We start from the raw sequence: 57671 nt of genomic DNA on the forward strand, positions 1-57671 counted from the left end.
TATGGTGCATCCGGGAGGATTCGAACCTCCGACCGCTCGGTTCGTAGCCGAGTACTCTATCCAGCTGAGCTACGGATGCAAAATGGCGGTGAGGCGGGGATTCGAACCCCGGATGCAGCTTTTGACCGCATACTCCCTTAGCAGGGGAGCGCCTTCAGCCTCTCGGCCACCTCACCACACGCCTCTTTCGAGTCGTACCGCTGAACTTGTTTCTGCTCATCGGCACTGCGTGGCGCACATATTACTTTCCCGCACTTATAAGTCAAACAATTTTTCCCGACTCGTAATCAATTGCACAATTCCCATGCAATTCGCGTAATTTGAAGGCAAAAAGAGTGTTTTATCAACAGGCAAGATATGAGAAACGGGAAGAAATGCAGATACTGCTCAGTAAGAAAAATTCGGGAAGCGACAGGTTAAAACGAACAAAGAGGGAGAAAACGGGGAAATGCGGAAGATGAAAGAGAGCGCCTCGCCAGCAGCTGGCGAGACGCAGTAACTTTAGTAACTCGTTTGTTGCGATTTTTCAGCCTGGATACGTTGGTAGATCTCTTCACGGTGTACAGAGACTTCCTTCGGGGCGTTCACACCAATACGGACCTGGTTGCCTTTAACCCCTAGTACTGTCACTGTCACCTCATCCCCAATCATGAGGGTCTCACCAACTCGACGAGTCAGAATAAGCATTCTTTGCTCCTTGAAAGATTAAAAGAGTCGGGTCTGTGCGTATCCCGGCATTATCCATCATATAACGCCAAAAAGTAAGCGATGACAAACACATATGTGTAAGCAGTCACGGCATTACATTCTGTTATGACTAAGTTTAGCCGATATACACAACTTCAACCTGACTTTATCATTATTGATAATGTGTAGATGAACGAGCGCCAGCTCACAAAACGGAGCGGGCGCACGCCTCTACTTTATAGTGACTTAAAGTTTAGCCGCGACCCAGGCTTCTATGCCAGACAGCGCGCCAGGCAAGGCTTGAGCGTCTGTACCACCCGCTTGAGCCATGTCCGGACGACCACCACCTTTGCCTCCAACCTGCTGCGCAACCATCCCCACCAGCTCCCCGGCCTTAACGCGGTCGGTCACATCTTTGGAGACACCAGCAATCAGAGAAACCTTACCTTCTGACACGGTGGCCAGAACGATTACCGCTGAGCCAAGCTGATTTTTCAGGTCATCGACCATCGTACGCAACATCTTAGGTTCAACGTTGCTCAGTTCGCTCACCAGCAGTTTCACGCCCTTCACTTCTGTTGCTTTGCTGGAAAGGTTTGCGCTCTCCTGCGAAGCCTGCTGCTCTTTTAACTGCTGCAATTCTTTTTCCAGCTGGCGGGTGCGTTCCAGCACCGAACGCACCTTCTCGTTCAGGTTCTGGCTGTCGCCCTTCAGCAGGTGTGCAATCTCGTGTAGCTGATCGCTCTGCGCGTGCAGGCTGTTCAGCGCACCTTCCCCCGTTACCGCTTCGATACGGCGTACGCCCGCGGCAGTGCCAGATTCAGCCACAATGCGGAAAAGACCGATATCACCGGTACGGCTGGCGTGAGTACCGCCACACAGCTCGGTTGAGAAGTCGCCCATGCTCAACACGCGAACGTGATCGTCATATTTCTCACCGAACAGCGCCATAGCCCCCTTCGCTTTAGCCGCTTCGAGATCCATAACGTTGGTTTCGACCGGCAGATTGCGACGAATCTGAGCGTTAACGATATCTTCGACAGCGCGAACTTCGCTCGGCTTCATCGCTTCAAAATGGGAGAAGTCGAAGCGCAGGCCTTTGTCGTTGACCAGAGAACCTTTCTGCGCAACGTGCGTGCCCAACACCTGACGCAGCGCCGCATGCAGCAGGTGCGTTGCAGAGTGGTTCAGACGGATACGCGCGCGGCGCTCCTCGTCAACTTCAGCCTTAACGCTGTCGCCTACTTTCAGCACGCCGCTCGCCAGTTTGCCCAGATGCCCGATGGCCTGGCCGTATTTCTGGGTGTCGCTGACGGTGAAGTCGATACCGTTGCCTTTGATGGCGCCTTTGTCACCCACCTGGCCGCCGGATTCGCCGTAGAATGGTGTTTCGTTCAGCACCACGACCGCATCCTGTCCCGCTGAAATCTGCTCAACGGCTTTGCCGTCAACAAACAGTGCGGTGACCTTCGCCGTCAGATCGAGCTGATCGTAGCCTTTGAAGGCGGATGGCGTATCAACGCGGATCATGCTGTTGTAGTCCGCGCCGAAACCGCTGGATTCGCGCGCGCGACGGCGCTGCTCTTCCATTGCGGTTTCAAAACCAGCTTCGTCTACTTTCAGATTGCGCTCACGGCAAACGTCCGCCGTCAGATCGACCGGGAAGCCGTAGGTGTCATACAGACGGAAAGCCGTTTCGCCGTCCAGCGTATCGCCTTTCAGGTTTGCCAGCTCTTCATCCAGCAGGGCCAGACCGCGCTCAAGCGTGCGGGCAAACTGCTCTTCTTCGGTTTTCAGAACCTGCTCAACCAGCGCCTGCTGGCCTTTCAGCTCATCGCCCGCAGAGCCCATAACCTCAACCAGCGGCCCCACCAGCTTGTAGAAGAAGGTGTCTTTCGCGCCCAGCATGTTGCCGTGGCGGATAGCGCGGCGAATAATGCGGCGCAGCACGTAACCGCGACCTTCGTTGGACGGCGTAACGCCATCGGCAACCAGGAAGGCGCAGGAACGGATATGGTCGGCAATAACGCGCAGGGACTTGCTGCTCAGGTCAGTCGCACCGGTGACTTTTGCAACGGACTGGATAAGCTTGCTGAACAGGTCGATTTCATAGTTGGAGTTAACGTGCTGCAGCACCGCCGCAATACGCTCCAGCCCCATGCCGGTATCAACCGATGGCTTAGGCAGCGGCAGCATAGTGCCATCCTGCTGACGGTTGAACTGCATGAAGACGATGTTCCAGATTTCAATATAACGGTCGCCGTCTTCTTCGGCGCTGCCCGGAGGGCCGCCCCAGATGTGATCGCCATGATCGAAGAAAATTTCGGTGCACGGGCCGCAAGGACCGGTGTCGCCCATCTGCCAGAAGTTGTCAGACGCATAGGCCGCGCCTTTGTTGTCGCCGATGCGAATAATACGCTCGCGCGGCACGCCCACTTCTTTTTCCCAGATTTCAAAAGCTTCGTCATCGGTTTCGTACACGGTCACCCACAGACGCTCTTTTGGCAGGTTAAACCACTGCTCGCCGGTCAGCAGTTCCCAGGCGAAGTTAATTGCGTCGTGTTTGAAGTAGTCCCCGAAGCTGAAGTTGCCCAGCATTTCGAAGAAGGTATGGTGACGTGCGGTGTAACCGACGTTTTCCAGATCGTTATGTTTACCACCCGCACGGACGCAACGCTGTGACGTTGTGGCGCGGGAATAGTTACGCTTGTCGAGGCCCAGGAATACATCCTTGAACTGGTTCATCCCGGCGTTAGTAAACAGAAGGGTCGGGTCGTTATTCGGCACCAGAGAGCTGCTCGCTACAACCTGGTGACCTTTACTATGGAAAAAGTCGAGAAACGCCTGACGGATCTCAGCGGTGCTCTTGCTCATAATTATCCTGAAATCAAGCTAAAGAGGTGTTGCAAACCTGACATTCCCTACAGGGTTACTGAAGCGATGGCAAGCTTACCTGGAAAAAAGTGGGAATAAGATAAGTTTTCTGGTCGGGGAAGTAAAATCCCGTATGTATCTAATCGGTAAAATTTCGGTAGATGGCCTGGATATCTTCCATAAAGAAGCCACGATACATCAGGAAACGCTGCACTTTGGCACGCTCTTTCCATTCTGTCGGCAGCGGATCGCCAAATTTTTTTTCAGCCATTTCTCGAGCCATCGCCTGCCAGTCTACTTCGCACGCCATCATGGCGGCCTCCCCCGTGCCCCGATCGATGCCCTTTTGCTGCAGCTCCTGGCGTATACGCTGCGGCCCGTAGCCTTTACGGCCACGGCTGGCGATAAAGCGGGCGGCAAACTGCGCGTCGTCCAGGAAGCGATGTTCATAGCACCAGGCAATAACCTTTTCGATGTCTTCCGGGGTGAAAACAGGCGGCTCTGCGGTTTGGCTGCCGGGGAAAGTGGGTGCGGCGCTAAGTTTGCGCCTGAGCTCATGCTCGCTGTGATCCCGCATCGCAAGAACACGGGTGGCTTTGTCGAGTAAGCGCGCGTAGGCGCTGCGTTTTGGAGAGGAGGATTCAGACATAGGCTATAAACTGCGGGAATTGAGCGCTAAATGCAACAAGGGCCGCATTTAGCGGCCCTGTTTTTCATCAGAAATCTTCGTTGGTTTCAGCGACATTTTTGTCGTGATCGTCAACGACGAAATCTGGCGTACCGTCCTGGTTGTTCAACAGCATTTCGCGCAGTTTTTTCTCGATCTCTGCGGACATTGGCTTGTTCTCTTTCAGGAAGTTGCTGGCATTCGCTTTACCCTGGCCGATTTTCTCGCCGTTGTAGCTGTACCACGCGCCCGCTTTTTCGATGAACTTGTGCTTCACGCCCAGGTCAACCAGCTCGCCGTAGAAGTTAATGCCTTCACCGTACATGATCTGGAATTCAGCCTGCTTGAACGGCGCAGCGATTTTGTTTTTGACCACTTTAACGCGGGTTTCGCTGCCGACCACGTTGTCGCCATCTTTCACCGCGCCAATACGGCGGATATCCAGACGCACGGAAGCGTAGAACTTCAGGGCGTTACCGCCGGTCGTGGTTTCCGGGTTACCGAACATAACGCCAATCTTCATACGAATCTGGTTGATGAAGATAAGCATGGTGTTGGACTGCTTCAGGTTACCGGCCAGCTTACGCATCGCCTGGCTCATCATACGTGCCGCGAGGCCCATGTGAGAGTCACCGATTTCGCCTTCGATTTCCGCTTTCGGCGTCAGGGCCGCCACGGAGTCAACGACGATAACGTCTACCGCACCGGAACGCGCCAGCGCGTCACAGATTTCCAGCGCTTGTTCGCCGGTGTCCGGCTGAGAACACAGCAGGTTGTCGATATCCACACCGAGTTTCTTCGCATAGACCGGGTCCAGCGCGTGTTCCGCATCGATAAACGCACAGGTTTTACCGTCACGTTGTGCGGCGGCGATAACCTGCAGGGTCAGCGTCGTTTTACCTGAAGATTCTGGCCCGTAGATTTCAACGATACGGCCCATTGGCAGGCCACCGGCCCCCAGCGCGATATCCAGTGAAAGTGAACCGGTAGAGATCGTTTCCACGTCCATGGAACGGTCTTCACCCAGGCGCATGATGGAGCCTTTACCGAATTGTTTTTCAATCTGGCCAAGTGCTGCCGCTAACGCCTTCTGTTTGTTTTCGTCGATAGCCATTTTTACTCCTGTCATGCAGGGTGAGCGCTGATGCGCTACGCTGCGTTCGAATACAATTTGTTGAGGCAATTATACTGTATGGTCATACAGTATCAAGCTTATTTTTTAGAAATTCTTCCCACAGGGTTTGCAGGGCATATTCCGTGGATTTACGCCGTATCGCATCCCGGTCACCGTCAAAAAGCTGCTGGCGGGCAATGGTGCCATCCTGCTTCGAGGCGAAGCCAAACCACACCGTGCCTACCGGTTTTTCATCGCTGCCACCGTTGGGACCGGCTATACCGCTGACGGAAATCGCGTAGTCTGCTCCGGCTGCATAAAGCGCGCCCTGCGCCATTTCACGAACCACGGCTTCACTGACCGCGCCATGCGTTTCAAGCGTGCCGCTGTCAACGCCGATCATTTGATGTTTGGCGTCGTTGCTGTATGTCACAAAGCCGCGTTCAAACCAGGCCGAGCTTCCCGACACATCCGTAATGACCTTGGCTATCCATCCGCCGGTACAGGATTCTGCGGTGGTTACGGTAGCCCCCAGCGGGCCTAAAGCCTCGCCTAGTTGATGGCTTAGCTGTCGCAATGTTTTATCCGTCATAGCTGCTCCGATTGTAGTCATGTCGTTTATTACCAGGATAGCACTTTACGGCGCTTTCAGAAGATTACATCACGAAGCCCGAGGACGATTCCAGAAATGAAAAAGGCCAGCAGAAGCTGGCCCGGGGGTTATTTCATGCTGCTGGCAATGGTTTCGACGTTATGTTTGAACGCCATTTCATAGGTCGCAGCCGGGCCGTCTGCGGCAGATAACGCTTCAGGATAAAGCTCCCCGCCCGGCTTCGCTCCGCTGGCTGTGGCAATCTGCTGCACCAGGCGCGGATCGGTCTGATTCTCGATAAAGTAGGTTTTGATCTGCTGTGTCTTGAGCTGCTTAATTAACGCGGCCACGTCGCTGGCGCTGGCCTGAGCTTCCGTCGAGAAACCCACCGGAGCCAGGAACGTTACCCCGTATGCCTTACCAAAGTAGCCAAACGCATCGTGGCTGGTCAGCACATGGCGACGCGCTTTTGGAATTGCTTCGAAGCGCGTTTTCGCCCAGCTATCCAGCAGTTTCAGGCGCGTAATGTACTCTTCACCCCCCTGACGAATCTCCGGCGCGTCCTGTGGGTCGGCAGCAATCAGCGCCTGCATAATATTGCTGGCGTAAATCGAGCCGTTTTCCGCACTGTTCCATGCGTGCGGGTCGGTGATGGTTTTCCCGTCTTCTTCCATGCTGCGGGTATCCACCCCCTGAGAAGCAACAACAACTTTGCCTTTATAGCCCGACGCGCTCACCAGCCGGTCCATCCACCCTTCCATACCCAGACCGCTGACGATCACGACATCCGCATGGCTCAGCGCCACGCTGTCTTTCGGGGACGGCTCAAAGCTGTGCGGGTCGCCGTCTGGTCCGACAAGGCTCGTCACTTTCACATGCTCGCCTCCCACCTGCTTTGCCATATCCGCCAGTACGGTAAAACTGGTTACGACGTTTATTTCTTTCGCCATTGCCGCCTGGCCTGAAACCGCCACGGCTAACGTTAGTGCCATCCCAAAACGTTTCATTTAATCCCCTTGCTGATTGTTAACCCATTCCGGAAGAAGCTCCGAAGTAGCCCACTGCGTGGCCCGAAAAGAAGAGACAGAACGAATGCGCCGCTGGCGGTCAGCACGATAGCAGGCCCGGCAGGCAGCGAGGCGCTGAATGACCAGGCCAGACCAAGCCAGGCGCAGCCCAGGCCGCAAAGCACCGCAATAGCCATTGAACCCGCCAGCGTTTTCGCCCAGCAGCGGGCGGCAACGGCGGGAAGCATCATCAGACCGACGGACATCAACGTGCCGAGTATCTGAAAGCCAGCCACCAGGTTAAGCACCAGCAGTGCCAGAAAAATGCCGTGCAATAGATGAGGAACCAGACGGCCGTTGACCCGCAGAAACGCCCGGTCGAACGTCTCCATGACCAGGCCGCGATAAATTAACGCCAGCAGGATCAGGGTGACGCTGGCAATTATGCCGACAAATATTGTCGCACCACCGTCAACGGCGAGGATGGAACCGAATAACAGATGAAGCAGGTCGACGCTCGAACCACGCAGGGAAATCAGCGTGACGCCCAGAGCCAGGGACCCCAGGTAAAATCCGGCGAAGCTGGCATCTTCTTTAAGATTAGTGCGGGCGCTTACCAGCCCGGAAATTAGCGCCACCGCTACTCCGGCAATAAAGCCGCCAATGCCCATTGCCACCAGCGACATGCCAGCAAGCAGATACCCCACGGCAACCCCCGGCAAAATCGCGTGGGATAAGGCATCACCCACCAGGCTCATCCTGCGCAGCAGCAGGAAGAGCCCCAGCGGAGCCGTGCTCAGCGATAGAGCCAGACAGGCAACCAGCGCCCGGCGCATAAAGCCGTAGTCAATAAACGGCTCGATTAAAAAGTGATAGATCATGCGGATAGCGCCAGATGAGAGCCTGATGACTGGTAACGAGGTAAAACTTGTGACGTTGCTCCCCAGTGCGTGGTTTCAGGGCCAAGCAGCAGAACATCAGGGAAAAAACGCTCTACGAGTTCGTTATCATGCAGCACGGTGATTATCGTCTGCCCCTCCTCGTGCATCTGCCGAATAAGCGTCATCAGGAAGTTTGTGGTCTGCACGTCAATACCGGTGAAAGGCTCATCCAGCAGCACCAGCGGCGCATTCTGGACAAGCAGACGAGCAAAGAGCATGCGCTGGTACTGGCCGCCGGACAGGGTTTCAATGGGCTGCTTCGCCATGGCGCTCAGCCCGACGCGTTCAATAGCCTCCGCCACCCGTAGCCTGCACCGATGGGTAAGGCCGGAAAAAATGCTCCGCGCGGGCCAGCTTCCCATGCTCACCACGTCGTAAACCGTCGCCGGGAACTGGCGATCCATTTCGGCAAGCTGCGGCAGCCAGGCCACGCGTGGCATGGCCCCGCGGGTATAAATGACCTTCCCGGAGACGGGAGCCTGAAGCCGAATCAGCGTTTTCAGCAGCGTCGATTTTCCCGTGCCGTTCGCGCCGATCACCGCCGTCATGCCGCCCGCGTGAAAGGTACCGGATAGCGCGGGAGCGACCGCCCTGCCCTGATAGCCCGGCACAACCCGTTCAAGCTCGATCATGGCAGCGCAACCGCCCATAAAACAGCCAGCCAAAGGCAGCCCAGCACGAGGAGAATCCCCCCGGCACGCAGCAGCGCGGAGGCGGAGAAAAGCGTTGAGGGATGGGGTAAAGCCATGGGAGCACACTCAAATTGATTTGTTATAACATAACATAAACCAGCCTGAGCAACTTGTAAATTGCGGAGTTAAACCAAAGCTAAACCGGCGGCAACATGGCCGCCGGAAAAAGAACGCGTCCCGGAACGGGGCGGGCTAATTACTGAACGCGCGCCAGCGCAACCGCCTGGCCAAGCTGCCAGACTGCCATCGCGTAGTGCGTGCTGTGGTTATAGCGGGTGATAGTGTAGAAGTTCGGCATGCCGTACCAGTACTGATAGCGGTCGCCCATATCCAGACGCAGAAGGCTGGCTTCCTGATGGTCGCCCAGCGAACTCTGCGGCGTCAGGCCGGACTGCTGCAGTGCAGAGACTGAGTATTTGGTTTTGAAACCATCCGCCAGCCCCGGCACCTGCCCGTTTGCCGGTACCGCAACCAGATCGCCCTTCACCCAGCCGTGGCCTTTGAAGTAGTTCGCCACGCTGCCGATGGCATCTTCCGGATCCCACAGGTTAACGTGGCCGTCGCCGTTGAAATCAACCGCGTACTCTTTGAAAGAAGAAGGCATAAACTGGCCGTAGCCCATGGCGCCCGCGAAGGAACCTTTAAGCGCCAGCGGGTCATCCCCTTCGTTACGCGCCATGATCAGGAAGGTTTCCAGCTCGCTTGCAAAGTACTGCGCGCGGCGTGGATAAGCGAACGCCAGGGTAGACAGCGCATCAATAATGCGGGTTTTACCCATCACGCGGCCCCAGCGGGTTTCCACGCCGATAATCCCGACGATGATTTCAGGCGGTACGCCGTAGACCTGGAAAGCGCGCTTGAGCGCATCATCATACTGGTTCCAGAAAGCCACGCCGTTTTGCACGTTATCAGGCGTGATAAATTTAGCGCGGTAGCGCAGCCATGCACCGTTCGGGCCCGGAGGCGGTGCAGTAGTCGGCGCCTGCTGATCCATCAGGCGCAGCACGTAGTTCAGTTTTTTAGTCTGCGAAAAGACTTCATGCAGCTGCTGGCGATCGAAGCCGTGCTCGCTGACCATCTTGTCGATAAATTTTTCAGCTTCCGGGTTGTAGGCAAAATCCCCGGTTTGCATAAAAACATCATGCTGCGGCTGCAGCAGGAAACCACCGGATGGCGCACCAGCCGTCTGCTGACTCTGCGTCTCGGTTTTCGGCTTGCTGCTACAAGCGCTGAGTAATACAAGAAGAGGGAGAAGTGCTGCTGAATAACGCATGGGCGGTGATATCCGTATGTCTGACCAGTATGGGTTTCACTAATGGTAAAGCAAAATGGCAAAAACATCCGCAGCGAAAATAACGAGAATATTTAGTTATAAATTACCGATTAAATTTCACGCTTGCAGAGGCCAGGATTTTCAAGTTCTTCCCCCTTTTGCCACTCAGCCAGCAGGATGTGAGATGCACCGAATCCTCCCATTATGATACGCTTTGCAGCACTCGCGATCCTGACCCGGATGTTCAGGATTGCTTTTTAATTCGACTACGAAGTTGGTTAATAAAATCAAATGACTACTATGGAAAACTTCGACGGCCACACCCCCATGATGCAGCAGTATCTGCGCCTGAAGGCCCAGCATCCTGAAATTCTGCTGTTTTACCGCATGGGTGACTTTTACGAACTCTTTTATGATGATGCGAAACGCGCATCGCAGCTGCTGGACATCTCGCTGACCAAACGCGGGGCTTCAGCGGGCGAGCCTATCCCCATGGCGGGCGTACCGTACCACGCCGTAGAAAACTACCTGGCTAAACTGGTCAACCTCGGTGAATCCGCCGCGATTTGCGAGCAGATTGGCGATCCGGCAACCAGCAAAGGGCCGGTCGAGCGCAAAGTTGTGCGTATCGTGACGCCCGGCACCATCAGCGACGAAGCGCTGCTCCAGGAGCGCCAGGACAACCTGCTCGCCGCCATCTGGCAGGACAGTAAAGGTTTCGGCTACGCGACGCTGGATATCAGCTCCGGCCGTTTCCGCCTGAGCCAGCCGGAAGATGCCGAAACCATGGCCGCCGAGCTCCAGCGCACTAATCCTGCTGAGCTGCTGTATGCGGAAGATTTTGCCGAGATGCGCCTGATAGAAGGCCGCCGCGGCCTGCGCCGCCGACCGCTGTGGGAGTTTGAGATTGAAACCGCCCGCCAGCAGCTGAACCTGCAGTTTGGCACCCGTGATTTAACGGGCTTCGGCGTCGAAAATGCCCGTCACGCCCTTTGTGCTGCGGGCTGCCTGCTGCAGTACGTTAAAGATACCCAGCGCACCTCGCTGCCGCACATCCGCTCCGTCACCATGGACAGGCAGCAGGACAGCATCATTATGGATGCCGCCACGCGCCGCAACCTGGAGATCACCCAGAACCTGGCCGGTGGCTTTGAAAATACGCTGGCGTCGGTGCTGGACTGCACCGTCACGCCGATGGGCAGCCGCATGCTTAAACGCTGGCTGCATATGCCCGTCCGCAGCGTCGATGTACTGAAGAAACGTCAGAGTACCATTGCCGCCCTGCAGGACCGCACGGCGGAGATCCAGCCGGTGCTGCGTCAGGTTGGCGACCTTGAGCGTATTCTCGCGCGTCTGGCTCTACGTACCGCCCGTCCACGCGATTTAGCCCGCATGCGTTACGCCTTCCAGCAGCTTCCGGAGCTGCGTGAAATGCTGGCGGACGTGCCAACGGATTACGTGCAGACGTTGCGCGAGAATATGGGCGAGTTTACCGAACTCCGCGAACTGCTTGAGCGCGCGGTTATCGAATCTCCGCCGGTTCTGGTACGTGACGGAGGCGTTATCGCGCCGGGCTATAACGAAGAGCTGGACGAATGGCGCGCGCTGGCAGACGGCGCGACGGACTACCTCGATAAGCTGGAAATCCGCGAACGTGAAAGACTGGGGCTGGATACGCTGAAAGTCGGCTACAACGCCGTGCACGGCTACTTCATCCAGATAAGCCGTGGGCAAAGCCACCATGCGCCAATCCACTATGTCCGCCGCCAGACGCTGAAAAACGCCGAGCGCTACATTATTCCCGAGCTGAAAGAGTATGAGGATAAGGTGCTGACCTCGAAGGGCAAGGCGCTGGCGCTTGAGAAACAGCTCTACGATCAGCTGTTTGATATGCTGCTGCCGCATCTGGAAGCCCTGCAGCAAAGCGCCACCGCGCTTGCGGAGCTGGACGTGCTGATCAACCTTGCCGAACGCGCCTATACCCTGAACTATACCTGTCCGCAGCTTAGCGATAAGCCGGGCATAAAGGTAGTTGGTGGACGTCACCCGGTGGTCGAGAAAGTGTTGAGCGAACCGTTTATTGCTAACCCGCTTAACCTGTCACCCCAGCGACGTATGCTGATTATCACCGGTCCGAATATGGGCGGTAAAAGTACCTATATGCGGCAGTCGGCGCTGATCGTGCTGCTTGCCTATATCGGCAGTTTTGTTCCCGCGCAGCAGGCCGAAATCGGCCCAATCGACCGTATCTTCACCCGGGTTGGGGCGGCAGACGATCTGGCATCCGGGCGCTCTACCTTCATGGTGGAGATGACAGAGACGGCCAATATTCTGCATAACGCCACCGAACATAGCCTGGTGCTGATGGACGAAATCGGACGCGGTACGTCAACCTATGACGGCCTGTCGCTCGCCTGGGCCTGTGCCGAAAATCTGGCAAACCGCATCAAGGCGCTGACGCTGTTTGCAACTCACTACTTCGAGCTGACCACCCTGCCGGAAAAAATGGAGGGCGTGGCCAACGTCCATCTGGACGCGCTGGAGCATGGCGATACCATTGCCTTCATGCACAGCGTGCAGGACGGCGCGGCAAGCAAAAGCTACGGTCTGGCCGTTGCGGCGCTGGCGGGTGTACCCAAGGAGGTGATTAAACGTGCGCGTCAGAAGCTGCGCGAGCTGGAGACAGTTTCCGGCAACACCGCAGCAACTCAGGTTGACGGCACGCAGATGTCGTTACTGTCGGTCGCGGAAGAGACGTCGCCTGCGGTAGAAGCGCTGGAAGCATTAGATCCGGATTCCCTGTCGCCACGGCAGGCGCTGGAGTGGATTTATCGCCTGAAGAGTCTGGTGTAGAAAACGCCGGATGGCGCTGCGTTTATCCGGCCTACAAAAAGCATAAAAAAAGCGGTGACATCAGTCACCGCTTTTTTATTTGAAGAGTCTTTATTCGCGGAACAGCGCTTCGATATTCAGCCCCTGAGTCTGCAGAATTTCACGCAGACGACGCAGGCCTTCAACCTGAATCTGACGAACACGTTCACGAGTCAGGCCGATTTCACGACCTACATCTTCCAGTGTTGCAGCTTCATAGCCTAACAGACCAAAGCGACGAGCCAGCACTTCACGCTGCTTAGCGTTCAGTTCAAACAGCCACTTCACGATGCTTTGCTTCATATCATCGTCTTGCGTGGTGTCTTCAGGTCCGTTGTCTTTTTCGTCTGCCAGAATGTCTAACAGCGCTTTCTCAGAGTCACCGCCCAGCGGGGTGTCTACTGAGGTAATGCGTTCGTTAAGACGCAGCATACGGCTGACGTCATCAACGGGTTTATCCAGCTGCTCTGCAATCTCTTCCGCACTCGGCTCATGGTCGAGCTTGTGGGAGAGTTCACGAGCGGTACGCAGATAAACGTTCAGCTCTTTCACGATGTGAATTGGCAGGCGAATCGTACGGGTTTGGTTCATGATTGCCCGTTCGATGGTCTGACGAATCCACCATGTTGCATAGGTTGAGAAGCGGAACCCACGCTCAGGGTCAAACTTCTCTACCGCACGAATCAGCCCCAGATTCCCCTCTTCAATCAGATCCAGCAGCGCCAGACCACGATTGCTGTAACGACGGGCAATCTTAACCACCAGACGCAGGTTACTTTCGATCATGCGACGGCGGGAGGCAACATCACCACGCAGCGCGCGGCGAGCAAAGTAAACTTCTTCTTCGGCGGTCAGTAATGGGGAATAGCCAATCTCCCCAAGATAAAGCTGAGTCGCATCTAATACACGCTGCGTGGCGCCCTGTGACAACAGCTCCTCTTCGGCAATGTCGTTATCACTGGGCTCCTCTTCTACAAGGGCTTTTTCATCAAAAGCCTCAACTCCGTTCTCATCAAATTCCGCGTCTTCGGTTAACTCATTAACTTTCAGCGTATTCTGACTCATAAGGTGGCTCCTACCCGTGATCCCTGGGCAAAGCACTTATGTGGAGTGCTTTGCCGGCTTATCGCTGCGGTAAATAACGCAGCGGGTTGACGGATTTCCCCTTGTAACGAATTTCAAAATGCAATCTTGTTGAACTGGTTCCGGTGCTACCCATGGTAGCTATCTTCTGCCCCGCCGTGATTTCTTGTTGTTCCCGGACCAGCATCGTATCGTTATGGGCGTAGGCACTCAGGTAATCATCATTGTGTTTAATGATGATCAGATTACCGTAACCACGCAGTGCGTTACCGGCATATACTACGCGGCCTGAAGCGGTCGCGATGATAGCCTGTCCTTTACTGCCGGCGATATCGATCCCTTTATTGCCACCCTCAGTGGCAGAGAAGTTCTCGATAACCTTGCCATCAGTCGGCCAGCGCCAGGTCGAGATTGGCGCGCTGTCGGACGTGCTGCTGGCAGTGGGTGCGGTAGTTGTAGAGCTAACCACAGGTGCCGTAGCCGGTGCTGTGACGGCTGTCGCAGCGGGCTTATTATTCGGCAACATTTTGTTAGCACTCTGTTCACCTGAGTCCTCAGAATACGTAATTGTCGGTGTAGAAGCAACCACTGCGGTTGAGTTTTGCGCAGCCGGATTGTTCACGCCTTGAGCAGTTGCGTCAGCCTGGGTGACGGCATTTCCGCCGGTAATTGGCGTGCCGGATGCGCTGCCAACTTGCAGCGTCTGACCCACCTCCAGACCATACGGGGCCGCGACGTTGTTACGTTGCGCGAGGTCACGGAAATCGTTGCCGGTGATCCACGCAATGTAGAACAATGTATCCCCGCGTTTCACCGTATAGGTGCTGCCTCCGGCATAGCTGCCTTTCGGAATATTCCCATACTTGCGGTTATAAACGATACGCCCGTTTTCCGTTTGTACAGGTTGAGACTGGACCACCGGCTGGCTTTGAACCGGCTGGGCCTGCTGTACTGGCTGAGTCTGTACGGGCTGTATCGCCGGCTGCTGAACCGGCTGAACTTGAGGGGTCGGCGCTGGCGCAGACATCTGCGGAGGCTGGGCTACCTGCGCACCGTCAGCGGTGCTGCTCCCTGCGCTACTGCTGCCACCGACAGAGCTAATTGGTGCCTGAGTCGTGCTATTGCTACAACCAGCCAGCCACAGGCTAACCAGCGATAGCGCCGCAATGCGACGTAGAGTAAAAGTCGGGCTTCCCGCGCTCATAAATCCCCCAAAAAATGAAACCACTACATGCTTATGAAAATACGATAGGTTTAACCCTGCAACGTTACGCTAAAGCTCTGGTAAAAAAACAAGAAATATCCAGGTTATGCCAGCTCGCCCTTCACTAAGGGTACAAAACGAACGGCTTCTACCGTATCAATAATAAATTCGCCACCGTGGCGACGAACGCGTTTTAAAAACTGCCGATCTTCGCCTACCGGCAGAACCAGTATTCCGCCCTCGTCCAGCTGTGATAACAAAGCCGAAGGGATCTCAGGCGGCGCTGCCGTAACAATGATAGCGTCAAATGGCGCGCGCGCATGCCAGCCTTGCCAGCCATCACCGTGGCGGGTAGAAATATTATGCAGATCCAGCTGTTTCAGACGACGCCGTGCGTGCCATTGCAGCCCTTTGATTCGCTCAACGGAACACACGTGATGGACAAGATGGGCAAGAATCGCGGTTTGATACCCCGAGCCGGTGCCGATTTCCAGCACCCGGGATTCCGGCGTCAGCTCAAGCAGTTCGGTCATGCGGGCAACCATGTACGGCTGCGAAATGGTCTGGCCTGAGCCAATCGGCAGCGCCGTGTTTTCCCAGGCTTTGTGCTCAAACGCTTCGTCGACAAATTTTTCCCGCGGCACCAGCGCAATCGCATCCAGGACTTTGTCGTCCTGAATGCCCTGAGCACGAAGCTGAGTGAGAAGGTCTTGTACGCGTTTGCTTACCATTCCCCGGCGACTCCCGCTTTGCTTAGCCAGCTGCTCACAACGTCATGGGCGCTGTGGGCGGTTAAATCCACATGTAGCGGAGTGACAGAAACATACCCCTCATCAACGGCGGCGAAATCCGTGTCCGGACCCGCATCGTACTTGTCTCCCGGCGGACCAATCCAGTAGAGCGTATTACCGCGAGGATCTTCCTGCGGGATGACTTTATCTGCCGGATGGCGGCTGCCGCAGCGCGTGACGCGAATACCCTTAATTTCGTCGAGGGGTAAATCAGGCACGTTGATGTTAAGAATACGGCCGGTGCGCAGGGGTTCGCGCGATAAAGCTCGCAAAATTGAACAGGTGACGGCAGCGGCCGTATCGTAGTGCTGATAACCATTTAATGAGACGGCAAGCGCGGGAAAACCTAAATGACGACCTTCCATGGCCGCGGCGACGGTGCCGCTATAAATAACGTCGTCGCCCAGGTTTGGCCCGGCATTAATACCGGCGACCACCACGTCAGGACGAGGGCGCATCAGCGCGTTCACGCCAAGATAGACGCAGTCCGTCGGCGTGCCCATCTGGACGGAAATGTCGCCGTTAGCCAGCGTAAAAGTGCGCAGTGAGGATTCAAGCGTCAGTGAGTTTGATGCGCCACTGCGATTACGGTCCGGGGCCACGACCTGCACCTCGGCAAATTCCCGCAAGGCTTTCGCCAGCGCCTGAATGCCCGGCGCATGGATCCCGTCATCGTTACTCAGCAATATTCGCATAGTCACCCGGCGTGTTCATCAGTTCCCTTACAACACTGGTGGCGAAGCTGCCGGCAGGCAGCCAGAAGCTGACCTCAACCGTCACATCATCCCACCAGCTCCAGCGTAATTCTTCTGGTTTAACCAGCATGGCACGTCGTGCGGCTTCGACTCGCTCGCGCACCAACAATGCCTGTAGATCGGTTTCCTGCTCAACGCTTTGCTGCTCGAAGGCCAGCGCTTCATTGAGCGTCCCCCACGCGCCATCGCCCGGCAGCGGTGCCGTAATCAGCAGTTCGCCGCCGTCAACGCGAGGTTGTAATACCGGGAGTTCTTCGGCAGTGGCAACAAACCAGCTGCCGCGTCCTGCCAATTGTAGCGCATCGCCATCAACAACTTGATTAAAGTCTGGTTTTTTCAGTCTAAGGCTAACAATCTGATTAAACAACGCGCTACGGGCCGCTGACAAATAAAAACTGCGTTTATTGCGATCGCGCAGCGGAGCGTTAGTCTGCGCCCAGCGGCGGGCCTGGTTCAGGTTATTACCGCCGATGCCAAAACGCTGGCTGCCAAAGTAGTTCGGCACGCCGTCGCGCAGAATAAGATTCAGCCGCGCTTCCAGCTCTTCGCGATGACTGACCTCACGCAGCACAAGGGTGAAGTTATTCCCCTTCAGCGCCCCAAGGCGCAGCTTGCGGCGGTGGCGTGCGTACTCCAGCACTTCACACCCTTCCAGCTCAAATGCGCTCATGTCAGGCATCTCTTTGCCCGGCAGACGCACGCAGAACCACTGTTCGGTGACGGCATGCTTATCTTTCTGCCCGGCGAAGCTGACTTCGCGAGCGTGAACCTTGAGGAATTTCGCCAGCGCGTCGGCCACAAAGCGGGTGTTACAGCCCTTTTTCAGGATGCGCAGCAGCAGGTGCTCGCCGTCGCCGTCCGGGCCAAACCCCAGATCCTCGGTAACCATGAAATCCTCGGGGCTGGCTTTGATAAGCCCCGTCCCTTCCGGCTTGCCATGCAGCCAGGTGAGATTTTGCATATCCATTACGGGCGAGCCTTATGCAGCAGCGCGACCGCCTCACAGGCAATGCCTTCACCGCGCCCGGTAAAACCAAGCTTTTCGGTGGTGGTAGCTTTAACGTTAACGTCATCCATGTGGCAGCCGAGATCCTCGGCGATAAACACGCGCATCTGGGGGATGTGCGGTGCCATTTTCGGCGCCTGAGCAATAATGGTGACATCGACGTTGCCCAGGGTGTAGCCCTTAGCCTGAATACGACGCCAGGCTTCGCGCAGCAGCTCGCGGCTGTCCGCGCCCTTGTAGGCGGCGTCAGTATCCGGGAACAGCTTGCCGATATCGCCCAGCGCGGCGGCGCCAAGCAGCGCATCGGTCAGCGCATGGAGTGCAACGTCGCCGTCAGAATGGGCCAGCAACCCTTTTTCGAAAGGCACGCGAACGCCGCCAATGATAATCGGGCCTTCGCCGCCAAAAGCGTGTACGTCAAAACCATGTCCGATACGCATTAAATATTCTCCGTTTGGGTTAACCGCGTGAGGTAAAACTCTGCGAGCCGCAGATCTTCCGGGCGCGTCACTTTTATATTATCGGCGCGGGCGCTAATTAATTCGGGATGGAAGCCGCAGTATTCAAGGGCCGAGGCTTCATCGGTGATCGTCGCTCCCTCGTTCAGCGCGCGCAGCAGGCAGCTTCGCAATAGCTCAAGCGGGAAAAGCTGCGGCGTCAGCGCGTGCCAGAGGTCTTCACGCTCGACGGTATGGGCGATAAGGGGCTTGCCTGGCTCACCGCGCTTCATCGTGTCGCGCACCGGAGCCGCAAGAATACCGCCAACCTTGCTGGTTTCAGTAATGGCCAACAGGCGCGCCAGGTCATCCTGATGCAGACAGGGACGTGCGGCATCGTGCACCAGCACCCATTCAGCCTGCCCTGCGGCCTGAAGGCCAGCCAGCACGGAATCGGCGCGCTGCCCTCCTCCGTTCACCACGGTAATACGGGGATCGGCTGCCAGCGGCAAAGCGGTGAACCAGGTGTCTGTAGGGCTGATGGCAATGACGACATGGCAGACACGCGGATTTGCCAGCAGGCTCGCGACCGCATGTTCAAGAATGGTTTTATTGCCGATGTGCAGATATTGCTTTGGACATTCCGTTTGCATACGGCTGCCGATTCCGGCGGCCGGCACCACGGCAATTACGTCCCGTGAGGAGTCTGCCATGAGAATCACTTACGCTTGTTTATCGATTGTTCTGCGCGGCATTGTTGCCGGCGCGCTTAGAGGTGTCCGGCACCAGGCGGTAGAAGGTTTCACCAGGCTTAGTCATGCTCAGTTCGTTGCGCGCGCGCTCTTCGATGGCCTCCTGGCCGCCGTTAAGATCGTCAATTTCAGCAAACAGCTGATCGTTACGCGCCTTCAGTTTGGCGTTAGTCGCCTGCTGAGCAGCCACGTCTTCGTTGACTCGCGTATAATCATGCACGCCATTTTTACCGAACCACAGCGAATACTGCAGCCAGACCAGCAAGGCCAGCAACAGCAGCGTTAGTTTACCCATCCTGCCCCCTGAAAAACGGCACACCCATTCCACAACTGCGTGTCTGACTCCACTTGTAACCCCAACAGGGTCGCGGGCACAAAGTGAGTCGACAAATTTGCGGCAGAATTTATCACAGATCGCGCCGACATGCGCGCTTGCAGGAGGTTTAGCTTAAATCGCGGCATTTTCGTCGGCCAGGCTCAACCCATCAGCCACATGAATAAAACGCCGAACATCAGCCCTACGGTGATGACCGTGGCAGGGCAGCTGTAAACGAGCTTGCCGCTAAGCAGCGAATGCAGCGCTATGCCCACCACGACGGCAACGGGCATTAGCGCAAGGAAGAAAGGCCAGGTATAAAGGAAGAAAAACAGGGTGTTAGGGCCGTACATCAGAAATGGAATGCCAAGCGCGAGCAGCCACGACAAAAAGCCGATGAAAGCCCCTGGCAGTGACCAGGTGGTTTCTTCGGCTGACGGTCCAGGTTCAGTCTGTGAAATAACAATGTTCGAGCTGTTGCGCATAACGAATCCGGTGGCCTGGCTGGCCGGACGCAGTGATGCGCCAGGCACTCTCATTAGGCTTTGATAATATCGTCACGACGCAGCAGGTCTAACAATTGCGCAATCAAATTTGTTACCAATTGTTCGCCGTCTAAGTAAATTTCCGGCTCGCTCGGAGATTCATACAATGAATCAATCCCGGTGAAATTTCGCAGCTCGCCGGCCCGGGCTTTTTTATACAGTCCTTTAGGATCGCGCGCTTCGCAGATCTCAAGCGGGGTATCAACAAACACTTCGATAAACCGCCCTTCCCCGATAAGCTCGCGCACCATCTGCCGCTCTGCACGATGAGGTGAGATAAAGGCCGTCAGCACCACCAGCCCGGCATCTACCATCAGTTTAGCGACTTCACCTACCCGGCGAATATTCTCTTTGCGATCGGCGTCGCTGAACCCCAAATCACGGCACAGCCCGTGGCGCACGTTGTCGCCGTCAAGCAGATAGGTGCTGACGCCCAGCTTGTGCAGCGCTTCCTCAAGCGCACCGGCGACGGTGGATTTACCGGAGCCGGATAGCCCGGTGAACCACAGCACCGCCCCGCGATGCTGATGAAGCCGCTCACGCTGCTCCTGAGTCACAGGATGGGCATGCCAGACGACGTTATCGTCGTGCTCTGCCATTACTTGCCTCCCAGCAAATCACGCGCGCCCCAGTGTGGGAAATGACGACGCACCAGCGCGTTCAGCTCCAGCTCAAAGGCGCTGAATGCAGAAGGTTCCTGATATACCTCTTCCTGCGGCTCACGGACCATACCCGCGCCTACGGTGACGTTAGTCAGGCGATCGATAAAGATAAGCCCGCCGGTAACCGGGTTTTCCTGATATTTATCCAGCACTAACGGCTCGTCGAAGGTTAAATCCACAAGGCCGATACCGTTAAGCGGCAGGCTTTCCACCACGCGCTGGGTCAGGGAGTTAATCTCTACCTGGTAGTGGATGTTATCCACGCGGGCGCGGGTCTTTTTGCCAGCGATTTTAATGTCGTAGCTCTGGCCCGGCACCAGCGCCTGCTCTGCCATCCAGACCACATCAACCTTCGCGGTTTGCACGGCTGGCAGCGAGTCGCCTGCATCCACCAGCAGGTCGCCGCGGCTGATGTCGATTTCGTCTTTCAGCACCAGGGTGATCGCCTCCCCGGCAGCAGCTTGTTGCAAATCTCCATCAAACGTTACGATTCGCGCAATGGAGGACTCAACGCCGGACGGTAAAACTTTCACGCGCTGCCCGACCTTCACCACGCCGGAAGCGAGAGTACCGGCATAGCCACGGAAATCCAGATTCGGGCGGTTTACATACTGTACCGGGAAGCGCATTGGCTGCTGATCAACGATGCGCTTAACCTCGACCGTTTCCAGCAGTTCAAGAAGCGTAGGCCCGGTGTACCACGGCATATTTGCGCTTTGCGTCGCAACGTTGTCGCCTTCCAGCGCGGACAGCGGCACGAAGCGGATATCCAGGTCAGACGGCAGCTGTTCGGCAAACGTCAGGTAGTCCTGCTTAATCTGCTCAAACGTCTCTTCGCTGAACTCAACCAGATCCATTTTATTGACGGCTACCACCAGGTGTTTGATCCCCAATAACGTGGAGATAAAGCTGTGGCGGCGGGTCTGATCCAGCACGCTTTTACGCGCGTCGATCAGCAGAATCGCCAGCTCGCAGGTGGAAGCACCCGTAGCCATGTTGCGGGTGTACTGCTCGTGTCCCGGCGTATCGGCGATAATAAATTTGCGCTTCTCGGTAGAGAAATAGCGATAGGCCACGTCGATGGTAATGCCCTGCTCGCGTTCGGCCTGTAGGCCATCTACCAGCAGCGCCAGATCGAGCTTCTCGCCCTGGGTGCCGTGGCGCTTGCTGTCGGTTTGCAGCGAGGAGAGCTGATCTTCGTAGATCTGACGCGTGTCGTGCAGCAGTCGTCCAATCAGCGTGCTCTTCCCGTCATCCACGCTGCCGCAGGTCAGGAAGCGCAGCAGGCTTTTGTGTTGCTGAGCGTGCAGATAGGCTTCTACGCCACCCTCTTCGGCAATTTGTTGTGCAATGGTGCTGTTCATCTGGCGGCTCCTTAGAAATAACCCTGGCGTTTCTTCAGCTCCATGGAGCCGGCCTGGTCGCGGTCAATCATGCGGCCCTGGCGTTCACTGGTGGTGGAAACCAGCATCTCTTCGATGATCTCCGGCAGCGTCTGAGCGCTGGACTCAACCGCGCCGGTGAGCGGCCAGCAGCCGAGGGTACGGAAGCGCACCATTTTCTGCTTGATGACTTCGCCCGGCTGCAGGTCGATACGGTCATCGTCAATCATCATCAGCATGCCGTCACGCTCCAGTACGGGACGCGGCGCTGCCAGGTAGAGCGGAACAATGTCGATATTTTCCAGGTAGATGTACTGCCAGATATCCAGCTCCGTCCAGTTGGAGAGCGGGAACACGCGAATGCTTTCGCCTTTGTTTATCTGCCCGTTGTAGTTATGCCACAGTTCCGGGCGCTGGTTTTTCGGGTCCCAGCGGTGGAAACGGTCGCGGAACGAGTAGATACGTTCTTTGGCGCGGGATTTCTCTTCGTCGCGACGCGCGCCGCCAAAGGCCGCATCGAAACCGTATTTATTCAGCGCCTGCTTCAGCCCTTCGGTTTTCATGATATCGGTGTGCTTGGCGCTGCCGTGCACGAAAGGGTTGATGCCCATCGCCACGCCTTCGGGATTTTTATGCACCAGAAGCTCGCAGCCGTAGGCCTTCGCGGTACGGTCGCGGAACTCGTACATCTCACGGAATTTCCAGCCGGTATCCACGTGCAGCAGCGGGAAAGGCAGCGTGCCCGGATAAAAGGCCTTACGCGCCAGATGCAACATCACCGACGAATCTTTGCCGATTGAATACATCATTACCGGATTGGAAAATTCGGCAGCGACCTCGCGGATAATATGGATGCTTTCTGCCTCCAGTTGCCGCAGGTGAGTGAGTCGTTTTTGGTCCATAACCTTCCCTTAAAGCTGCGATTAGCACGACGGGTCATAGCCCGACCGTTTGCATGAAATTACAGGGACTATAAGACGCAGGGTTATTTGATATGAAATTACGAATTGGAATGAGTAGTTCCACAAAGGAATAACGCCCTGGAAAACTAAATTACAAAATGTGCTTAACGGGAGGTTTAACGGGGCTTTAGGACGATTTGGAATTGTTTAACGCAGGTCACAGTTTCATACTAGCCACGCAAAAATTACGCATAATAAAAAAGGATCGACTATGTTTTCCGCGCAGCGCTTCTGGGCTGTTTCTCTTGCGCTGGGGATGGGCTTCTCCCTGCCTGCCGAAGCCACCACGACACATCTGGGTAAAACTGCCGAAGCGCAGACTCGCCATATAGCCACCGTTTTTCCAGGCCGTATGACCGGCAGCCCCGCCGAAATGCTTACCGCCGATTATCTGCAGGAACAGTTCATACAGTATGGCTACCAGGCCGATATTCGCCGCTTTAAGACCCGCTATCTCTATACCACCAAAGACGGCCATCAGAGCTGGCATCACGTCAGCGCAAGCCAGGTGATTGCCGCGAGAGAGGGGAAAGAGCCGCAGCAGATTATTATTATGGCGCACCTGGATACCTTCATCCCGCTGAGCGATGCCGATACCAATAATAATCTCGGTGGCCTGACGCTACAGGGCGTGGACGACAACGCCTCCGGCCTCGGCGTAATGCTGGAGCTGGCCCAACGTATGGCAAAGGTTCCGACGCGCTACGGCATTCGCTTTATCGCCACCAGCGGCGAGGAGCTCGGCGAACTGGGGGCTGCAAACATCCTCAGCCGCATGAGCGAAGAAGAGAGGAAAAACACTCTTCTTGTGATCAATCTCGACAGCCTCGTGACCGGTGACCGGCTCTATTTTAATAGCGGCATAAAAACGCCGATGCCGGTGCGCAAACTAACGCGTGACCGTGCGATTACGCTGGCCCGTCAGCTGGGTATTCAGGCCGCCACCAACCCGGGCCGCAATAAACAGTATCCAAAAGGAACCGGCTGCTGCAACGATGCCGAACCTTTCGACAAAGCAGGCATACCCGTGCTGTCCGTAGAAGCCACTAACTGGTCGCTGGGCAAAAAAGATGGCTATCAGCAGCGGGCCAAAAATAAAGCCTTCCCGGACGGGTCAAGCTGGCACAGCGCGCTGCTGGATAATCAGCAGCACCTTGATAAATGGCTGCCGGGCCGCATAGAAAAACGCAGCCGCGACGTCGTCAGTATCATGCTGCCGCTGGTGAAGGAGCTGGCGAAGGCGGGGAAATAGGTCTTAAAAAATAAGGTGGGTCAGCGCCCACCTTACTATCTCTGAATCAGCCTTCGTGCAGCCCGCACTCGCGCTTCAGGCCAAAGAATCTTGTCTCTTCTTCTGCCATGCCCGGCTCCCACTTGCGGGTTGTGTGGGTATCGCCAACTGACAGATAGCCCTGATCCCACAGAGGATGGTATTTCAGGCCGTGCGCGGTGAGGTACTGGTACACAGTGCGGTTGTCCCAGTCGATAATTGGCAGGATTTTAAACACGCCGCGCTGAATCGCCAGCACCGGTAAATTCGCACGGCTGCCGGACTGTTCGCGGCGCAGGCCTGCGAACCACGTTTGGCCGCCCAACTCCTGCAAGGCGCGGTTCATCGGCTCGACTTTGTTGATCTCATTGTATTTCTCTATGCCCTCAACGCCCTGCTCCCAGAGCTTGCCGTAGCGTGCCTCCTGCCATGCCGCACTTTCTTTTGCGCTAAACACCTTGAGGTTCAGCTTCAGCTTGTCCGTCAGCTCGTCGATAAACTGGTAGGTTTCCGGGAACAGATAGCCGGTATCGGTGAGGATCACCGGAATATCCGGGCGCAGCTGGGTAACCAGATGCAGGCTCACCGCCGCCTGAATACCAAAGCTTGAGGACAACACGAATTCGCCGGGCAGGTTTTCCAGCGCCCAGCCGACGCGCTGCTCCGCGGTCAGCTTTTCAAGCTGGGTATTTACCTCGGCCAGCGCCATTACGCGTTCGACTTTTGGCAGTTCGTTCAGTGCTTTTAGATCGAGTACGGACATACGTGCCTCGCTTATTGGCAAAAATCATGGTGGATGACGCTGCCGCTTATCCACCCTACAAAAAACCAGTGCAGCGTCCCCCGCCGATGAATGTTAATCCCACAAATCCCGGGCAGGATCGAGCACCGGACGGATAATCCCGGCGCGGATGGTGAAGTCGCCGAAGCCTTCATCCCCTTCACGCTCTTTCGCCCAGCGCCCCACCAGCTCATCAATGGAAGCCAGAATTTCCGGCTCGGTGATGTTCTCGCGGTACATGCGCGGGATGCGCGTGCCGATGCGGTTACCGCCGATGTGCAGGTTGTAGCGGCCAGGTGCTTTACCCACCAGGCCGATTTCCGCCAGCATTGCGCGGCCACAGCCGTTCGGGCAGCCGGTTACGCGCAGAACGATGTTCTCTTCGCCGACGTGGTGCTTCTCCATCACATCTTCAACTTTAGTCACAAACTGCGGCAGGAAGCGTTCTGCTTCCGCCATCGCCAGCGGACAGGTCGGGAAGGCGACGCAGGCCATGGAGTTTTCACGCTGCGGTTTCACCGCGTGCATCAGGCCGCTTTCTTTCGCCAGCTTCTCGATTTTCGCCTTTTCGCTTTCCGGCACGCCTGCCACAATCAGGTTCTGGTTGGCCGTCAGGCGGAAATCACCTTTGTGGATCTTCGCGATCTCCAGCAGGCCGGTTTTCAGCGGACGATCCGGGTAGTCCAGAATACGGCCGTTTTCGATAAACAGCGTCAGATGCCATTTATCATCGATGCCTTTAACCCAGCCGATGCGGTCGCCGCGGCCGGTGAATTCGTATGGACGAATCGGCTCGAAGGTAATGCCCGCACGGCGTTCAACTTCCGCTTTAAACACGTCAACGCCGACGCGCTCAAGGGTATATTTGGTTTTCGCATTTTTACGGTCGGTACGGTTACCCCAGTCGCGCTGGGTAGTCACCACCGCTTCCGCAACGGCAAGGGTGTGCTCCAGCGGGATGTAGCCGAACTCGCTCGCGGTGCGGGCGTAGGTGGCTTTGTTGCCATGCTCGATGGACAGCCCGCCGCCTACCAGCAGGTTGAAGCCCACCAGCTTGCCGTCTTTGGCGATGGCGATGAAGTTCATGTCGTTCGCATGCAGATCCACATCGTTCTGCGGCGGCACCACAACCGTGGTTTTAAACTTACGCGGCAGATAGGTCGCGCCCAGAATCGGCTCTTCGTCGGTGGTCGCGACTTTCTCTTTGTCCCACCAGATTTCAGCATACGCGCGGGTGCGCGGCAGCAGGTGCTCAGAGAGTTTTTTCGCCCACTCGTAGGCTTCCTGATGCAGTTCGGACTCAATCGGGTTCGAGGTGCAAAGCACGTTACGGTTTACGTCGTTGGCGGTCGCCAGCGCGTCCAGCCCGACTTCGTGCAGCATCTCGTGCGCGGGCTTCACGTTCTTTTTCAGAATGCCGTGAAACTGGAACGTCTGGCGGTTAGTCAGACGGATGCTGCCGTAGATGGTTTTATCTTCGGCGAACTTATCAATGGCGCGCCACTGCTGGGTGGTGATGATGCCGCCGGGCAGACGGCAGCGCAGCATCATGGCGTGACGCGGCTCCAGCTTCTGCTCGGCGCGTTCGGCACGGATGTCACGGTCGTCCTGCTGGTACATGCCGTGGAAGCGGATCAGCAGGAAGTTGTCGCCCTTAAAGCCGCCGGTCAGGCCATCCTGCAAATCTTCTTTGATGGTACCGCGCAGGAAATTGCTTTCCAGCTTCAGGCGCTCGGCGTCAGCCAGTTTTCCTTCGACCACTAACGGTCCCGGGTGTTTATCGCTCATTAGTAGACATCTCGCTGATAACGGCGCTCAACGCGCAGCTCACTTAAAAATTCATCGGCCGTCTCGGTGTCCATGCCACCGAATTCGGCTACCACTTCCAGTAAAACCTGCTCAACGTCTTTCGCCATGCGATTGGCATCGCCGCAGACGTAAATGTGGGCGCCTTCCTGAATCCAGCTCCACAGCTCCGCGCCTTTTTCGCGCAGTTTATCTTGTACGTATATTTTGTGTTCCTGGTCGCGGGACCAGGCGAGGTCGATATTGGTCAGCAGGCCGTCTTTCACGTAGCGCTGCCACTCCACCTGATAGAGGAAGTCGTCGGTGAAGTGTGGGTTGCCGAAGAACAGCCAGTTTTTGCCGCCCGCCCCGTCGTTTTCACGCTGCTGCATGAAGGCGCGGAACGGCGCAATGCCGGTGCCGGGGCCGATCATGATCACCGGCGTTTCCGGGTTGGCCGGCAGGCGGAAGTTATCGTTATGTTCGATGAACACGCGCACTTCGCCGTCCTCTTCCAGGCGGTCGGCCAGGAAGCCAGAGGCGCCGCCGGTGCGGGCACGACCTTCGATGTCGTAGCGCACTACGCCAACGGTAATGTGAACTTCGCTTTCTGCCTCAGCCTGTGAAGAGGCGATGGAGTACAGGCGCGGCGTCAGCGGACGCAGCAGCTCAACCAGCTGGTCTGCGGTCAGCTCCGCCGGGGCATAGCGCACCATGTCGACAATCGGCGTGCACTGGGCAAAGTGCTGCAGCTTAGTTTTGTCGCCGACCAGGTCGAGCAGCGCGGCATTGCGGGTAAGCTGCGCGTACTTCTCAACGATGTTCGCGGTGTTAACGGTCAGCTCAAAGTGCCACTCAAGCGCCTCGCTAAGCGGCAGGGTTTTGCCCTCAACGGTGACGGTTTCATCGCCTTTCAGCCAGAGTAGCTCAACCAGCTCTTTCACCAGGGCCGCGTCGTTCTGATACCAGACGCCGAGCGCGTCGCCGGGCTGGTAGCGAAGACCGGAATCACCAAGATCGATTTCGAGATGGCGCACGTCTTTGTCAGAGTCACGCCCGGTGATTTTCTGGTTCACCGCGAGCGTTGCGGTCAGCGGCGCTTCTTTGGTGTACGGGCTGGAGAAGACTTCGTTGACCACGCCGGTTGCCGTGGCAGCGGCCTGCGCAGGCGTTTCAGCAGGGACGCGGGATTTCAGAATATCGACGATTTTTGCGCGCCATTCCTGAGCGGCAGGCTGGAATTCAACGTCGGTGTCCACGCGATCCAGCAGCCGCTGGCCGCCCAGCTCCGCAAGCTTCGAATCGAAGTCTTTACCGGACTGACAGAAGAATTCATAGGAGGTGTCGCCCAGGCTGAATACGGCAAAGGCCGTATCGGTCAGCTTCGGTGCTTTTTTGGAGAACAGGTACTTATGCAGCGCCACCGCTTCTTCCGGCGGCTCCCCTTCCCCCTGCGTGGAGGTCACGACAACCAGCAGCTTTTCCTGGGCGATTTGTTTGAATTTATAGTCGCCAGCATTCACCAGGTTGACGTTAAGCTTCGCGGCCAGCAGGTCGTCACGCAGCTGTTCGCTGACGCGGCGCGCGTTGCCGGTCTGGGAGGCGGAAATCAAAGTGATAACCGGCACTTCCGCAGCAGGTGCCGCCGGAGCCGCAACCGCGCCCGGCTGTTGATTAATCATCCCCCAGAAATAGCCTGATAACCAGGCCAGCTGCGTCTGCGAGAAGTCTGTTGTTGCCGCCTGGAGGCGAGCCAGTTGCTCCGGGGTGAGCGGCAGCAAAGCGGTCGGTGGGGCCTGAGTAGTCATGCTTGATTGGGTTCCAGTAGCAAAAGGTCCGTTTATAACAATCAACGGTAAAAAGCATTCATGAGGGTAAGGGTAACCAGCCGGATAATAACAATTAAAGAAGGGATGGAAATAACAAATAACCAAAATGACTAACCGCTTTTTCGGGTAATCTATAACATTAAAAACGATTGATTAACCTGCTGATATTTAATGGATAATTTCTAAAGCAGCGTGAGGGAAAGGCGGCATAAAGAAGATGAGGCTTTTAGTTAATGCGCAAAAATGTCAATTCCGGTACTATGCGGCGGTTTTTCGCTCGACTTAACTGCGCTAACTGAGACTCAATAATGGCAACCACCCTGTTTAAAGATTTTACCTTCGAAGCCGCCCACCGCCTGCCGCACGTACCGGAAGGCCACAAGTGCGGTCGCCTGCACGGCCACTCTTTCATGGTGCGCCTGGAAATCACCGGCGAGGTCGATCCGTATACGGGCTGGATTATGGATTTCTCCGAGCTGAAGGCGGCGTTTAAGCCAACCTACGACAGCCTGGATCATTACTATCTGAACGATATTCCAGGCCTTGAGAACCCAACCAGCGAAGTGCTGGCGAAGTGGATCTGGGACAAAATGAAGCCCATCGTTCCGCTGCTGAGCGCGGTGATGGTGAAAGAGACCTGTACTGCCGGATGCGTCTATAAAGGCTAAGGTTTTGGTGGATGGCGCTGACGCTTATCCACCCTACAGATCAGAAAGGCACCCTTGGGTGCCTTTCTGCGTTAAGCGATATTCAGATACTTATGCGTCTGCATGGAAAGCCGCCAGTTGCGGGCGATGCAGGTTTCGATGCACAGACGCGTGGCGTCTTCTTTCTGGCTGATGGGCTGCAGGGCAATCACACGGCTTTTCTCGTCGTGCAGCGTTGCCAGCAGTTCGTCCAGCGCTTCAATATCACGCATGCGTCCTACCGGGTGTTTAATCTCGTCTGCTCGTTCCAGCGCCTGCGCGAGGATGTCGTAGCCACCGCGCATATTCACCTTCGGCGAAACTGTTACCCAGGTCCCCGGCGTACAGCGCACTTCATGCGTGCCGCTGGTTTCAATCTGGCAGCTAAAACCATGGTGTTCCAGCAGCGAAGTGAGCGACATCAGGTCGTGAATGCACGGCTCGCCGCCGGTAATCACCACGTGGCGTGCGGTATAGCCCTGACGCTGAATGATATTCAGCAGCTCTTCCGCGCTGGCCCCGCCCCACTTATCGCTCTCTTTGGTTTTTGCCAGAATGCTGAACAGAGAGACTTCACGATCCGCGAGCTTATCCCAGGTGTGTTTGGTATCGCACCACGCACAGCCGACCGGGCAGCCTTGCAGGCGAATGAAGATGGCGGGCACACCAGTAAAATAGCCCTCCCCTTGCAGGGTCTGGAACATCTCGTTAATCGGGTACTGCATAATCATCTCTGTTATCTTCGCAAAAAGTAATTATCGCAGAACTAACGGTTGAGATCATGCGCGGCGGTGAAAACAGCCCAATTCGCTACGAACCGGGCTGGCCTGACTGGCGATTAGCCTTCTGAATACATCGCGCTGGCGAAACGGCGGGTAATTTGCTGCGGACGGGTAATCGCCCCGCCCACTACTACCGCATGCGCTCCCAGCTCAAGACAATGTGCCGCCATCTCCGGCGTTTCAACGTTGCCTTCCGCAATCACCGGGACGTGAACGGCTGCCACAACTTCACGCAGGAACTGGCAGTCGTTAGTGGCTAGTATCTGCCCCTGAGTCTCCGCCGTGTAGCCGTGCAGCGTGGTTCCGACGCAGTCAAAACCGATTTCTGCGGCGAAGCGCGCTTCTTCAACGGTGGCGATATCCGCCATCAGCAGCAGCTCCGGGTAACGTTCACGCACCGCAGCCACCAGCCCACGCAGATCTAAATCACCGGGGCGTTTATGCCCGGTAGCATCCATTGCAATCATCTGCGGGTTGGCCTGCATCAGCTCATCCACTTCTTTAAGCGTGGGCGTGATGTAGACGTCGCTGCCCGGATAGTCGCGCTTAACGATGGCGATAACCGGTAGATCCACCAGCTCCATGATGGCCTGCACATCAACAAGACTGTTAGCGCGAATCGCCGATGCGCCACCCTGAGCGGCCGCCAGCGCCATGCGCGACATGATAAACGGACTGTGCAGCGGCTCATCGTCCAGCGCCTGGCAGGAGACAATTAGCTTCCCGCGGATCTGCGACAGCATGGAATTTTTCATAGGGCGAGAATCTCCTCAACTTCATTTTTGATAATGGTGACGTGCGGGCCGTAGATAACCTGTACGCCGTTGCCACGGCGGATGACCGCACGTGCCCCCGTCTCTTTCAGCAGCGCTTCGTCCAGCAGCTCACCGTCGCGCAGCGTGACGCGCAGGCGAGTGGCGCAGCAGTCCAGCTCGACAATATTCTCTTTGCCGCCGAGGCCGACGATGACCTGAGCGGGGCGCTCCCCTGCCGTCATCCCCGAGCCCACGACGGACACATCTTCACGACCGGGCGTTTTGAAATTAAAGCGGGTGATAACAAAGCGGAAAGTGAAGTAGTAGAGGAAGAACCACGGGATGCCCACCAGCGGCACGTAGAGCCAGTTGGTTTTCGCCTCGCCCTGCAGAACGCCAAACAGGATGAAATCGATAAACCCGCCGGAAAACGTCTGTCCGATGGTGATGTGCAGCATGTGCGCCAGCATAAAGGCCAGCCCGTCGAACACGGCATGGATGACGTAAAGCACGGGGGCGATGAACAGGAACGAGAACTCAATCGGCTCGGTGATGCCGGTCAGGAAAGAGGTCAGCGCCGCAGAAATCAGCAGGCCCGCCACCCGCTTGCGGTTCTCTGGTTTAGCCGTGTGGTACATCGCAAGACAGGCGCCAATCAGGCCGAACATCATGGTAATGAAGCGCCCGGACATAAAGCGCGAGGTGCCGACGTAAAACTGCTGGGTGTTCGGATCGGCAAGCTGTGCGAAGAAGATACGCTGTGTGCCCTCCACGAGCTGGCCATTGATCATTTCGCTGCCGCCAAGGGCCGTGGTCCAGAACGGCAGATAGAAGATATGGTGCAGGCCGAACGGGCCAAGCATGCGCAGCACGAAGCCGTAAATAAAGGTGCCGAAGTAGCCCGTCGCGTCCACCAGCCCGCCCATGCCGAAAATCAGCTTCTGGAAGTGGGGCCAGACGAGAGTCATTGCCGCGCCGACCAGAATCGCCGCCATCGAGCTGACGATGGGAATAAAGCGCGACCCGCCAAAGAAGCCGAGGAACTGCGGCAGGGCGATTTTGTTATAGCGGTTATGCAGCATGGCGGTCACCAGGCCAATAACCACCCCGCCAAACACGCCGGTTTCCAGCGTCTGGATGCCCAGCGCCATTCCCTGCCCGACCGCGCCCGGGTTCGTTGCCGCAAGCTCGCCGCTCAGGATCAGCAGCGCGTTTATCGTCGCGTTCATGACCAGATACGCCAGCAGCGAGGCGAGTCCGGCGGTACCCTTATCCCCCTTCGCCAGCCCGACCGCGACCCCGACCGCAAACAGCACGGCCAGGTTGGCAAACACGATAGATCCCGCGCTCGCCATGATGGTGAAGATGCCCTGTAGCCAGGCGACGTCAAGGAAAGGATAGGCCGTAATGGTGTTTGGATTCGACAGCGCGCCGCCGATCCCCAGCAGCAAACCGGCCGCTGGCAGCACCGCCACCGGCAGCATAAAGGATTTACCGAACCGCTGGGCCTTCTCGAACCAGCCCCCGGAAGAGGCTCCGCTGAACATTGACATAAATTTTCCCCCTGGCTTAAGTTTGTGGTGAAAATTTTTATCACAATATATATTTATCATTGAAAATTTCCACCACCATTACGATCCGCGTCACACTTAATCGAATGTGCTGGCAAAACCAGGGGGCTTTCCGCCACACTGTAGCCGGTATGAAATGGCAAGCTTTCGAAGGGATGGTGAGATGAGTTCGATGACCGACAATGAAAATATTCTGCTGCACCTGCGCCAGAGCCTGCCGGGCTACAGCCCAACGCTGCAAAAGCTGGGCGAGTTCATCCTTGCCGGGCCTCAGAAGGTGCTTTATCTGACCATCACGGAGCTGGCGCGGGAAAGTGAAACCAGCGAAGCAAGCGTCACCCGCCTGTGTCGCCACCTGCGCTGTAAGGGATATACCGAGTTTAAAATGGCGCTGGCGCTGGATATCCAGCAGAGCCAGCCCGCCGCCGCCGTCAGCGAAGACAGCATTGATGAACTGGTGGAAGAGTCCGTTCAGGCGCTGCGCGATACGGGTAAGCTTATCGATCGTGAAGTGCTGACCCAGGCGGGAACAGCCCTGCATGAAGCCGCCTCCGTGCAGATTTACGGCGTGGCCGCGAGCGCCATCATGGGCGACTATCTGCACTATAAGCTTTTGCGTCTGGGTAAATCCGCCCAGCTTTTCAGCGATATGCACCGCGCCGCCATGAACGCCGCCACCTTAGGGGAGCGCGATCTGGTGGTGGCGATCTCCAGTTCAGGATCGACCAAAGATCTGCTGCACGTGGTTAAGCTTGCTAAAAAAAGAGGATCGCGGGTTTTGCTGCTGAGCAACACGATGCGCAGCCCGCTTGCGGATCTGGCGGATCTATTACTGGTTGCCGCGAAGCCGGAAGGCCCGCTAAGTGCAGGTTCACTGAACGCTAAGGTTGGGGCGATGCTGCTGGTGGAGGTGCTGGTGGGAGAGCTGATAACCCACGATGGGCGCTATGCAACGGCGAGCCAGCAGACCGCCAGCGCCACGCTGCCGCTGCTTTTATAGATAAAAAGGCCGGGGGATCCCGGCCTGTCGCTTGTTACCTGTGCGTTCTGAAATCAATCACCATGCGGCCTTTGATTTTGCCGCTCTCCATCTCTTCGAAAATGGTGTTGATGTCCTTCAGCGGGCGCAGCGCGACCTTCGGCGTAACCTTGCCTTCCGCCGCGAACTGGAACGCCTCGGCCAGATCCTGACGGGTGCCGACCAGCGAACCAACGACTTCTATGCCGTCCAGCACCAGGCGCGGTATGTTCAGGCTCATGGACTCTGACGGCAGGCCAACGGCCACCACGCGCCCACCCGCCCGAACGGCATCTACCGCCGAGTTAAACGCGGACTTCGCCACGGCGGTTACCACCGCAGCATGCGCGCCGCCGGTTTTCTCCTGGATGACCTTTCCGGCATCTTCGTTGCGGGAGTTAATCACCATATCGGCGCCGCTCTCTTTGGCAAAATCGAGCTGCGCGTCGTTAACGTCTACCGCGATGACTTTGGCGTTAAAAACGTTCTTCGCGTATTGCAGCGCAAGGTTGCCGAGGCCGCCCAGGCCGTAAATCGCAATCCACTGCCCTGGCTTGATGTTAGAAACCTTAACGGCTTTGTAAGTGGTCACACCCGCGCAGGTAATGCTGCTGGCGGCGGCTGATTCCAGGCCGTCCGGCACTTTTACCGCGTAATCGGCGACGACTATGCACTCTTCCGCCATGCCACCGTCTGCGGTATAGCCTGCGTTGGTCACGCTGCGACACAGCGTTTCATTGCCGCTGTTGCAGTATTCGCAGTGGCCGCAGCCACGGAAGAACCACGCAACGCTTGCCCGGTCGCCCACTTTTAAGGAGGTCACGCCAGGCCCGATGGATTTAACAATACCAATCCCTTCATGCCCGAGCGTAGTGCCCGTGACATCACCAAAATCACCATTCTTGACGTGCAAATCGGTGTGGCACACACCGCAGCATTCCATTGTCAGCAAGGCTTCACCGTGCTTAAGTTCACGCATCGGTTTATCAACGATATCAACGGAATGATCTTTCGTAACAACAGCTGCTTTCATGGCGGTCTCCTGACCTGGTTAATGACCTACCCAGCCTGGTCGACATTCATCCAGAGCGCAACTGATTAACTTTGATTAAGCATCAGAAGTCCATGACGCTCAAACTGCAGGCGAAAAAAAACCCGCCGAAGCGGGTTTTCTCAGAACTTAAAGCGACAGTAAGAGATTACTGACCTTTAACTTCTTTCAGACCGTTGAACGGTGCTGCATCACCCAGCGCTTCTTCGATACGAATCAGCTGGTTGTATTTAGCAACACGGTCAGAACGGCTCATAGAACCAGTTTTGATCTGGCCTGCAGCGGTACCCACAGCCAGGTCAGCGATGGTAGCGTCTTCAGTTTCGCCTGAACGGTGAGAGATAACGGCAGTGTAGCCAGCGTCTTTCGCCATTTTGATCGCAGCCAGAGTTTCGGTCAGAGAACCGATCTGGTTGAATTTGATCAGGATGGAGTTAGCGATGCCTTTGTCGATACCTTCTTTCAGGATCTTGGTGTTGGTTACGAACAGATCGTCACCAACCAGCTGGATTTTGTCGCCCAGTACTTTAGTCTGGTATGCGAAGCCAGCCCAGTCAGACTCGTCCAGACCGTCTTCGATAGAAACGATTGGGTACTGTTTAGTCAGATCTTCCAGGAAGTGGGTGAACTCTTCGGAGGTGAAAGCTTTGTTGCCTTCGCCAGCCAGAACGTATTTACCGTCTTTGTAGAATTCAGATGCCGCACAGTCCATAGCCAGAGTAACGTCTTTACCCAGCTCGTAGCCCGCAGCTTTAACCGCTTCAGCGATAACAGCCAGTGCTTCTGCGTTAGAACCCAGGTTAGGCGCGTAGCCACCTTCGTCACCAACAGCAGTGCTCATGCCTTTAGATTTCAGCACTTTCGCCAGGTTGTGGAACACTTCAGAACCGATACGGATCGCTTCTTTCAGCGTTTTAGCGCCAACTGGCTGAATCATGAACTCTTGAATATCAACGTTGTTGTCAGCGTGCTCGCCGCCGTTGATGATGTTCATCATAGGCAGAGGCATAGAGTATTTGCCTGGGGTGCCGTTCAGTTCAGCGATGTGTGCGTACAGCGGCAGGCCTTTAGAGGCAGCAGCAGCTTTAGCAGCAGCAAGAGAAACAGCCAGGATTGCGTTAGCACCGAAGTTAGATTTGTTTTCAGTACCATCAAGATCGATCATGATCTTGTCGATGTTAGCCTGGTCTTTCGCATCTTTACCCATAACCGCCTGAGCGATTGGGCCGTTAACAGCGGCAACGGCTTTAGTGACGCCTTTACCCATGTAACGAGACTTGTCGCCATCGCGCAGTTCCAGCGCTTCGCGGGAACCAGTAGAAGCACCTGATGGTGCAGCAGCCATACCTACGAAACCGCCTTCCAGATGAACTTCGGCTTCAACAGTCGGGTTACCACGGGAGTCGATGATTTCACGACCGATGACTTTAACGATTTTGGACATTAGGTTTTCCTCAGTACAAGTTAAACTAAAACTCCAGACAAACAACGCGCGAAATGTCGCGCGTTGTCGTTCTAACTCTGCTTACTTCGCCTGACGCTTCTGGTACTCACCGGCAGCTTTTACAAAGCCTGCAAACAGTGGATGCCCGTCACGCGGCGTAGAAGTAAATTCCGGGTGGAACTGGCAGGCAACAAACCATGGGTGGTTTGGAACCTCGATGATTTCTACCAGTTGATCATCGCCGGAGCGGCCCGCAACTTTCAGGCCCGCTGCTTCAATCTGCTTCAACAACATGTTGTTGACTTCGTAGCGGTGACGATGGCGCTCAACGATTTGCGGCTCGCCGTACATCTGGCGCACCAGCGTACCGTCGGTCAGCTGACACTGTTGGCCACCCAGACGCATGGTACCGCCCAGATCGCTCTTTTCAGTACGCACTTCAACGTTGCCTTCTTCGTCACGCCACTCGGTGATTAACGCCACCACCGGGTATTTACAGTCTGGCACAAATTCCGTGGAGTTGGCGTTAGCCATCCCTGCAACGTTACGCGCAAACTCGATCAGCGCAACCTGCATACCCAGGCAGATACCCAGATAAGGAATATTGTTTTCACGGGCATAGCGGGCGGTAGCAATTTTACCTTCCACGCCGCGATAGCCGAAACCGCCAGGGATAAGAATAGCATCCAGACCCTTAAGTAGCTCTTCGCCACGTGTTTCAACATCTTGCGAATCAATCAGCTTGATGTTGACGGTCAGACGGTTCTTCAGGCCACCGTGCTTCAGCGCTTCAATCACCGATTTGTAGGCATCCGGCAGTTCAATGTACTTGCCGACCATACCGATGGTGATCTCACCCGTTGGGTTCGCTTCTTCGTAGATTACCTGTTCCCACTCGCCCAGATTAGCTTCTGGTGCGTTAATGCTGAATCGTTTACAAATATAATCGTCCAGCCCCTGTGATTTCAACAGGCCTGGGATCTTATAAATCGAATCGACATCTTTCAGGGAGATAACCGCTTTCTCCGGCACGTTACAGAACAGCGCGATTTTCGCACGTTCGTTCGCCGGAACCACGCGGTCGGAACGGCAGATCAGCACGTCTGGCTGAATACCGATGGAAAGCAGTTCTTTTACGGAGTGCTGCGTTGGTTTGGTTTTCACCTCACCGGCTGCGGCCATGTACGGCACCAGAGTCAGGTGCATATACAGCGTGTGCTCACGGCCCACTTCAACGGCCATCTGGCGAATTGCTTCGAGGAACGGCAGGGATTCGATATCCCCGACGGTGCCGCCGATTTCAACCAGCACGACGTCATAGCCTTCGCCACCTTCAAGGATGCGTTCTTTGATAGCGTTGGTGATGTGGGGGATAACCTGTACGGTTGCGCCCAGATAGTCGCCACGGCGTTCTTTACGCAGAACTTCTGAGTAGATACGGCCGGTGGTAAAGTTGTTACGACGCGTCATTTTGTTACGGATGAAGCGCTCGTAGTGACCCAAATCCAGGTCGGTTTCAGCGCCGTCTTCGGTAACGAACACTTCCCCATGTTGAATAGGGCTCATGGTACCCGGATCGACGTTGATGTACGGATCGAGTTTCATGATGGATACGTTGAGGCCACGGGCTTCGAGAATAGCTGCGAGGGAGGCTGCGGCAATGCCTTTACCCAGAGAGGAAACGACCCCGCCGGTCACAAAAATATAGTTCGTTGTCATGCTGAACCTGAGAAGTTAGGTTTAAAGACGATGGAATAACCAGGACGGGAAAGCAGTATACCCGAACACTCAGGGTGCCACAAACTTTCATTCTTCAACCCGCCAACCTGACCTCGCGCTTTGTCAGGCCTGAGAAAATAGCGGGTCTGGCATAAATGTTTTTGACGCAAATCAAGCGCTTGTTAAATGGGAGTGCCAGGAAATAGCGCTTGATCGCAAAAACGCGTTAGATTTCAGTTTCCTGGCGTTTAACCTGCTGCCAGGCATTTTCCATTTGATCGAGGGTGGCATCGGTCATTTGCAGGCCCTGCGCGGCGATAATCCGCTCCACTTCCCGGAAACGACGCTCGAATTTGCGGTTGGCTTTTTGCAAAGCAACTTCGGCTTTGGTGCCTAGATGGCGGGCCAGATTGACGGTGGCGAACAGCAAATCCCCGACCTCTTCTTCAAGTTTCGCTTCGTCCACGACGACCTGCTGAGCTTCGTGCATCACCTCATCGATCTCTTCGTGAACTTTTTCGAGCACCGGGCCAAGAGAGGTCCAGTCGAAGCCCACGGAGGAGCAGCGCTTCTGAATTTTATGCGCGCGCATCAGGGCAGGAAATGCTTCGGGGATATCATCCAGCGCGGAGTGCTGAGCTTTCTCCGCGCGCTCGGCGGTTTTGATCTGCTCCCACTTCGCCAGCACTTCGGTACTGGTGCCCGCTTCGCCGTCGGCAAAAATATGCGGATGGCGGCGCTCCAGCTTGTCGCTGATGGATGAGCAGATATCGTCGAAGTTAAACCGCCCTTCTTCCTGCGCCATCTGCGCGTAGAACACCACCTGGAACAGCAGGTCGCCCAGCTCGCCGCGCAGATCGTCAAAATCTTCACGGTTGATGGCGTCCAGCACTTCGTAAGTTTCTTCCAGGGTGTAAGGTGCGATAGTGGCGAAGGTCTGCTCGCGGTCCCATGGACAGCCGTTTTCCGGGTCGCGCAGGCGCTTCATGATGCCAAGGAGGCGGTTAATTTCAGTCAAAGTCGATCCTTAAGAAAACGTAGGGCAGATAAGCAAAGCGCCATCTGCCGTGTATCGAACGATTTGGTGGATGACGCTTCGCTTATCCACCCTACCAGGCCAGGAGTGCCGGGTCAGCCGTGCAGCCGTTTCGCATCGATGATATCCGGCACCTGGTTCAGCTTGCCGAGCACGCGGCCCAGCACCTGCAGGTTATAGATTTCAATGTTCATATCGATGGTCGCCAGCTGCTGTTTGGTGTCGCTGCGGCTCGCCACGCCCAGCACGTTCACCTTCTCGTTTGCCAGAATAGTGGTGATATCGCGCAGCAGGCCGCTGCGATCGTTCGCCGTCACCCGCACCACCAGCGAATAGCCGCTGGAGTAGCTTTCGCCCCAGACGGCGTCCACGATGCGTTCCGGCGCGTGGGATTGCAGGTCGGCAAGCTGGTCGCAGTCCGCTCGGTGGATGGAGATGCCGCGTCCCTGAGTGATGAAACCGATAATTTCATCCCCCGGGATCGGCTGGCAGCAGCGCGCAATGTGGTGCATCAGATTGCCCACGCCTTCCACCACCACCCGGCCGTTGTCCTTGCTGCGGGACTGATGCTGGCTGGAGGATTTTTTCTCCAGCTGGCGCAGCGCCTGCTCGTCCTGTTCGGCGGCGGTCGGCTTGTTAAACTGCGCCTGCAGGAAGTTGCTCATCTGGTTGAGGCGAATATCACCGCCGCCAATCGCCGCCAGCAGCTCTTCAATTTCGTTGAAGTTGTAGCGCGGCAGCAGGTGCTTTTCAGCCTCTTTCAGGCTGATGCCCAGGCGCTCGATCTCGTCGTCGAGGATCTGCCGTCCGGCCAGAATGTTCTTGTCGCGATCCTGCTTGCGGAACCAGTTGTGGATCTTGGCGCGCCCACGGCTGGTGGTGACGTAGCCCAGGTTCGGGTTCAGCCAGTCGCGGCTTGGGTTCGGCTGTTTCTGGGTGATAATGTCAACCTGATCGCCCATCTGCAGCTGATAGGTGAACGGTACGATGCGCCCGCCAATTTTCGCGCCGATGCAGCGGTGCCCCACGTCGCTGTGGATGTGGTAGGCAAAGTCGAGCGGCGTAGAACCGGCTGGCAGGTCGACCACATCCCCTTTTGGCGTAAATACGTATACCCGGTCGTCGAAGACCTGGCTGCGCACTTCGTCGAGCATTTCGCCGGAGTCTGCCATCTCTTCCTGCCACGCAATCAGCTTACGCAGCCAGGCGATACGGTCTTCGTGCCCCGAGCTGCCGCTGCGCGCGTTGCCCTCTTTGTATTTCCAGTGGGCGGCGACGCCCAGCTCCGACTCCTCGTGCATCTGTTTGGTACGGATCTGGATTTCGATGGTTTTGCCGTTCGGCCCCAGCACAACCGTATGGATAGACTGGTAGCCGTTTGGCTTCGGGTTGGCAACGTAGTCGTCGAACTCGTCCGGCAGGTGGCGGAAATGCGTGTGTACGATGCCCAGCGCGGCATAACAGTCCTGCAAGCGTTCGGCCACGACGCGCACAGCTCGCACGTCGAACAGCTCGTCAAACGCCAGCGCCTTCTTCTGCATTTTGCGCCAGATGCTGTAGATGTGTTTCGGGCGGCCATACACTTCGGCCTTCACGCCCTCTTCTTTCATCGACTTGCGAAGCATGCCGACGAACTCATCAATGTAGTGCTCACGGTCGATACGACGCTCGTGCAGCAGCTTAGCGATGCGTTTATATTCCGCCGGATGCAGGTAGCGGAAGCAGTAATCTTCCAGCTCCCACTTCAGCTGGCCGATGCCAAGGCGGTTGGCAAGCGGCGCATAGATATTGGTACATTCTTTCGCCGCCAGCACGCGCTCGTCTTCCGGCGCGTCTTTCACTTCCCTCAGGTGGGCGATACGTTCGGCGAGCTTGATGACCACGCAGCGGAAGTCATCCACCATCGCCAGCAGCATGCGGCGAACGTTGTCGACCTGTTCTGCGGAGACGGAATCGGTATGGGCGGCTTTCAGCTGGCGAATGGCGGCCATGTCGCGCACGCCGTGTATCAGCGTCACCACCTGGCTATCAATGCTTTCTCTCATCACCTCTTCGGTGACCACGCCCGCATCCGCGAGAGGGAACAGCAGCGCCGCCCGCAGGGTGTCGTTGTCCATGCTGAGCATGGAGAGGATTTCCACCATCTCAACGCCGCGCCACAGCAGCAGCTCCGCGTTCGGATGGCCTTTCGTCTGCTGCTCGCAGTAACGCCAGGTTTCGGCTAAGCGCTCACACGACTGCTGGTTAGTGATCCCGAGACTCGCAATCCATTTATCGGGCGCAAATTCGCCAGCCTTGTTGATATGTGCACTTCTTACCGCAACCATTGTCCTCTCCTGTCGGTTTCTCGATCAGACCCCAGGCCTGATAAACCGCTTAAATACGCTCAAAGAGCGCCATTGACTCCAGGTGCCCAGTGTGGGGAAACATGTCGAGCATTGCCAGCCGCTGAATCTGATAGCCCGCTGCCAGCAGCGCTTCGCTGTCACGGGCAAGCGTGGTGGGGTTACACGAGACGTAAACCACCCGTTTGGGAGCAAGGCTAATCACATGCTGCATCACGCCTGGCGCACCGGCTCGGGCAGGGTCGAGTAAGATTTTATCGAACCCCTGCGCCGCCCAGGCATGACGAGTCACATCCTCCTCCAGATTTTCATGAAAGAATGTGACATTTTTCAGCGAATTATTTTGCGCATTATATTCGCCTTTCGCCACCAGCGCAGCAACGCCTTCCACCCCCACCACGCTCGCCGCTCGTTTTGCCAGCGGCAGGGTAAAATTGCCCATGCCGCAGAACAGATCCAGCACCCGATCCGTCGGCTGAACGTCCAGCCAGTCGATAGCGCGAGCGACCATCTGCTGATTCACCCCGTCGTTCACCTGGATAAAGTCACGCGGGCTGAAGCTTAATCGTAGACCGTCTGAATCATACCAGGGCGCTTCGTTGCCGTTCGCCTCAAGCGTTTCCCCGTCGGGTGCTAAAAATAGCGCAAGACCGACAGAATGCGAGAATTGTTCCAGTTTTTGTCGATCGGCAGGTTCCAGCGGCGAAAGATGCCGCAGAACCATCAGCGGACCGCTGCCCGCCAGCACCAGCTCCACGTGCCCTAACTTGCGCACGGCCTTCAGTTCCGACAGGCATTCACGCAGCGGGTTAATCAATGCTTCGAGCTGGGGCACCAGAACGGGGCACTGTTTGATATCCACCAGCTCTTTGTCGCTGGCCTTACGAAAGCCCATCTGCAACGTTTGCGATTTAAGATGGAAGTTGAGGCTCAGGCGCGCGCGACGGCGGTAGCCCCACGGCTCAGCGGAGATAATCTCATTCACCTCACGGGGGGCATCACGGGTGCCCATCATGCGGGCCAGCGCGCGGGATTTCGCCTGCTGCTGAAGGGGGACGCTGGCGTGCTGCTGCTGGCAGCCGCCGCATACGCCAAAGTGCGGGCAACGTGGCGCCACCCGATCGGGGCTGTCGTTTAAACGCCGTTTGACCACCGCCTGGGAAAAATTACGTTTATCCTCAGTGATAGTCACCTCGGCCTGCTCACCCGGCAGCGCGCCGGTGATAAACAGCGCTTTTCCGTTGTGACGCGCAACGCCCTGTCCGAAGGGATCGAGGTCATTAACCGTCACAGTTATGATCTGACGTGTCGTAACACGTCGCTTTGCAGAGTAGAATTGCGCCATATGTCGAGATGAGCTCTTAAATTTTAACCATTGCCTCAATTGTCCCATATCGGAACCCCATGACCAACTACAGCCTGCGGGCACGCATGATGATCCTGATTCTGGCTCCGACGCTGATGATCGGTTTGCTGCTCAGTACCTTCTTTGTTGTCCACCGCTACAATGACTTACAGCGCCAGCTGGAAGATGCCGGCACCAGCATTATTGAACCGCTTGCCGTGTCGAGCGAGTACGGGATGAACTTCCACAGCCGGGAGTCTATCCGCGAACTGGTCAGCGTCCTGCACCGTCGCCACTCCGATATCGTCCGCGCCATCTCGGTATTCGATGAGAACAACAAGCTGTTTGTCACCTCAAACTTCCAGCTTAGCCCGTCCGTTCTGCAGCTTCCTGCCGGTGAAAAAATCCCCCACAGCCTGAGCGTCACGCGCAGAGGTGACGTGATAATCCTGCGGACGCCAATCATTTCCGAAAGCTACTCGCCGGACGAGTCGGCAGTGGTGGACGCCAAGCAGGACGGCAATACCCTCGGCTACGTCGCGATGGAGCTGGACCTGAAGTCGGTTCGCCTGCAGCAGTATCGGGAAATTTTCATTTCCACCATGATGATGCTGTTCTGCGTGGGGATTGCGATGCTGTTTGCCTACCGCCTGATGCGCGATGTAACCAGCCCAATTCGCAACATGGTCAACACGGTTGACCGTATCCGCCGGGGGCAGCTGGACAGCCGCGTCGAGGGCTTTATGCTCGGCGAGCTGGATATGCTGAAGAACGGCATTAACTCGATGGCGATGTCCCTGACCGCCTATCACGAGGAGATGCAGCACAATATTGACCAGGCCACCTCGGACCTGCGTGAAACCCTTGAGCAGATGGAAATCCAGAACGTTGAGCTGGATCTGGCCAAGAAGCGTGCCCAGGAAGCGGCCCGCATCAAGTCCGAATTCCTCGCCAACATGTCTCATGAGCTGCGTACGCCGCTTAACGGCGTGATTGGCTTTACCCGCCTGACGCTAAAAACGGATCTTAACGCCACCCAGCGTGACCATCTGCACACCATTGAACGCTCGGCGAACAACCTGCTGACCATCATCAACGACGTTTTAGACTTCTCCAAGCTCGAGGCCGGGAAGCTGATTCTGGAAAGCATCCCGTTCCCGCTGCGTAATACCCTGGATGAAGTCGTCACCCTGCTCGCCCACGCCGCCCACGACAAAGGCCTGGAGCTGACGCTCAATATTAAAAACGACGTGCCGGACAACGTGATTGGCGATCCGCTGCGTCTGCAGCAGGTCATCACCAACCTGGTCGGCAACGCGATTAAATTTACCGAAAGCGGCAACATCGACCTGCTGGTTGAGAAGCGGTCGCTGGGCAACAATAAAGTCCAGGTTGAGATGCAGATCCACGATACCGGCATCGGCATTCCCGAACGCGAGCAGTCGCGGCTGTTCCAGGCCTTCCGCCAGGCGGACGCCAGCATCTCCCGCCGCCACGGCGGCACCGGGCTGGGGCTGGTCATCACCCAGAAGCTGGTTAACGAAATGGGGGGCGATATCTCCTTCCACAGCCAGCCAAACCGCGGCTCGACCTTCTGGTTCCACATCAATCTGGATTTGAACCCTAACGCGGTGCTCGACGGCCACTCGACCGAAAACCTGACCGGGAAGCGCATCGCCTACGTTGAACAAAACGCCGCAGCGGCGCAAAGCACGCTGAATCTGCTTTCCAGCACGCCGCTAACGGTGGTCTACAGCCCGTCGTTCACCACGCTGCCGGACGAGCATTATGACATCCTGCTGATCGGCATCCCGATCACCTTCAGCGACACGCTGAGCATGGAGAATCCGAAGCTGCTGAAGGCGACGACCATGACGGACTGCCTGATCCTGGCGCTGCCATGCCACGCGCAGGTCAGCGCGGAAGACCTGAAGAGCAAAGGCGTGGCGGGCTGCCTGCTCAAACCAATCACCTCCACCCGCCTGTTGCCGATACTGGCGGACCGCTCGTTCAGCAAAACGCCAGCGCTGGTGGACGGCAGCGACTCGGGCAAGCTGCCAATGACGGTGATGGCGGTGGACGATAACCCGGCAAACCTGAAGCTGATCGGTGCGCTGCTCGAAGACCAGGTGCAGAACGTCGTGCTGTGCGACAGCGGTCTGCAGGCCATTGACCGCGCCAAGCAGATGCAGATAGACATCATCCTGATGGACATTCAGATGCCGGAAATGGACGGCATTCGCGCCTGCGAGCTGATCCGCCAGATGCCGCACCACCAGCAGACGCCGGTGATTGCCGTGACCGCCCACGCCATGGCCGGTCAGAAAGAAAAACTGCTGAGCGCCGGCATGAACGATTATCTCGCCAAGCCCATTGAGGAGCAGAAGCTGGTTAATCTGCTCACCCGCTACCAGCCCGGCAGCATCGTGGCCGCTCACCCGGCAATGACCCCGGATATTCCGCCGCAGAGCCTGCAGGCCAGCCAGACGCTGGACTGGCCGCTGGCGTTACAGCAGGCGGCCAATAAGCCCGATCTCGCACGGGACATGCTGCAAATGCTGCTCGCCTTCCTGCCGGAGGTACGTAACACCGTTGAGGAACAGCTGGTTGGGGAGGAGCCTGAAGGGCTGGTCGACATTATTCACAAGCTGCACGGCAGCTGCGGCTACAGCGGCGTACCGAAGCTAAAAAATATCTGTATGACGCTGGAGCACGAGATGCGCAGCGGCGTGCCCCCGCAGGAGCTGGAGCCGGAGTTGCTTGAGCTGCTGGATGAAATGGCTAACGTCTCAAAAGAAGCCCAGAAAATGCTGGCTAACTTCGCGACATAGCGCGCCACATCGCCTCAAAGCCCGAGGTTTTATATTCCTGGGCTTTTTCCGGCTCCCGGGAGGCGAATTCGGTGGTGGTTTCCGCGAGGGAGAAAAAAATAGCGTCGGCAAAGGCCGACTGCCCGCAGGATAAGAGTTCATTAGTAATGCAGTCTTCCGCAAGCTTGCGCAGTTCAGGATGAACACGCGCAACGCTGTCTTTGGTTTCCTGGGTGATCTTATCCGACACCGCCAGCTGACGCATCGCCTTGCTGGCCTGGGGATGAACAAGCCCCCAGTCGATGAAGCTGCTCCACACCATACGCGCCCGCTCTTTAACCGAGGCGTCGGCCTGAAAATTCTGCATCATCGTCCCACCGAGGCTCGTTTTCAGATACAGATACAGCCCGTTCAGCAGCTCATCCTTCGTGGCAAAGTAACGAAACAGCGTCCCTTCGGCGACACCGGCATTTTTGGCAATCAAAGACGTCGCCGCCCCTAAGCCGAATTCAGCCACGGCTAGCTTTGCGGCCTCAAGCAGCGCTACTCGTTTGTCTTCACTTTTTGGACGAGCCACATTTCCTCACAGATATTGCGAATTTACTCAAAATTAAACCATGTTCCCTGACGCCGGAGCAACTATGTTAAAACGTCCGCACCCACGCAACGATTAACATTTTGCTGACAAAAATGTCATTGACGGTGAACAACCGCCTCCTATAATGAGTGCTCACTCACTCAATGACAAGCGCATTAACCCGGAGGAAGTATGTCTATGCCCGCAAACTTCATGGAATCCCTGATTGAGTGGATTGAAGAAAATATGGATAAACCGCTGAGGATCGAGGACGTTGCGAAGCACTCCGGCTATTCGAAGTGGTACTTACAGAGAATGTTTACCAGCACCACGGGAAAAAGCATGGGCACCTGGATCCGCGACCGCAAGCTGATGCTGGCGGCGGCAGATCTGCTGAACACCAACGACCGTATCGTCGACATCTCTGAGCGTTACGGCTTTGATTCCCAGCAATCGTTCACGCGGATTTTCGGCAAAAAATATAATACTTCCCCTTCCGCCTACCGGAAAATGCACGAGCAAAAGGTTGCCTGATTTTTACACGATGGGCTAAGCGTTATAAAGCACGCCCTATCGCGAGCGTCGCGGCGATATTCCTTGCCGCCATGCGCAGGTTAGCCCCGGCGTTGTCCAGCGCCTCTTCCAGGGTACAGATGGTGTAAAGCACGCTGAATACGGCATCCACGCCGTGCTCATGCACCACGCCTGCGTCCGCCGTCAGGCTGCCGCCAATGCCAATTACCGGCTTCCCATAGCGTTTCGCTACTCTGGCAACGCCCACCGGGACCTTGCCGTGAATGCTCTGGCTGTCGATTCGTCCTTCACCGGTGATCACCAGGTCCGCATCGCGCACCAGCGCATCCAGACCCAGCGCCTCGGTAACAATTTCAATTCCCTGGCGCAGCTCCGCGCCGCAGAAAGCATAAAGCGCGGCGCCCATGCCGCCCGCCGCGCCGCCGCCGTCCAGCGTCAGCACGTCCTTATCAAGATCGCGGGCAATAATCCTGGCGTAGTGCGCGAGGAATTCATCCAGCCGCTTCACCATTTCCGGCGTTGCGCCTTTTTGTGGGCCAAAGACAGCGGAAGCCCCGTCCTCGCCGGTTAACGGATTGGTGACGTCGCAGGCGACCTCAATACGGCACTCCTGCAGGCGCTTGTCCAGCTCGCCGATGTCGATGCCTGCCAGCTTCTCAAGCTCGCCGCCGCCGTAGCCCAGCGCCTGCCCCTGCTTGTCCACCAGCTTAGCGCCCAGCGCCTGCACCATACCGATGCCGCCGTCGTTGGTGGCGCTGCCGCCGATGCCAATAATAATGTGCTTAACGCCGCCGTCCAGCGCGTGACGAATAAGCTCGCCGGTGCCCCATGACGTGGTCAGCAGCGGGTTACGCTGCGCGGCGGGCACCTGCTCCAGGCCGCTTGCCGCCGCCATTTCGATAAACGCACTTTTTCCGTCCCCGGACAGCCCATAAAAGGCATCAACGGGTTTTCCCAGCGGTCCGGTTACCTCAACTTCGACGATACTCCCTTCGGTTGCGGCAACCATCGCCTCTACCGTCCCTTCCCCTCCATCGGCAACGGGCAGCTTCACGTAGCTGGCGTCCGGGAAGATCTCCCGAAAACCGGCCTCAATTTGTGTCGCCACCTCCAGAGCGCTGAGGCTCTCTTTGTAAGAATCTGGTGCGATTACAATCTTCATATGCCGTCCGTCGCGATGTGGGGATGGGGTGTCCGGCGCCTGACGGCACCGGCTCCGTTTTAACGCACCATGCAAGGGCGTTTGTTATCAAACTTCCACTCAGGGATAAGATACTGCATCGCCATCGCATCATCACGTGCGCCAAGCCCGTGCTTCTGATAAAGCTCGTGGGCCTTCATCACCTGATCCATGTCCAGCTCGACGCCGAGGCCCGGCTTCGCTGGCACCTGCACCATGCCGCCTTTAATTTCAAACGGCTGTTTGGTCAGGCGCTGGTTGCCTTCCTGCCAGATCCAGTGGGTGTCGATGGCGGTGATTTTGCCCGGAGCCGCCGCCGCGACGTGGGTGAACATCGCCAGCGAGATATCAAAGTGGTTGTTGGAGTGTGAACCCCAGGTGAGGCCAAAGTCATGGCACATCTGCGCCACGCGCACCGACCCCTGCATGGTCCAGAAGTGCGGATCGGCAAGCGGGATATCAACGGACTGCAGGGAGAGCGTGTGCCCCATCTGACGCCAGTCGGTGGCGATCATATTGGTAGCCGTTGGCAGGCCGGTGGCGCGACGGAATTCCGCCATCACTTCACGGCCTGAATAGCCCTGCTCTGCACCGCACGGATCTTCAGCATAGGCCAGCACGCCGCGCAGCTGTTTGCCCAGCCCGATGGCTTCGTCGAGCGACCAGGCGCCGTTTGGATCCAGCGTCACGCGAGCCTGTGGGAAACGTTTTGCCAGCGCGGTAACCGCCTCGGCTTCTTCGCTGCCGGCCAGCACGCCGCCCTTCAGTTTGAAATCGTTGAAGCCGTATTTTTCATAGGCCGCTTCCGCCAGGCGCACCACGGTGTCCGGGGTCATGGCCTCTTCGTGGCGAATGCGGTACCAATCGCATTTCTCATCCGGCTGGCTCTGATAGGCCAGAGGCGTGGCTTTGCGGTTACCGACAAAGAACAGATAGCCCAGCATTTCCACTTCGCTACGCTGCTGACCGTCGCCCAGCAGGCTGGCCACGTTCACGCCGAGGTGCTGACCGAGCAGATCGAGCATGGCGGCTTCAATGCCGGTCACCACGTGGATAGTGGTACGCAGGTCAAACGTCTGTAAGCCACGGCCACCGGCGTCACGGTCGGCAAACTGCTGGCGTACGGCATTAAGAATGTTTTTGTATTCGCCCAGCGTTTTACCAACCACCAGCGCAGCGGCATCTTCCAGCGTCTTACGAATTTTTTCGCCGCCCGGAATTTCACCCACGCCGGTATGCCCGGAATTATCTTTGATAATAACGATATTGCGGGTGAAGAACGGCGCGTGCGCGCCGCTCAGGTTCATCAGCATGCTGTCGTGACCGGCTACGGGAATGACCTGCATTGTGGTGACGACGGGAGTAGAAGTTGAAGTGTTCATCTTTAATTCCTTTTTAATCGAAATGTCTTATCCGCGGCCAAAAGCGGGACGCTTGCGGTCGAACTGCCAGCCGGGAACTAAGTACTGCATGGCCGTGGCGTCGTTACGCGACCCGCCCGGCAGCGACTTGTAAACCTCATGCGCTTTCTGCACCTGGTCCCAGTCCAGCTCAACGCCCAGGCCAGGGGCATCCGGCACGGCAATTTTGCCGTTGACGATTTGCAGCGGGGACTTCGTCAGGCGCTGATCGCCCTCCTGCCAGATCCAGTGCGTATCGATGGCGGTCGGCCTGCCCGGTGCCGCAGCACCTACGTGGGTAAACATCGCCAGCGAGATATCAAAATGATTGTTCGAGTGGCAGCCCCACGTCAGGCCCCAGTCGTCGCACAGCTGCGCCACGCGAACCGCGCCGCTTAAGGTCCAGAAGTGCGGATCGGCAAGCGGGATATCCACCGCGTTTACCATCACGGCGTGGTTCATCTCACGCCAGTTGGTGGCGATCATATTCGTTGCCACCGGCAGACCCGTGGCGCGGCGGAACTCCGCCATGATCTCACGCCCGGAATAGCCCTGCTCAGCGCCGCATGGATCTTCGGCGTACGACAGAACATCGCCCATGCCCCTGCAAAGATCTATAGCTTCATCCAGCAGCCACGCGCCGTTCGGATCGACGGTAATGCGCGCGTCCGGGAAACGTTTTTTCAGCTCGCGGGCGGCGTCCAGCTCCTGTTCGCCGGGCAAAACCCCGCCTTTCAGCTTAAAGTCTTTGAAACCGTAGCGGTCCTGCGCCGCTTCCGCCAGCCGCACAATCGACTGGCTGGTCAGCGCTTGCTGATGGCGCAGCTCGTACCATGCGTGGCTGGCCTTGCTTCCGTCCAGATAGGGCAGATCGGTTTTGTTCCGGTCGCCAATATAGAACAGATAGCCCAGGACGGTGACCTCGTCGCGCTGCTTGCCCGGCCCCAGGAGTTCGCAGACCGGCACGTTCAGCGCCTTGCCGAGCAAATCCAGCAGCGCCGCCTCGAGCGCCGCCACTGCGTTGACGCGCAGTTCAAACGTCCAGGCGCCTTTACCGAAAGTATCGAAATCTGCCGACTGATTGCCCTTGTGGACGTTTTGCACCACGCGATTCATGCGGGCAACTTCCTGCCCGACAACCTGCGGGATCGCATCCACCAGCGTCTGGTAAATTGTCTCGCCGCCGGGCGCTTCGCCCACGCCAGTATTTCCGGCGTTATCCGTCAGCACCACGATGTTTCGCGTGAAGTAGGCCCCGTGCGCGCCGCCAATATTCAGCAGCATGCTGTCGTGACCGGCTACCGGGATGACCTTCATATCGGTAACTATCGGGCTTGCCTGAGTAGTCATGATGCGCGTCCTGTCAGCACGGGTTTGAGTTCAATACGCTTAATGTCGCCGACGATAATCAGGTAGCTCAGCACCGCGACCACCGCGTGGATGCCGACGTAAATCAGCGCGCCGTTAAACGAGCCGGAAACCCCGACAATGTAGCCGATAGCGATTGGCGTCACGATGCCGGAGACGTTACCGAACATGTTGAACAGGCCGCCGCTCAGGCCGCTAATCTCTTTCGGTGCTGTGTCGGCCATTACCGCCCAGCCCAGCGCGCCAATCCCCTTGCCGAAGAAGGCCATCGCCATAAAGCCCACGACCATCCATTCCGCCTGCACATAGTTACAGAACACCATGCTGACCGAAAGCAGCATGCCCAGCACGATTGGCGTCTTACGGGCGATGTTCAGGGAGCCGGTGCGGCGCATCAGCCAGTCGGAGATGACCCCACCCAGCACGCCCCCTACGAATCCGCATACCGCAGGGACGGAGGCAACGAAGCCCGCCTTGAGAATCGACATCCCCTTTTCCTGCACCAGATAGACCGGGAACCAGGTAATAAAGAAGTAGGTTAGCGCGTTGATGCAGTACTGGCCGATATAAATGCCGATCATCATGCGCGAACCGATGAGCTGTTTGATCTGGCCCCACTTCTGGGAGAAGGGAACGTGCTCTTTGGTCTGCTTCTGATCCATGTTGATCAGCGCGCCGCCCTCTTCGATGTACTCCAGCTCTTTTTTGTTCACGCCCGGGTGATTGTTCGGCTCGTGGATCACTTTCAGCCAGACGAAGCTGATGATGATGCCCAGACCGCCCATGAAGAAGAAGACGTGCGACCAGCCGACCTCATGCGTTAACCAGCCCATGATCGGCGCAAAGATCACCGTGGCGAAATACTGGGCTGAGTTAAAAATGGAAACCGCCGTGCCGCGCTCCTGCGCCGGGAACCAGGCGGCGACTATTCGACTGTTGCCGGGGAAAGAAGGCGCTTCGGCCAGGCCCACCAGGAAGCGCAGGGTAAACAGCGCAACGATAATGCCAAAGCCGTTGAAGACGTCGACGAAGCCCTGCAGCAGGGTGAACATCGACCAGATGAAGATTGACCAGAAATAGACACGTTTGGAGCCAAAGCGATCCAGCAGCCAGCCGCCGGGGATTTGGCCGATGACGTAGGCCCAGGAGAACGCCGAGAAAACGTAGCCCATGCCGATCGGATCGAGCCCGATGTCCTTTGCCATTTCCGAGCCGGCAATGGACAGCGTAGCGCGGTCGCCGTAGTTAAATGAGGTGACGATAAACAGCATCACCACTATCCAGTAGCGGGCGTTAGTCCTTTTTTCGACCACGCTCGCCGTTTGGCTAATTGTGTTCATGTTGCACTCCTGAATGATAGCTTTCGGCTACATTTCATTCTGAGAAGCTTTTGTAGGGTAATCAGAATGATGCGTCGGTTTATCCGCAGTTTTTATCTTAGCGACACGCGGGGTGAAGCGGGTATCTGCGGTTTATTCTTTGACCGACTAGAAGTATATGAAGGGAGCCTGTGCGCCTCATCGTGCAATGACACAAGTTTGCCGGGCGGGGTTTGAGCACTTTATGGCGTCTGTCCAGGGTGCTGGGGGATGGTTCACGAAAATGGAATTGGGGGAAGTTTTGTGGGGCGGATAAGCGCATGCGCCATCCGCCGGAGAATTATTTAAGCAGCGTAGCCCAGTGCTCAACCCAGGGGTTAGCCACGGCTTCAGGTTCAGGGTGGTCATTGGCATCAATGAGCAACACTTCGCCGACGCGGGTTGCGCCCTGCTCCTGCAGCAGCGCGTCAAACTTTTTGCCGCCGCCGCAGAAATGGTCGTAGTTGCTGTCGCCCAGCGCGATCACACCGTAGCGCAGCTCCGGCTGGTAGCCTACGTCATCTTTCAGCGCCTGGAATAACGGCACGATGCTGTCCGGTAGATCGCCCTGGCCGGTAGTGGAGGTGACGACCAGCACATGCTGATTCTGATAGGGCTGCCAGTCCGACAGCTCCGGATCTTCAAATACCTTCGCCTGATGGCCTTTGCCTTTCAGGATCGTTTCGGCCTCCTCTGCCACCAGCAGCGCGTTGCCATACATGGTGCCAACAAAAATACCCACTTCAGCCATCGGTTAACTCCCTGAATTATGGTTCTGAGGATCCATCCTGACCGTTGCCCGGATCAAACTCAACCTTTTCAATGTCGCCCAGCATTCCACGCCAGCCAAACTGTGACATCATGCGCATCCAGGTGTCGTCGAGCCTTGCGCGCAGCGTCAGCGGCTCGCCGGTAACGGGATGAATCAGCGCCAGCTGGCTTGCGTGCAGCATCAGGCGCTGGCAGCCAAAATGTTCAGCCGCACCGCGATTCTGGCGCAGATCGCCATGTTTTGAATCACCAATAATAGGATGGCGCAGGTGGGTCATGTGGCGACGAAGCTGATGCTTACGTCCGGTTTTGGGCTCCAGCTCAACCAGGCTGTAGCGCGCCGTTGGGTAACGGCTGACCGGCACGGGCATCTCTACCTTTGCCAGACTGCGATAGTGGGTCACCGCAGGCTGCGGGCCTTTATCCTGCGAGGCGTGCTTGTCGGCGATTTTATCCATCTCTTCAACAAGCGGATAATCCAGCACGGCGTCGTCTTCCAGCCAGCCGCGCACCACCGCATGGTAGCGTTTTTGGATCTGATGATTCTCGAACTGCTGTGAGAGCATACGACCCACGTCGCTCGACAGCCCCATCAGCAGTACGCCAGAGGTTGGCCTGTCCAGACGATGCACGGTGAACACATGCTTACCAATCTGGTCACGCACTGTCTGCATAACAAAGACCGTCTCGTGCCTGTCCAGCCAGCTGCGGTGAACCAGCCAGCCCGACGGCTTGTTCACCGCGACCAGCCACTCATCCTGATAGATAATTTCCAGCATCAGTCGGCGCTGCCCGCGAACAGGACGTCCAGCTCCTGCAGCGCCGCCAGCAGCGGTTCACGACCGATGTGCGCCGCATCCAGCGCCATTTCATAATAAGGCGCGATGGCGAAAGACGAGGGCAACGGCTGCGCGCTGTCAATCAAGGCGTGCATCCGGGGGATCAGCACCCACTGAAGCCACTCGTGCGGCTCCAGCGTATCCATACAAAAAGGCTGGTCGCTTTCAAATGCCGTCGGAGCCGGGGCTACGCCCTGCCAAAGATGGTGATCTCGCAGGACCTGTTCGATTGCGAGTAAATGCTGGCGCACCAGCGCATGGCGTTCCATGGAAACCTCAAACGTCAGTCAAAATTTGCGGGCAAGCATACCACTTATCGGCCGCACGGAAAAAAAGCATAAAAAAAGGGAGCACTGTTTTTACACAGTGCTCCCGGTTCGTTTCGCAGCTAATCCGGCTACTTTTGGTGCTCCCTGCTCGTCCGTGACAACTTTGTCCAGTGGTCTCCTGACCTACAATCCATCGTACGCGCTTCCTGCATCCAACATCCTGCTGGTGTCCTGCATCATCCTGATGCTTTTTCCTTTAGTCTTCCAGACCCACCGATCGTCCTGATTCGGCTCTCATTCTCCGTCCTGGAGGTGTCCTTTACTCTTCCTGAGTGTTCCATGCTTCATCCTGAAGCCTTCCTTGTCACACCGTCCTGGTGTCATCCGCTTCTTCGCAAAGTGACATCATCCTGACATCTCCTTCACTACCCGACTCCCTGTCGATGAACATAGGATCTAATATTTAGCACCCTATGACAAGGCACCCAGCGGGAAAGTTCCAGAAAACTTTCATTCGAAGGTTACTGTAAGCTAGCTTAATCTATTGATTTAAAAAGATATGAAGGTTATTGAGTCAGCCAATAACCCACGAAAAGTTAGCGATCTCTTACAGCATTTGTAAGAGATCTCTCACAGACGCAGCCCAGTGGATAAGGGTTAAACGACCTGAGGCTGGAGATCCTGCAGGAACGCCGCCAGCGAAGGCGCAAGCGTGGAGCGGGTTTTGGTGCCAATTTTTTCCAGCACCACTTCCCCGCTGAGGTTGCAGAGCGACACCACTTCCATCTCATCCTGGGTGGTTGCGAGGAACAGCGTCGGCGACAGCTTCAGGCGTTTCTGCGTCACCAGGTGACCAATGAGATTTTCCTGCACACGCTGAAAATCGTCTTCGCTCCAGGCCTGCAGGAGCGTCAACGCAACGTTCCCGGAAATTGCTGGCATATCGCCTGCAAACTGCGTGGTGTAAAACTGATGGGCCGCAGGCTGGAGAGAGATATCCATAGCGCGCTCAACCGCACTGAGATCGGCTTCGAGGGTAAAAGGCTGCGGCTGCCAGCGCACATCGCTTCCGGTCGTGGTGACGATACACGGTGACGGAACCCCATACAGCTCTTCGCTTGCGGGCCAGCCCCCGGTCTGCTCACGCCATGCGGTACAAAAACGTTCCGTGAAAGCTTCCAGCGCCTGGCGCACGTCGTTATCCATCAATTTCTCACTCTCATAAGGCTGCGGTACAATAGAGGCTAATTGTACCTGCATTCTATCGGTGACACATGTCTTATGAAAAACACCAGGCGCTGAGCGGCCTGACGCTGGGCAAACCTACGGCCTACCAGGATAACTACGAACCGGCCCTGCTGCAGGCCGTGCCACGCAGCCTCAATCGCGATCCGCTGGGCCTTCACGCGGAGGCCCTGCCCTTTAGCGGTGGCGATATCTGGACGCTGTACGAGCTTTCCTGGCTTAACGACAACGGCCTGCCGCAGGTTGCCGTCGGGCATGTTCAGCTTGATGCGAACAGCGTCAACCTGGTGGAATCTAAAAGCTTTAAGCTCTATCTGAACAGTTTTAACCAGACGCGTTTCAGCGACTGGGAAACGGTGCAGGAAACGTTAAAGCGTGATTTAAGCGCCTGCGCCCAGGGTGACGTTAGCGTGGTGCTGTTCCGCCTGCACGAGCTGGAAGGCCAGGAAATCGCGGCGTTCACCGGCGAGTGCATTGACGGACAGGACATCGTAATAGACAGCTACGAATTCAACGCTGATTACCTGGACGGCGCCGCCGGGAAAGATATCGTTGAAGAGACGCTGGTCAGCCACCTGCTGAAATCCAACTGTCTTATCACCCACCAGCCGGACTGGGGTTCGGTGCAGATCCGCTACCGCGGGGCGCGTATTGACCGTGAGAAGCTGCTGCGCTACCTGGTCTCCTTCCGCCACCACAACGAATTCCACGAGCAGTGCGTTGAGCGCATCTTCAATGATATTCAGAAGTTTTGTCAGCCCGAGTCGCTGAGCGTTTATGCCCGCTATACCCGTCGCGGCGGGCTGGATATCAACCCCTGGCGCACCAATACCGATTTCCATCCGGCATTTGGCCGCCTGGTTCGTCAATAAATGCGAAATGCTTCGCACGGCGCGCAGGGAATCTTGTTTTCGGGTTGTTAAAGTTAAGACGGCAGGGCTATTGTAATCACTGGGAGCGGCACTTTTCGTCCCGTAAGGAGTTAACTTGATTACACATATTAGCCCGCTTGGCTCTATGGATATGCTGTCGCAGCTGGAAGTCGATATGCTTAAACGCACGGCCAGCAGCGACATTTACCAACTGTTCCGTAACTGTTCACTTGCCGTACTTAACTCAGGAAGCCAGACCGACAGCAGTAAAGAGCTTCTCTCACGCTACGAAAACTTTGATATCAACGTGTTGCGCCGTGAACGCGGCGTCAAACTGGAGCTGATCAACCCGCCGGAAGAGGCCTTTGTCGATGGCCGTATCATCCGCGCTCTGCAGGCTAACCTGTTCGCGGTGCTCCGCGACATCCTGTTTGTTAACGGCCAGCTATCCAGCTCCGGGCGCTTCCAGAATCTCGACCTGGAAGAGCCCGCCAATATCACCAACATGGTGTTCTCTATTCTGCGTAACGCCCGCGCGCTGCACGTCGGCGAAGCGCCAAACCTCGTCGTCTGCTGGGGCGGCCACTCCATCAACGAAAACGAATATCTGTATGCCCGTCGGGTCGGCACCCAGCTGGGCCTGCGCGAACTGAACATCTGTACGGGCTGTGGCCCCGGCGCCATGGAAGCGCCAATGAAGGGGGCAGCCGTAGGCCAGGCGCAACAGCGCTTCAGAGAAGGCCGTTTCATCGGTCTGACCGAACCCTCTATTATTGCCGCCGAGCCGCCTAACCCGCTGGTTAACGAGCTGATTATCATGCCGGATATCGAAAAACGCCTCGAAGCGTTTGTCCGTATCGCCCACGGCATCATTATCTTCCCGGGCGGCGTGGGTACGGCTGAAGAGCTGCTTTATCTGCTGGGCATTCTGATGAACCCACATAACCACGACCAGGTGCTGCCGCTGATCCTGACCGGCCCGAAAGAGAGCGCGGACTACTTCCGGGTGCTGGACGAGTTTATCGTCAACACCGTGGGCGAGCAGGCCCGCCGCCATTACAAAATCATTATCGATGATGCGCCGGAAGTGGCGCGCCTGATGAAAAAAGCGATGCCGCAGGTGAAAGAGTACCGTCGCGAAACCGGCGATGCCTACAGCTTCAACTGGTCGATTCGTATCGCGCCGGAGCTGCAAATGCCGTTTGAGCCAACCCATGAAAACATGGCGAACCTCAAACTCTATCCCGATCGGCCAGCAGAAGAGCTGGCCGCCTCGCTGCGCAGGGCCTTCTCGGGCATTGTCGCGGGTAACGTCAAAGAAGGTGGCATTCACGCCATCGAGAAATACGGCCCGTACAAAATCCACGGCGATGCGCAGATGATGAAACGCATGGACGATTTGCTGCAGGGCTTTGTCGCCCAGCACCGTATGAAGCTGCCGGGCAGCGCCTACATCCCCTGCTACGAAATCTGCACCTGACAGCCCCAGGGGCGACGGCTACGTCGCCCCTCCTTTCATTCAACAATCTTATATAGCCAACCGATTGCGTAGCCCATTCCGCCGTTAATCATCACGACTTTTAAGCAATTCCCTCCAGAAAACGCTGCTAATGCAGTTTTTTACAGTTCAAAGCCATGTATTTAATGCCGTTTAATTTATCGCATCTATGGCAAATGATAGTCTTTGCGCGCTTAAATTTGGCGAGGCCAATCTCATCCAGGATGAAATACCAGCAACCATTACGTTAGTAGTGGATTCTTGCATTTGGGATCGCGATCACTGATAGATTGATAACATAAATGTATCTTTCCGCCCGCCAATAGTTACGGGTCAAAATTACTAGAAAAACGCCCTGGCACAGAATTTAGTTTCAACAGTCAAACGAAAAACCTCGTCATTGACTGAAATTTCGCACAATAAGTTCCTTCTGGAGAAGTTGATGGATACCACACAAACCGGCAGTATTGCCTCTGTCGAGACAAAAAGTTCCTGGCGCAAATCGGACACCATGTGGATGCTCGGCCTGTACGGCACCGCAATCGGCGCTGGCGTGCTGTTCTTACCAATTAACGCTGGCGTTGGCGGCCTGATCCCGCTGCTGATTATGGCCGTCCTTGCGTTCCCGATGACCTACTTTGCCCACCGCGGCCTGACCCGCTTCGTGCTGTCCGGTAAGAATCCGGGCGAAGACATCACCGAAGTTGTTGAAGAGCACTTCGGCGTTGGCGCGGGTAAAATCATTACCCTGCTCTACTTCTTCGCTATCTACCCAATTCTGCTGGTTTACAGCGTGGCCATCACCAATACCGTGGACAGCTTCATCACCCACCAGCTGGGTATGGTGTCACCGCCGCGTTTCATCCTGTCCCTGATCCTTATTGTCGGCATGATGACCATCGTTCGTTTCGGCGAGCAGA

51 protein-coding genes and 2 tRNA genes (1 of these 53 only partly in view) are annotated in these 57671 nt (G+C 56.5%); 9 read left to right on the forward strand and 44 right to left on the reverse strand.

The annotated features are described in order from the left end of the window. Positions 1-2: 2 nt before the first annotated feature. The 11 genes from AAE045_RS00455 to mltB form a co-directional block, all read right to left on the reverse strand. Positions 3-79: transfer RNA gene (locus AAE045_RS00455), tRNA-Arg, on the reverse strand. Positions 80-83: 4 nt separating this feature from the next. After that, positions 84-176: transfer RNA gene (locus tag AAE045_RS00460), tRNA-Ser, on the reverse strand. Positions 177-501: 325 nt separating this feature from the next. Continuing rightward, a complete protein-coding gene (csrA, locus tag AAE045_RS00465) occupies positions 502-687 on the reverse strand; it encodes a carbon storage regulator CsrA (protein WP_013574027.1) in 186 nt (61 codons plus the stop codon). A gap of 246 nt (positions 688-933) precedes the next feature. Next, on the reverse strand, positions 934-3561 hold the full coding sequence (gene alaS, locus AAE045_RS00470) for an alanine--tRNA ligase (protein ID WP_455546015.1): 2628 nt from the start codon (positions 3559-3561) through the stop codon (positions 934-936). A gap of 139 nt (positions 3562-3700) precedes the next feature. Then, complete coding sequence (locus AAE045_RS00475; RefSeq protein WP_455546016.1) at positions 3701-4210, reverse strand: regulatory protein RecX; 510 nt, start codon at positions 4208-4210, stop codon at positions 3701-3703. 67 nt (positions 4211-4277) lie between these two features. Beyond that, positions 4278-5342 carry a recombinase RecA gene (gene recA, locus AAE045_RS00480; protein ID WP_455546017.1) on the reverse strand — a complete coding sequence of 355 codons (1065 nt, stop codon included), beginning with the start codon at positions 5340-5342 and terminating at the stop codon, positions 4278-4280. Positions 5343-5424: 82 nt separating this feature from the next. Beyond that, positions 5425-5934 carry a nicotinamide-nucleotide amidase gene (gene pncC / locus AAE045_RS00485; protein ID WP_455546018.1) on the reverse strand — a complete coding sequence of 170 codons (510 nt, stop codon included), beginning with the start codon at positions 5932-5934 and terminating at the stop codon, positions 5425-5427. A 128-nt stretch (positions 5935-6062) separates the two neighbouring features. Continuing rightward, positions 6063-6941, reverse strand: a complete 879-nt coding sequence (locus AAE045_RS00490; RefSeq protein ID WP_455546019.1) for a metal ABC transporter substrate-binding protein — start codon at positions 6939-6941, stop codon at positions 6063-6065. Continuing rightward, entirely contained in the window at positions 6938-7822 is an 885-nt protein-coding gene (locus AAE045_RS00495) for a metal ABC transporter permease (protein ID WP_455546020.1), read from the reverse strand. The genes AAE045_RS00490 and AAE045_RS00495 overlap by 4 nt, the downstream gene beginning before the upstream one ends. Then, positions 7819-8514, reverse strand: coding sequence for a metal ABC transporter ATP-binding protein (locus AAE045_RS00500; protein WP_455546021.1), 696 nt, complete (start codon positions 8512-8514; stop codon positions 7819-7821). The genes AAE045_RS00495 and AAE045_RS00500 overlap by 4 nt, the downstream gene beginning before the upstream one ends. 256 nt (positions 8515-8770) lie before the next feature. Next, positions 8771-9847: a lytic murein transglycosylase B gene (gene mltB, locus AAE045_RS00505; protein WP_455546022.1), complete on the reverse strand. Its 1077-nt coding sequence runs from the start codon at positions 9845-9847 to the stop codon at positions 8771-8773. Between the two features lie 291 nt (positions 9848-10138). Between mltB and mutS the strand changes: the two genes are divergently transcribed. Next, a complete protein-coding gene (gene mutS / locus AAE045_RS00510; protein WP_455546023.1) occupies positions 10139-12700 on the forward strand; it encodes a DNA mismatch repair protein MutS in 2562 nt (853 codons plus the stop codon). Between the two features lie 90 nt (positions 12701-12790). On the opposite strand, the gene rpoS is transcribed toward mutS, so the two are convergent. The 12 genes from rpoS to cysD form a co-directional block, all read right to left on the reverse strand. Further along, on the reverse strand, positions 12791-13783 hold the full coding sequence (gene rpoS / locus AAE045_RS00515) for an RNA polymerase sigma factor RpoS (RefSeq protein ID WP_121264162.1): 993 nt from the start codon (positions 13781-13783) through the stop codon (positions 12791-12793). Between the two features lie 58 nt (positions 13784-13841). Continuing rightward, complete coding sequence (gene nlpD, locus AAE045_RS00520; RefSeq protein ID WP_455546024.1) at positions 13842-15005, reverse strand: murein hydrolase activator NlpD; 1164 nt, start codon at positions 15003-15005, stop codon at positions 13842-13844. A gap of 104 nt (positions 15006-15109) precedes the next feature. Next, positions 15110-15736: a protein-L-isoaspartate(D-aspartate) O-methyltransferase gene (locus AAE045_RS00525; protein WP_455546025.1), complete on the reverse strand. Its 627-nt coding sequence runs from the start codon at positions 15734-15736 to the stop codon at positions 15110-15112. Then, complete coding sequence (gene surE / locus AAE045_RS00530) at positions 15730-16491, reverse strand: 5'/3'-nucleotidase SurE (protein WP_455546026.1); 762 nt, start codon at positions 16489-16491, stop codon at positions 15730-15732. Before surE ends, AAE045_RS00525 begins: the two co-directional genes overlap by 7 nt. Further along, entirely contained in the window at positions 16472-17518 is a 1047-nt protein-coding gene (truD, locus tag AAE045_RS00535) for a tRNA pseudouridine(13) synthase TruD (protein WP_455546027.1), read from the reverse strand. Before truD ends, surE begins: the two co-directional genes overlap by 20 nt. Further along, complete coding sequence (gene ispF / locus AAE045_RS00540; protein ID WP_455425538.1) at positions 17518-17997, reverse strand: 2-C-methyl-D-erythritol 2,4-cyclodiphosphate synthase; 480 nt, start codon at positions 17995-17997, stop codon at positions 17518-17520. Before ispF ends, truD begins: the two co-directional genes overlap by 1 nt. After that, positions 17997-18707: a 2-C-methyl-D-erythritol 4-phosphate cytidylyltransferase gene (gene ispD, locus AAE045_RS00545; protein ID WP_455546028.1), complete on the reverse strand. Its 711-nt coding sequence runs from the start codon at positions 18705-18707 to the stop codon at positions 17997-17999. The genes ispF and ispD overlap by 1 nt, the downstream gene beginning before the upstream one ends. A 19-nt stretch (positions 18708-18726) precedes the next feature. Then, on the reverse strand, positions 18727-19041 hold the full coding sequence (gene ftsB, locus AAE045_RS00550; protein WP_167612559.1) for a cell division protein FtsB: 315 nt from the start codon (positions 19039-19041) through the stop codon (positions 18727-18729). 182 nt (positions 19042-19223) lie between these two features. Beyond that, positions 19224-19547, reverse strand: coding sequence for a DUF3561 family protein (locus AAE045_RS00555; RefSeq protein ID WP_455546029.1), 324 nt, complete (start codon positions 19545-19547; stop codon positions 19224-19226). Between the two features lie 53 nt (positions 19548-19600). Further along, positions 19601-20206 carry an adenylyl-sulfate kinase gene (cysC, locus tag AAE045_RS00560; RefSeq protein WP_455546030.1) on the reverse strand — a complete coding sequence of 202 codons (606 nt, stop codon included), beginning with the start codon at positions 20204-20206 and terminating at the stop codon, positions 19601-19603. Beyond that, entirely contained in the window at positions 20206-21633 is a 1428-nt protein-coding gene (cysN, locus tag AAE045_RS00565; protein WP_455546031.1) for a sulfate adenylyltransferase subunit CysN, read from the reverse strand. Before cysN ends, cysC begins: the two co-directional genes overlap by 1 nt. Before the next feature lie 11 nt (positions 21634-21644). Then, complete coding sequence (cysD, locus tag AAE045_RS00570) at positions 21645-22553, reverse strand: sulfate adenylyltransferase subunit CysD (RefSeq protein WP_455546032.1); 909 nt, start codon at positions 22551-22553, stop codon at positions 21645-21647. A 271-nt stretch (positions 22554-22824) separates the two neighbouring features. On the opposite strand from cysD, the gene AAE045_RS00575 reads away from it, so the two are divergent. Continuing rightward, on the forward strand, positions 22825-23865 hold the full coding sequence (locus AAE045_RS00575) for an aminopeptidase (RefSeq protein ID WP_455546033.1): 1041 nt from the start codon (positions 22825-22827) through the stop codon (positions 23863-23865). A 46-nt stretch (positions 23866-23911) separates the two neighbouring features. Here the strand turns inward: AAE045_RS00575 and cysH are convergent, their stop codons facing one another. The 3 genes from cysH to cysJ form a co-directional block, all read right to left on the reverse strand. Further along, positions 23912-24646: an adenylyl/phosphoadenylyl-sulfate reductase gene (gene cysH, locus AAE045_RS00580; RefSeq protein WP_455425545.1), complete on the reverse strand. Its 735-nt coding sequence runs from the start codon at positions 24644-24646 to the stop codon at positions 23912-23914. Positions 24647-24739: 93 nt separating this feature from the next. After that, positions 24740-26452, reverse strand: a complete 1713-nt coding sequence (gene cysI / locus AAE045_RS00585; protein WP_455546034.1) for an assimilatory sulfite reductase (NADPH) hemoprotein subunit — start codon at positions 26450-26452, stop codon at positions 24740-24742. Next, on the reverse strand, positions 26452-28257 hold the full coding sequence (gene cysJ / locus AAE045_RS00590) for an NADPH-dependent assimilatory sulfite reductase flavoprotein subunit (protein WP_455546035.1): 1806 nt from the start codon (positions 28255-28257) through the stop codon (positions 26452-26454). Before cysJ ends, cysI begins: the two co-directional genes overlap by 1 nt. Before the next feature lie 326 nt (positions 28258-28583). On the opposite strand from cysJ, the gene queD reads away from it, so the two are divergent. Then, entirely contained in the window at positions 28584-28946 is a 363-nt protein-coding gene (gene queD, locus AAE045_RS00595) for a 6-carboxytetrahydropterin synthase QueD (protein ID WP_202303473.1), read from the forward strand. Between the two features lie 71 nt (positions 28947-29017). On the opposite strand, the gene queE is transcribed toward queD, so the two are convergent. From queE to AAE045_RS00610, 3 genes are all read right to left on the reverse strand, one after another. Continuing rightward, on the reverse strand, positions 29018-29689 hold the full coding sequence (gene queE / locus AAE045_RS00600) for a 7-carboxy-7-deazaguanine synthase QueE (RefSeq protein ID WP_455546564.1): 672 nt from the start codon (positions 29687-29689) through the stop codon (positions 29018-29020). Between the two features lie 113 nt (positions 29690-29802). Further along, the gene (locus AAE045_RS00605; protein WP_455546036.1) at positions 29803-30501 is read right to left on the reverse strand and encodes an N-acetylmannosamine-6-phosphate 2-epimerase; all 699 of its coding nucleotides are present in this window, start codon (positions 30499-30501) and stop codon (positions 29803-29805) included. Next, complete coding sequence (locus tag AAE045_RS00610; RefSeq protein ID WP_455546037.1) at positions 30498-32054, reverse strand: PTS transporter subunit EIIC; 1557 nt, start codon at positions 32052-32054, stop codon at positions 30498-30500. Before AAE045_RS00610 ends, AAE045_RS00605 begins: the two co-directional genes overlap by 4 nt. A gap of 190 nt (positions 32055-32244) precedes the next feature. On the opposite strand from AAE045_RS00610, the gene AAE045_RS00615 reads away from it, so the two are divergent. Beyond that, positions 32245-33072: a MurR/RpiR family transcriptional regulator gene (locus AAE045_RS00615; RefSeq protein ID WP_455546565.1), complete on the forward strand. Its 828-nt coding sequence runs from the start codon at positions 32245-32247 to the stop codon at positions 33070-33072. Between the two features lie 34 nt (positions 33073-33106). On the opposite strand, the gene adhP is transcribed toward AAE045_RS00615, so the two are convergent. From adhP to rlmD, 6 genes are all read right to left on the reverse strand, one after another. Beyond that, complete coding sequence (adhP, locus tag AAE045_RS00620; RefSeq protein ID WP_455546038.1) at positions 33107-34123, reverse strand: alcohol dehydrogenase AdhP; 1017 nt, start codon at positions 34121-34123, stop codon at positions 33107-33109. 166 nt (positions 34124-34289) lie between these two features. Then, the gene (gene eno, locus AAE045_RS00625) at positions 34290-35585 is read right to left on the reverse strand and encodes a phosphopyruvate hydratase (protein WP_202303384.1); all 1296 of its coding nucleotides are present in this window, start codon (positions 35583-35585) and stop codon (positions 34290-34292) included. 81 nt (positions 35586-35666) lie between these two features. Next, on the reverse strand, positions 35667-37304 hold the full coding sequence (pyrG, locus tag AAE045_RS00630) for a CTP synthase (RefSeq protein ID WP_455425549.1): 1638 nt from the start codon (positions 37302-37304) through the stop codon (positions 35667-35669). 226 nt (positions 37305-37530) lie between these two features. Further along, on the reverse strand, positions 37531-38322 hold the full coding sequence (gene mazG, locus AAE045_RS00635) for a nucleoside triphosphate pyrophosphohydrolase (protein WP_202303382.1): 792 nt from the start codon (positions 38320-38322) through the stop codon (positions 37531-37533). A gap of 113 nt (positions 38323-38435) precedes the next feature. Then, the gene (relA, locus tag AAE045_RS00640) at positions 38436-40667 is read right to left on the reverse strand and encodes a GTP diphosphokinase (protein WP_455546039.1); all 2232 of its coding nucleotides are present in this window, start codon (positions 40665-40667) and stop codon (positions 38436-38438) included. Positions 40668-40716: 49 nt separating this feature from the next. Next, positions 40717-42030, reverse strand: coding sequence for a 23S rRNA (uracil(1939)-C(5))-methyltransferase RlmD (gene rlmD, locus AAE045_RS00645; RefSeq protein WP_455546040.1), 1314 nt, complete (start codon positions 42028-42030; stop codon positions 40717-40719). A gap of 59 nt (positions 42031-42089) precedes the next feature. Here rlmD and barA point away from each other — a divergent pair, with 59 nt between their 5' ends. Then, positions 42090-44861: a two-component sensor histidine kinase BarA gene (barA, locus tag AAE045_RS00650; RefSeq protein ID WP_455546041.1), complete on the forward strand. Its 2772-nt coding sequence runs from the start codon at positions 42090-42092 to the stop codon at positions 44859-44861. Here the strand turns inward: barA and AAE045_RS00655 are convergent. Next, the gene (locus tag AAE045_RS00655; RefSeq protein WP_455546042.1) at positions 44845-45417 is read right to left on the reverse strand and encodes a TetR/AcrR family transcriptional regulator; all 573 of its coding nucleotides are present in this window, start codon (positions 45415-45417) and stop codon (positions 44845-44847) included. The genes barA and AAE045_RS00655 overlap by 17 nt on opposite strands. A 192-nt stretch (positions 45418-45609) precedes the next feature. Here AAE045_RS00655 and AAE045_RS00660 point away from each other — a divergent pair, with 192 nt between their 5' ends. Next, positions 45610-45951, forward strand: a complete 342-nt coding sequence (locus tag AAE045_RS00660) for a helix-turn-helix domain-containing protein (RefSeq protein WP_455546043.1) — start codon at positions 45610-45612, stop codon at positions 45949-45951. A gap of 22 nt (positions 45952-45973) precedes the next feature. Here the strand turns inward: AAE045_RS00660 and AAE045_RS00665 are convergent, their stop codons facing one another. The 8 genes from AAE045_RS00665 to syd form a co-directional block, all read right to left on the reverse strand. Further along, a complete protein-coding gene (locus tag AAE045_RS00665) occupies positions 45974-47113 on the reverse strand; it encodes a glycerate kinase (protein WP_455546044.1) in 1140 nt (379 codons plus the stop codon). Between the two features lie 59 nt (positions 47114-47172). After that, positions 47173-48513, reverse strand: a complete 1341-nt coding sequence (gudD, locus tag AAE045_RS00670; protein ID WP_455546045.1) for a glucarate dehydratase — start codon at positions 48511-48513, stop codon at positions 47173-47175. A gap of 27 nt (positions 48514-48540) precedes the next feature. After that, positions 48541-49881, reverse strand: a complete 1341-nt coding sequence (locus tag AAE045_RS00675) for an enolase C-terminal domain-like protein (protein ID WP_455546046.1) — start codon at positions 49879-49881, stop codon at positions 48541-48543. Continuing rightward, positions 49878-51239 (reverse strand): MFS transporter, encoded by a 1362-nt coding sequence (locus AAE045_RS00680; RefSeq protein ID WP_455546047.1) that lies wholly within the window; start codon positions 51237-51239, stop codon positions 49878-49880. Before AAE045_RS00680 ends, AAE045_RS00675 begins: the two co-directional genes overlap by 4 nt. Before the next feature lie 319 nt (positions 51240-51558). Further along, on the reverse strand, positions 51559-52008 hold the full coding sequence (locus AAE045_RS00685; RefSeq protein ID WP_455546048.1) for a flavodoxin: 450 nt from the start codon (positions 52006-52008) through the stop codon (positions 51559-51561). 16 nt (positions 52009-52024) lie between these two features. Then, positions 52025-52807 (reverse strand): tRNA pseudouridine(65) synthase TruC, encoded by a 783-nt coding sequence (gene truC / locus AAE045_RS00690; RefSeq protein WP_455546049.1) that lies wholly within the window; start codon positions 52805-52807, stop codon positions 52025-52027. Then, positions 52807-53136, reverse strand: coding sequence for a YqcC family protein (locus AAE045_RS00695; protein WP_455546050.1), 330 nt, complete (start codon positions 53134-53136; stop codon positions 52807-52809). The genes truC and AAE045_RS00695 overlap by 1 nt, the downstream gene beginning before the upstream one ends. 657 nt (positions 53137-53793) lie before the next feature. Next, entirely contained in the window at positions 53794-54342 is a 549-nt protein-coding gene (gene syd / locus AAE045_RS00700; protein ID WP_455546051.1) for a SecY-interacting protein, read from the reverse strand. A 68-nt stretch (positions 54343-54410) separates the two neighbouring features. On the opposite strand from syd, the gene queF reads away from it, so the two are divergent. The 3 genes from queF to AAE045_RS00715 form a co-directional block, all read left to right on the forward strand. Next, on the forward strand, positions 54411-55253 hold the full coding sequence (gene queF / locus AAE045_RS00705; RefSeq protein ID WP_455546052.1) for an NADPH-dependent 7-cyano-7-deazaguanine reductase QueF: 843 nt from the start codon (positions 54411-54413) through the stop codon (positions 55251-55253). A 115-nt stretch (positions 55254-55368) separates the two neighbouring features. Then, complete coding sequence (ppnN, locus tag AAE045_RS00710; RefSeq protein ID WP_455546053.1) at positions 55369-56733, forward strand: nucleotide 5'-monophosphate nucleosidase PpnN; 1365 nt, start codon at positions 55369-55371, stop codon at positions 56731-56733. Positions 56734-57193: 460 nt separating this feature from the next. Further along, a protein-coding gene (locus tag AAE045_RS00715) for an HAAAP family serine/threonine permease (protein ID WP_455425565.1) crosses the window boundary here: on the forward strand, positions 57194-57671 show its 5' end (the start). The gene runs 812 nt beyond the window's last position; 478 of the gene's 1290 nt are visible here — the first part of the coding sequence; it begins with the start codon at positions 57194-57196; its stop codon lies beyond the right edge, outside the window.

Source organism: Dryocola clanedunensis (genome assembly GCF_038405435.1).
In the GTDB taxonomy this organism is placed as follows: domain Bacteria; phylum Pseudomonadota; class Gammaproteobacteria; order Enterobacterales; family Enterobacteriaceae; genus Dryocola; species Dryocola clanedunensis_A.

What these genes read in the sequence shown, in the direction of transcription:
- csrA (WP_013574027.1), bottom strand. Translation starts at nt 687, where the DNA reads ATGCTTATTCTGACTCGTCGAGTTGGTGAGACCCTCATGATTGGGGAT.
- alaS (WP_455546015.1), bottom strand. Translation starts at nt 3,561, where the DNA reads ATGAGCAAGAGCACCGCTGAGATCCGTCAGGCGTTTCTCGACTTTTTC.
- AAE045_RS00475 (WP_455546016.1), bottom strand. Translation starts at nt 4,210, where the DNA reads ATGTCTGAATCCTCCTCTCCAAAACGCAGCGCCTACGCGCGCTTACTC.
- recA (WP_455546017.1), bottom strand. Translation starts at nt 5,342, where the DNA reads ATGGCTATCGACGAAAACAAACAGAAGGCGTTAGCGGCAGCACTTGGC.
- pncC (WP_455546018.1), bottom strand. Translation starts at nt 5,934, where the DNA reads ATGACGGATAAAACATTGCGACAGCTAAGCCATCAACTAGGCGAGGCT.
- AAE045_RS00490 (WP_455546019.1), bottom strand. Translation starts at nt 6,941, where the DNA reads ATGAAACGTTTTGGGATGGCACTAACGTTAGCCGTGGCGGTTTCAGGC.
- AAE045_RS00495 (WP_455546020.1), bottom strand. Translation starts at nt 7,822, where the DNA reads ATGATCTATCACTTTTTAATCGAGCCGTTTATTGACTACGGCTTTATG.
- AAE045_RS00500 (WP_455546021.1), bottom strand. Translation starts at nt 8,514, where the DNA reads ATGATCGAGCTTGAACGGGTTGTGCCGGGCTATCAGGGCAGGGCGGTC.
- mltB (WP_455546022.1), bottom strand. Translation starts at nt 9,847, where the DNA reads ATGCGTTATTCAGCAGCACTTCTCCCTCTTCTTGTATTACTCAGCGCT.
- mutS (WP_455546023.1), top strand. Translation starts at nt 10,139, where the DNA reads ATGACTACTATGGAAAACTTCGACGGCCACACCCCCATGATGCAGCAG.
- rpoS (WP_121264162.1), bottom strand. Translation starts at nt 13,783, where the DNA reads ATGAGTCAGAATACGCTGAAAGTTAATGAGTTAACCGAAGACGCGGAA.
- nlpD (WP_455546024.1), bottom strand. Translation starts at nt 15,005, where the DNA reads ATGAGCGCGGGAAGCCCGACTTTTACTCTACGTCGCATTGCGGCGCTA.
- AAE045_RS00525 (WP_455546025.1), bottom strand. Translation starts at nt 15,736, where the DNA reads ATGGTAAGCAAACGCGTACAAGACCTTCTCACTCAGCTTCGTGCTCAG.
- surE (WP_455546026.1), bottom strand. Translation starts at nt 16,491, where the DNA reads ATGCGAATATTGCTGAGTAACGATGACGGGATCCATGCGCCGGGCATT.
- truD (WP_455546027.1), bottom strand. Translation starts at nt 17,518, where the DNA reads ATGGATATGCAAAATCTCACCTGGCTGCATGGCAAGCCGGAAGGGACG.
- ispF (WP_455425538.1), bottom strand. Translation starts at nt 17,997, where the DNA reads ATGCGTATCGGACATGGTTTTGACGTACACGCTTTTGGCGGCGAAGGC.
- ispD (WP_455546028.1), bottom strand. Translation starts at nt 18,707, where the DNA reads ATGGCAGACTCCTCACGGGACGTAATTGCCGTGGTGCCGGCCGCCGGA.
- ftsB (WP_167612559.1), bottom strand. Translation starts at nt 19,041, where the DNA reads ATGGGTAAACTAACGCTGCTGTTGCTGGCCTTGCTGGTCTGGCTGCAG.
- AAE045_RS00555 (WP_455546029.1), bottom strand. Translation starts at nt 19,547, where the DNA reads ATGCGCAACAGCTCGAACATTGTTATTTCACAGACTGAACCTGGACCG.
- cysC (WP_455546030.1), bottom strand. Translation starts at nt 20,206, where the DNA reads ATGGCAGAGCACGACGATAACGTCGTCTGGCATGCCCATCCTGTGACT.
- cysN (WP_455546031.1), bottom strand. Translation starts at nt 21,633, where the DNA reads ATGAACAGCACCATTGCACAACAAATTGCCGAAGAGGGTGGCGTAGAA.
- cysD (WP_455546032.1), bottom strand. Translation starts at nt 22,553, where the DNA reads ATGGACCAAAAACGACTCACTCACCTGCGGCAACTGGAGGCAGAAAGC.
- AAE045_RS00575 (WP_455546033.1), top strand. Translation starts at nt 22,825, where the DNA reads ATGTTTTCCGCGCAGCGCTTCTGGGCTGTTTCTCTTGCGCTGGGGATG.
- cysH (WP_455425545.1), bottom strand. Translation starts at nt 24,646, where the DNA reads ATGTCCGTACTCGATCTAAAAGCACTGAACGAACTGCCAAAAGTCGAA.
- cysI (WP_455546034.1), bottom strand. Translation starts at nt 26,452, where the DNA reads ATGAGCGATAAACACCCGGGACCGTTAGTGGTCGAAGGAAAACTGGCT.
- cysJ (WP_455546035.1), bottom strand. Translation starts at nt 28,257, where the DNA reads ATGACTACTCAGGCCCCACCGACCGCTTTGCTGCCGCTCACCCCGGAG.
- queE (WP_455546564.1), bottom strand. Translation starts at nt 29,689, where the DNA reads ATGCAGTACCCGATTAACGAGATGTTCCAGACCCTGCAAGGGGAGGGC.
- AAE045_RS00605 (WP_455546036.1), bottom strand. Translation starts at nt 30,501, where the DNA reads ATGAAAAATTCCATGCTGTCGCAGATCCGCGGGAAGCTAATTGTCTCC.
- AAE045_RS00610 (WP_455546037.1), bottom strand. Translation starts at nt 32,054, where the DNA reads ATGTCAATGTTCAGCGGAGCCTCTTCCGGGGGCTGGTTCGAGAAGGCC.
- AAE045_RS00615 (WP_455546565.1), top strand. Translation starts at nt 32,245, where the DNA reads ATGACCGACAATGAAAATATTCTGCTGCACCTGCGCCAGAGCCTGCCG.
- adhP (WP_455546038.1), bottom strand. Translation starts at nt 34,123, where the DNA reads ATGAAAGCAGCTGTTGTTACGAAAGATCATTCCGTTGATATCGTTGAT.
- eno (WP_202303384.1), bottom strand. Translation starts at nt 35,585, where the DNA reads ATGTCCAAAATCGTTAAAGTCATCGGTCGTGAAATCATCGACTCCCGT.
- pyrG (WP_455425549.1), bottom strand. Translation starts at nt 37,304, where the DNA reads ATGACAACGAACTATATTTTTGTGACCGGCGGGGTCGTTTCCTCTCTG.
- relA (WP_455546039.1), bottom strand. Translation starts at nt 40,667, where the DNA reads ATGGTTGCGGTAAGAAGTGCACATATCAACAAGGCTGGCGAATTTGCG.
- rlmD (WP_455546040.1), bottom strand. Translation starts at nt 42,030, where the DNA reads ATGGCGCAATTCTACTCTGCAAAGCGACGTGTTACGACACGTCAGATC.
- barA (WP_455546041.1), top strand. Translation starts at nt 42,090, where the DNA reads ATGACCAACTACAGCCTGCGGGCACGCATGATGATCCTGATTCTGGCT.
- AAE045_RS00660 (WP_455546043.1), top strand. Translation starts at nt 45,610, where the DNA reads ATGTCTATGCCCGCAAACTTCATGGAATCCCTGATTGAGTGGATTGAA.
- AAE045_RS00665 (WP_455546044.1), bottom strand. Translation starts at nt 47,113, where the DNA reads ATGAAGATTGTAATCGCACCAGATTCTTACAAAGAGAGCCTCAGCGCT.
- gudD (WP_455546045.1), bottom strand. Translation starts at nt 48,513, where the DNA reads ATGAACACTTCAACTTCTACTCCCGTCGTCACCACAATGCAGGTCATT.
- AAE045_RS00675 (WP_455546046.1), bottom strand. Translation starts at nt 49,881, where the DNA reads ATGACTACTCAGGCAAGCCCGATAGTTACCGATATGAAGGTCATCCCG.
- AAE045_RS00680 (WP_455546047.1), bottom strand. Translation starts at nt 51,239, where the DNA reads ATGAACACAATTAGCCAAACGGCGAGCGTGGTCGAAAAAAGGACTAAC.
- AAE045_RS00685 (WP_455546048.1), bottom strand. Translation starts at nt 52,008, where the DNA reads ATGGCTGAAGTGGGTATTTTTGTTGGCACCATGTATGGCAACGCGCTG.
- truC (WP_455546049.1), bottom strand. Translation starts at nt 52,807, where the DNA reads ATGCTGGAAATTATCTATCAGGATGAGTGGCTGGTCGCGGTGAACAAG.
- AAE045_RS00695 (WP_455546050.1), bottom strand. Translation starts at nt 53,136, where the DNA reads ATGGAACGCCATGCGCTGGTGCGCCAGCATTTACTCGCAATCGAACAG.
- syd (WP_455546051.1), bottom strand. Translation starts at nt 54,342, where the DNA reads ATGGATAACGACGTGCGCCAGGCGCTGGAAGCTTTCACGGAACGTTTT.
- queF (WP_455546052.1), top strand. Translation starts at nt 54,411, where the DNA reads ATGTCTTATGAAAAACACCAGGCGCTGAGCGGCCTGACGCTGGGCAAA.